48 protein-coding genes (2 of these 48 cut by a window edge) are annotated in these 57,671 nt (G+C 72.0%); 21 read left to right on the top strand and 27 right to left on the bottom strand.

Going from position 1 to position 57,671, the window contains the following annotated elements:
* From EF879_RS07780 to EF879_RS07755, 6 genes are all read right to left on the bottom strand, one after another.
* A protein-coding gene (locus EF879_RS07780; protein WP_123556899.1) for a sorbosone dehydrogenase family protein crosses the window boundary here: on the bottom strand, positions 1–1,160 show its 5' portion. 922 nt of this gene lie to the left of the window's left edge; 1,160 of the gene's 2,082 nt are visible here — the first part of the coding sequence; its start codon is at positions 1,158–1,160; its stop codon lies beyond the left edge, outside the window.
* A gap of 239 nt (positions 1,161–1,399) precedes the next feature.
* Positions 1,400–2,149: an ABC transporter ATP-binding protein gene (locus tag EF879_RS07775; protein WP_123556239.1), complete on the bottom strand. Its 750-nt coding sequence runs from the start codon at positions 2,147–2,149 to the stop codon at positions 1,400–1,402.
* The gene (locus EF879_RS07770) at positions 2,139–2,894 is read right to left on the bottom strand and encodes an ABC transporter ATP-binding protein (RefSeq protein WP_123556237.1); all 756 of its coding nucleotides are present in this window, start codon (positions 2,892–2,894) and stop codon (positions 2,139–2,141) included. The genes EF879_RS07775 and EF879_RS07770 overlap by 11 nt, the downstream gene beginning before the upstream one ends.
* Positions 2,895–2,899: 5 nt before the next feature.
* Positions 2,900–4,162: a branched-chain amino acid ABC transporter permease gene (locus tag EF879_RS07765; protein WP_233604302.1), complete on the bottom strand. Its 1,263-nt coding sequence runs from the start codon at positions 4,160–4,162 to the stop codon at positions 2,900–2,902.
* Positions 4,146–5,033, bottom strand: coding sequence for a branched-chain amino acid ABC transporter permease (locus EF879_RS07760; protein ID WP_123556235.1), 888 nt, complete (start codon positions 5,031–5,033; stop codon positions 4,146–4,148). The genes EF879_RS07765 and EF879_RS07760 overlap by 17 nt, the downstream gene beginning before the upstream one ends.
* A gap of 7 nt (positions 5,034–5,040) precedes the next feature.
* Positions 5,041–5,982 (bottom strand): ABC transporter substrate-binding protein, encoded by a 942-nt coding sequence (locus EF879_RS07755; protein ID WP_233604301.1) that lies wholly within the window; start codon positions 5,980–5,982, stop codon positions 5,041–5,043.
* Between the two features lie 133 nt (positions 5,983–6,115).
* Here EF879_RS07755 and EF879_RS07750 point away from each other — a divergent pair, with 133 nt between their 5' ends.
* Positions 6,116–7,150: a LacI family DNA-binding transcriptional regulator gene (locus EF879_RS07750; RefSeq protein ID WP_123556231.1), complete on the top strand. Its 1,035-nt coding sequence runs from the start codon at positions 6,116–6,118 to the stop codon at positions 7,148–7,150.
* A gap of 235 nt (positions 7,151–7,385) precedes the next feature.
* On the opposite strand, the gene EF879_RS07745 is transcribed toward EF879_RS07750, so the two are convergent.
* Together EF879_RS07745 and EF879_RS07740 are read right to left on the bottom strand one after the other, a co-directional pair.
* Positions 7,386–8,105, bottom strand: a complete 720-nt coding sequence (locus EF879_RS07745) for a response regulator transcription factor (protein ID WP_233604300.1) — start codon at positions 8,103–8,105, stop codon at positions 7,386–7,388.
* Positions 8,095–9,252 carry a sensor histidine kinase gene (locus EF879_RS07740; RefSeq protein ID WP_148086380.1) on the bottom strand — a complete coding sequence of 386 codons (1,158 nt, stop codon included), beginning with the start codon at positions 9,250–9,252 and terminating at the stop codon, positions 8,095–8,097. The genes EF879_RS07745 and EF879_RS07740 overlap by 11 nt, the downstream gene beginning before the upstream one ends.
* A 135-nt stretch (positions 9,253–9,387) precedes the next feature.
* Between EF879_RS07740 and EF879_RS07735 the strand changes: the two genes are divergently transcribed.
* Positions 9,388–10,317, top strand: a complete 930-nt coding sequence (locus tag EF879_RS07735; RefSeq protein ID WP_123556225.1) for an ABC transporter ATP-binding protein — start codon at positions 9,388–9,390, stop codon at positions 10,315–10,317.
* Between the two features lies 1 nt (position 10,318).
* On the top strand, positions 10,319–11,140 hold the full coding sequence (locus tag EF879_RS07730) for an ABC transporter permease (protein WP_123556223.1): 822 nt from the start codon (positions 10,319–10,321) through the stop codon (positions 11,138–11,140).
* 9 nt (positions 11,141–11,149) lie between these two features.
* Here EF879_RS07730 and EF879_RS07725 read toward each other — a convergent pair whose 3' ends face one another.
* Positions 11,150–12,136 carry a LacI family DNA-binding transcriptional regulator gene (locus tag EF879_RS07725; protein WP_123556221.1) on the bottom strand — a complete coding sequence of 329 codons (987 nt, stop codon included), beginning with the start codon at positions 12,134–12,136 and terminating at the stop codon, positions 11,150–11,152.
* A gap of 152 nt (positions 12,137–12,288) precedes the next feature.
* Here EF879_RS07725 and EF879_RS07720 point away from each other — a divergent pair, with 152 nt between their 5' ends.
* Positions 12,289–13,536 (top strand): MFS transporter, encoded by a 1,248-nt coding sequence (locus EF879_RS07720; protein WP_123556220.1) that lies wholly within the window; start codon positions 12,289–12,291, stop codon positions 13,534–13,536.
* 98 nt (positions 13,537–13,634) lie between these two features.
* On the opposite strand, the gene EF879_RS07715 is transcribed toward EF879_RS07720, so the two are convergent.
* The gene (locus tag EF879_RS07715) at positions 13,635–14,153 is read right to left on the bottom strand and encodes a hypothetical protein (protein WP_123556218.1); all 519 of its coding nucleotides are present in this window, start codon (positions 14,151–14,153) and stop codon (positions 13,635–13,637) included.
* Positions 14,154–14,412: 259 nt separating this feature from the next.
* Between EF879_RS07715 and EF879_RS07710 the strand changes: the two genes are divergently transcribed.
* From EF879_RS07710 to EF879_RS07695, 4 genes are read left to right on the top strand one after another with little or no spacing between them, the layout of a single operon-like run.
* A complete protein-coding gene (locus EF879_RS07710; RefSeq protein ID WP_233604299.1) occupies positions 14,413–17,127 on the top strand; it encodes a nitrate- and nitrite sensing domain-containing protein in 2,715 nt (904 codons plus the stop codon).
* Positions 17,124–17,555, top strand: coding sequence for a roadblock/LC7 domain-containing protein (locus EF879_RS07705; protein WP_233604298.1), 432 nt, complete (start codon positions 17,124–17,126; stop codon positions 17,553–17,555). Before EF879_RS07710 ends, EF879_RS07705 begins: the two co-directional genes overlap by 4 nt.
* The gene (locus tag EF879_RS07700; RefSeq protein ID WP_123556214.1) at positions 17,552–17,917 is read left to right on the top strand and encodes a DUF742 domain-containing protein; all 366 of its coding nucleotides are present in this window, start codon (positions 17,552–17,554) and stop codon (positions 17,915–17,917) included. The genes EF879_RS07705 and EF879_RS07700 overlap by 4 nt, the downstream gene beginning before the upstream one ends.
* 19 nt (positions 17,918–17,936) lie before the next feature.
* Positions 17,937–18,491, top strand: coding sequence for an ATP/GTP-binding protein (locus tag EF879_RS07695; protein WP_123556213.1), 555 nt, complete (start codon positions 17,937–17,939; stop codon positions 18,489–18,491).
* Positions 18,492–18,825: 334 nt separating this feature from the next.
* Here the strand turns inward: EF879_RS07695 and EF879_RS28030 are convergent, their stop codons facing one another.
* The 6 genes from EF879_RS28030 to EF879_RS07665 all read right to left on the bottom strand — a co-directional run bounded on the left by EF879_RS28030 (position 18,826) and on the right by EF879_RS07665 (position 28,790).
* Positions 18,826–21,390, bottom strand: a complete 2,565-nt coding sequence (locus tag EF879_RS28030) for a tryptophanase (RefSeq protein ID WP_123556212.1) — start codon at positions 21,388–21,390, stop codon at positions 18,826–18,828.
* Positions 21,391–22,007: 617 nt separating this feature from the next.
* On the bottom strand, positions 22,008–23,300 hold the full coding sequence (locus EF879_RS07685) for a DivIVA domain-containing protein (protein WP_123556211.1): 1,293 nt from the start codon (positions 23,298–23,300) through the stop codon (positions 22,008–22,010).
* A gap of 242 nt (positions 23,301–23,542) precedes the next feature.
* Positions 23,543–24,508: a hypothetical protein gene (locus EF879_RS07680; RefSeq protein WP_123556210.1), complete on the bottom strand. Its 966-nt coding sequence runs from the start codon at positions 24,506–24,508 to the stop codon at positions 23,543–23,545.
* A gap of 82 nt (positions 24,509–24,590) precedes the next feature.
* A complete protein-coding gene (locus tag EF879_RS07675) occupies positions 24,591–25,646 on the bottom strand; it encodes a LacI family DNA-binding transcriptional regulator (protein ID WP_123556209.1) in 1,056 nt (351 codons plus the stop codon).
* Between the two features lie 88 nt (positions 25,647–25,734).
* Entirely contained in the window at positions 25,735–27,024 is a 1,290-nt protein-coding gene (locus EF879_RS07670) for a DUF1996 domain-containing protein (protein ID WP_123556208.1), read from the bottom strand.
* An 8-nt stretch (positions 27,025–27,032) separates the two neighbouring features.
* Positions 27,033–28,790: a discoidin domain-containing protein gene (locus tag EF879_RS07665; RefSeq protein ID WP_123556207.1), complete on the bottom strand. Its 1,758-nt coding sequence runs from the start codon at positions 28,788–28,790 to the stop codon at positions 27,033–27,035.
* 203 nt (positions 28,791–28,993) lie between these two features.
* Between EF879_RS07665 and EF879_RS07660 the strand changes: the two genes are divergently transcribed.
* Both EF879_RS07660 and EF879_RS28025 read left to right on the top strand, forming a co-directional pair.
* Positions 28,994–29,638, top strand: coding sequence for a DUF305 domain-containing protein (locus EF879_RS07660; protein WP_158624130.1), 645 nt, complete (start codon positions 28,994–28,996; stop codon positions 29,636–29,638).
* A 569-nt stretch (positions 29,639–30,207) separates the two neighbouring features.
* Entirely contained in the window at positions 30,208–34,596 is a 4,389-nt protein-coding gene (locus EF879_RS28025) for a carbohydrate-binding protein (protein WP_123556205.1), read from the top strand.
* Positions 34,597–34,747: 151 nt separating this feature from the next.
* On the opposite strand, the gene EF879_RS07650 is transcribed toward EF879_RS28025, so the two are convergent.
* Positions 34,748–36,064, bottom strand: a complete 1,317-nt coding sequence (locus tag EF879_RS07650) for a TIGR04013 family B12-binding domain/radical SAM domain-containing protein (protein ID WP_123556893.1) — start codon at positions 36,062–36,064, stop codon at positions 34,748–34,750.
* Between the two features lie 235 nt (positions 36,065–36,299).
* Here EF879_RS07650 and EF879_RS07645 point away from each other — a divergent pair, with 235 nt between their 5' ends.
* Positions 36,300–36,563, top strand: a complete 264-nt coding sequence (locus tag EF879_RS07645; RefSeq protein ID WP_123556891.1) for a cupin domain-containing protein — start codon at positions 36,300–36,302, stop codon at positions 36,561–36,563.
* A 127-nt stretch (positions 36,564–36,690) separates the two neighbouring features.
* Here EF879_RS07645 and EF879_RS07640 read toward each other — a convergent pair whose 3' ends face one another.
* From EF879_RS07640 to EF879_RS07620, 6 genes are all read right to left on the bottom strand, one after another.
* On the bottom strand, positions 36,691–38,760 hold the full coding sequence (locus EF879_RS07640; RefSeq protein ID WP_123556889.1) for a glycogen debranching N-terminal domain-containing protein: 2,070 nt from the start codon (positions 38,758–38,760) through the stop codon (positions 36,691–36,693).
* Positions 38,750–39,130 carry an SCP2 sterol-binding domain-containing protein gene (locus tag EF879_RS07635; protein WP_158624129.1) on the bottom strand — a complete coding sequence of 127 codons (381 nt, stop codon included), beginning with the start codon at positions 39,128–39,130 and terminating at the stop codon, positions 38,750–38,752. The genes EF879_RS07640 and EF879_RS07635 overlap by 11 nt, the downstream gene beginning before the upstream one ends.
* Before the next feature lie 330 nt (positions 39,131–39,460).
* Positions 39,461–39,766 (bottom strand): dihydrofolate reductase family protein, encoded by a 306-nt coding sequence (locus tag EF879_RS27550; protein ID WP_199736217.1) that lies wholly within the window; start codon positions 39,764–39,766, stop codon positions 39,461–39,463.
* Positions 39,760–39,999, bottom strand: a complete 240-nt coding sequence (locus tag EF879_RS27545) for a dihydrofolate reductase family protein (RefSeq protein WP_199736215.1) — start codon at positions 39,997–39,999, stop codon at positions 39,760–39,762. Before EF879_RS27545 ends, EF879_RS27550 begins: the two co-directional genes overlap by 7 nt.
* The gene (locus EF879_RS07625) at positions 39,996–41,027 is read right to left on the bottom strand and encodes a sigma-70 family RNA polymerase sigma factor (RefSeq protein ID WP_158624128.1); all 1,032 of its coding nucleotides are present in this window, start codon (positions 41,025–41,027) and stop codon (positions 39,996–39,998) included. Before EF879_RS07625 ends, EF879_RS27545 begins: the two co-directional genes overlap by 4 nt.
* A gap of 209 nt (positions 41,028–41,236) precedes the next feature.
* Positions 41,237–42,553 (bottom strand): hemolysin family protein, encoded by a 1,317-nt coding sequence (locus EF879_RS07620; protein ID WP_199736213.1) that lies wholly within the window; start codon positions 42,551–42,553, stop codon positions 41,237–41,239.
* Between the two features lie 340 nt (positions 42,554–42,893).
* Between EF879_RS07620 and EF879_RS27540 the strand changes: the two genes are divergently transcribed.
* Positions 42,894–43,709, top strand: a complete 816-nt coding sequence (locus EF879_RS27540) for an FAD-binding protein (protein WP_199736211.1) — start codon at positions 42,894–42,896, stop codon at positions 43,707–43,709.
* On the top strand, positions 43,591–44,514 hold the full coding sequence (locus EF879_RS27535; RefSeq protein ID WP_199736209.1) for a BBE domain-containing protein: 924 nt from the start codon (positions 43,591–43,593) through the stop codon (positions 44,512–44,514). Before EF879_RS27540 ends, EF879_RS27535 begins: the two co-directional genes overlap by 119 nt.
* A 249-nt stretch (positions 44,515–44,763) precedes the next feature.
* Here EF879_RS27535 and EF879_RS07610 read toward each other — a convergent pair whose 3' ends face one another.
* Both EF879_RS07610 and EF879_RS07605 read right to left on the bottom strand, forming a co-directional pair.
* The gene (locus EF879_RS07610) at positions 44,764–46,353 is read right to left on the bottom strand and encodes a Na+/H+ antiporter (RefSeq protein ID WP_123556197.1); all 1,590 of its coding nucleotides are present in this window, start codon (positions 46,351–46,353) and stop codon (positions 44,764–44,766) included.
* Between the two features lie 115 nt (positions 46,354–46,468).
* On the bottom strand, positions 46,469–47,653 hold the full coding sequence (locus EF879_RS07605; protein ID WP_123556195.1) for a low temperature requirement protein A: 1,185 nt from the start codon (positions 47,651–47,653) through the stop codon (positions 46,469–46,471).
* Between the two features lie 418 nt (positions 47,654–48,071).
* On the opposite strand from EF879_RS07605, the gene EF879_RS07600 reads away from it, so the two are divergent.
* From EF879_RS07600 to EF879_RS07590, 3 genes are all read left to right on the top strand, one after another.
* A complete protein-coding gene (locus EF879_RS07600; RefSeq protein ID WP_123556193.1) occupies positions 48,072–48,671 on the top strand; it encodes a TetR/AcrR family transcriptional regulator in 600 nt (199 codons plus the stop codon).
* 266 nt (positions 48,672–48,937) lie between these two features.
* Positions 48,938–49,462: a hypothetical protein gene (locus tag EF879_RS07595; RefSeq protein WP_123556191.1), complete on the top strand. Its 525-nt coding sequence runs from the start codon at positions 48,938–48,940 to the stop codon at positions 49,460–49,462.
* Between the two features lie 55 nt (positions 49,463–49,517).
* Positions 49,518–50,234, top strand: coding sequence for a YqjF family protein (locus tag EF879_RS07590; protein WP_199736207.1), 717 nt, complete (start codon positions 49,518–49,520; stop codon positions 50,232–50,234).
* A gap of 33 nt (positions 50,235–50,267) precedes the next feature.
* Here the strand turns inward: EF879_RS07590 and EF879_RS07585 are convergent, their stop codons facing one another.
* A complete protein-coding gene (locus tag EF879_RS07585; RefSeq protein ID WP_158624127.1) occupies positions 50,268–51,053 on the bottom strand; it encodes an ABC transporter permease in 786 nt (261 codons plus the stop codon).
* Positions 51,050–51,997 (bottom strand): ABC transporter ATP-binding protein, encoded by a 948-nt coding sequence (locus EF879_RS07580; protein ID WP_123556189.1) that lies wholly within the window; start codon positions 51,995–51,997, stop codon positions 51,050–51,052. The genes EF879_RS07585 and EF879_RS07580 overlap by 4 nt, the downstream gene beginning before the upstream one ends.
* Before the next feature lie 168 nt (positions 51,998–52,165).
* On the opposite strand from EF879_RS07580, the gene EF879_RS07575 reads away from it, so the two are divergent.
* The 5 genes from EF879_RS07575 to EF879_RS28020 all read left to right on the top strand — a co-directional run.
* Entirely contained in the window at positions 52,166–53,422 is a 1,257-nt protein-coding gene (locus EF879_RS07575; protein ID WP_158624126.1) for a sensor histidine kinase, read from the top strand.
* On the top strand, positions 53,419–54,081 hold the full coding sequence (locus tag EF879_RS07570) for a response regulator transcription factor (RefSeq protein ID WP_123556185.1): 663 nt from the start codon (positions 53,419–53,421) through the stop codon (positions 54,079–54,081). The genes EF879_RS07575 and EF879_RS07570 overlap by 4 nt, the downstream gene beginning before the upstream one ends.
* A 337-nt stretch (positions 54,082–54,418) precedes the next feature.
* Positions 54,419–55,447, top strand: coding sequence for a hypothetical protein (locus EF879_RS07565; protein ID WP_123556183.1), 1,029 nt, complete (start codon positions 54,419–54,421; stop codon positions 55,445–55,447).
* Between the two features lie 189 nt (positions 55,448–55,636).
* Positions 55,637–56,776 (top strand): choice-of-anchor tandem repeat GloVer-containing protein, encoded by a 1,140-nt coding sequence (locus EF879_RS07560; protein ID WP_148086378.1) that lies wholly within the window; start codon positions 55,637–55,639, stop codon positions 56,774–56,776.
* A gap of 879 nt (positions 56,777–57,655) precedes the next feature.
* Positions 57,656–57,671: the start of a hypothetical protein gene (locus EF879_RS28020; RefSeq protein ID WP_233604297.1), read on the top strand. Its footprint extends 728 nt past the window's final position; only the first 16 of its 744 coding nucleotides appear in the window; its start codon is at positions 57,656–57,658; its stop codon lies beyond the right edge, outside the window.

Below are 57,671 nucleotides of genomic sequence, written 5' to 3'. Positions count from 1 at the left end.
CCGGCCACCGCGACCCCGACGTCGCTGGTGCAGTTCCACCCCGGCGCGGGCTCGTGGTCGTACGCGGCGACCGGGTACGTGTAGCCGTAGCGGGCGTCGTCGGCGGGCAGCGGGAGGATCCGGTCGCAGGGGTTCGTCGCCGTCTTGTCGAAGACGAAGGCGCCCTCCCGCTCGCTCCAGCCGAGGTTGTCGCCGGCCCGCACCTCGTAGATCGCCTCGATGGCGTGCTCGCCGATGTGGCCGAGGTACATCCTGCCGGTGGCCCGATCCCAGCTGAACCGGTGCGGGTCCCGCATCCCGAGCGCGTAGATCTCGCCGAGGGCCCCGGCCCGGCCGACGAACGGGTTCGACGGTGGGATGCCGTACCGGCCGTTCGGGGCGTCGGTGCCGAGCGGGTCGATCCGCAGCAGCTTGCCGTGCGGCATCGCCAGGTTCTGCGGGTCGGTGGTGCGCACCCCGATGCCGCCGTCGCCGACGGCGATGTAGAGCAGCCCGTAGTCGGGGTCGCCCCGGCGTGCGGTCGGATTGAAGTTGATCTCCTGGATCCCGTGCACCTGGCCGGCGAAGCCGATCCGCAGAACCTCCCGACGGCTGCCGGCGAAGGTCTCCGCCACCGGGTCGGTGGCGGTCCACTCGGTGATGATGCCGTGGAAGAGGACGCTGCTCTGCGCGTAGTCCGGCACCTCGGTCGTCGAGGACGCCGCCTCGGTGTGCACGGTGTAGAACCTGCCGTTGCGTCGGAAGTCGGGGTGGAAGGCGACGTACCCGAAGCCCTGGCCCAGGCCGCGGCCGGAGAAGAACCGGGGGGCGAAGGCGCTGGCCACGTCGAGGTAGACGTGCGGCACCCCGTGCCGTACGAGGTAGAGCAGACCGTTCAGGTCCGGCACGGCCCGCCGGCCGGAGCCGTCGGGCACCTCCATGATCGTATTGATCCGGGCGTGCCGGACGAGGCGCCGGTCGGTCGGCGCCGGAACCGGCTCCGACTTCGGGAACGCGGCGTACTCGGTGAGGACGAGTCCGAGCCGGGACTGAATCTGCTGTTCCGGCACCGGGTCGTCGATCGCGCCGGCGGCCTGGGCCGGCGGCGCCGCCACGCTGCTGGCCAGCACCGTCGCCAGCAGGACAGCGGTGGCGGCGAGCGCGCGTCGGGGTTTCGACATCGCGGACACCTCCCTCGGGTACGGCGGCGGGGCCGGCGCCCGGAGGAGCGCGGTCACGCCGCGTCGATCTATGGAGTGGTGCAGGTGGTGCCGGGACCGCCTTCCTGACGAGGGGTGGGTTGTGGACGGACGATGGGTTCCCGTCGCCCGGTGGGGCCGGGCGTCGCGCCGGCTCGGCGCGGTCGCTTTCTGCATGGCCGGCAACCGCGTACGGGGGCCGCCGGTGGGTCGGTCGGGGTTCAGCGGCGTGCCGGTGGTTGCGGCACGGTGGGCCGGCCGCCAAGGTAGAGTTCGCCGAGTCGCGGGTCGGCGAGCAGGTCCGATGCCGGGCCGGACAGGTGCACCCGCCCGAGGTCGAGGACGCAGCCGACGTCGGCGGTCTCCAGCGCCCGTCGCGCGTTCTGCTCGACCAGCAGCACGGCGGTCCCGGCGTCGCGCATCCGGACGACCTGGTCGAAGACGGTGGCGGTCGCCTTCGGGTCGAGCCCCATCGAGGGCTCGTCGAGGAGCACCACCCTGGGGTTGACCATCAGCGAGCGGGCGAACTCGACCTGCTTCTGCTGCCCGCCGGAGAGCAGTCCAGCCAACGAGTTCCACCGGTCGGCGACGACCGGGAAGACCTCCTTGACGAACTCGACCCGTTTGGCGAGCACGGACCGGTCCCGCAGCGTGTAGCCGCCGAGGAGCACGTTCTCGGCCACCGTCATCTCCCGGAAGACGCTGTGCCCCTGGAGCACGTGCGCCACCCCGGAGGCCAGCATCTGCTGGGGACCCTGCCCGGTGACGTCGACACCGCGGACCAGGATCCGACCCGAGCGGGGCTTCAGCAACCCGCTCGCCACCTTGAGCACCGTCGACTTGCCGGCGCCGTTCGGGCCGACGAGGCAGACGATGGTGCCGGCCTCGACCGAGACCGAGAGTCCGCGCAGCACCGGGGCCGCCCGGCCGTACCCGGCCTGGATGTCGACGAGTTCGAGCTCAGACGCCAAGGTATGCCCCCAGCACCCGCTCGTCGCTGCGGATCACCGACGGTGGACCCTCGGCGATCGGCCGGCCCCGGTCGAAGACCACGATGTGATCGCTGACGCTCATCACCAGGTCCATGTTGTGCTCGACGATCACGAAGGTTCTCCCCTCCGCGTTGAGGTCCCGCACCAGTGCGCCGATGCGGTCGAGGAGCGCGGGGTTGACCCCGCCGGCCGGCTCGTCGAGCAGCACCGTCTCCGGGTCGCTCATCAGCACACCGGCCAGTTCGAGTAGCTTCTGCTGCCCCCAGGACATGTTCCGGGCCTCCACCTCGGCCAGGTGCTCGATGCCGAGCCGGGTCAGCCAGTCGCGGGCCCGGTCGACGTCGGCGCGACGGTGGGCGCCCCGCAGCCTCGCCACCACGCCACCCGGCCGGGCCGCCACCAGGACGTTGTCCAGCGCGGACATCCGGGGGAAGACCCGACAGAGCTGGAAGGTCCGGCCCAGGCCGGCTCGGGCGATCACGTGCGGCGCGAGCCCGGTGATATCCCGGCCCCGATACGTCACCTGCCCGCTGTCCGGCCGGATCATCCCGGTGACGCAGTTGAAGAAGGTCGTCTTGCCGGAACCGTTCGGGCCGATCAGCGCGTTGACCTTGCCGTGCCGGAACGTCACGGTCGCCGCGTCGAGCGCGCGGACCCCGCCGAACGCCTTGGTCAGCGCCACCGTCTCCAGGCTCCGCGCCGGGCCGGGCCGCTCCTCCCTCACGCTCCTCACCTCGCCTCCGGTTCGGTCGTCGGTGCCCCGGGCTCCGCCGCGACGTGCTCCGGGGCGTCCGGGTCCGCGGTCGCCCGTTCAACGCCGCCCGAAGCGGCCGGCCCGGACCCGGCCGGGTCCGTCGGGGCAGGTCCGGTCACGGTCGACGTCGAACCCGACTCGGCGGCGCGCCGCGCCCACAACTCGGCGGCGGTGACCTCGCGGATCGACGCCTGCGCCGGCCGGAGATAGCGGTCGCGCAGTCCACCGAGGGCCGGCAGGACCCCGTCGGGCATGAAGAGCACGACCAGCGCGAGCAGGACGCCGGTGGCGACGAGATGCAGCTGGGTGTCGCCGAACTCCACCTTGAAGTACTCCAAGGCCACCCCGACCACCAGCGCCCCGACCACCGGGCCGAAGAGGTGCCGGACGCCGCCGAGCAACGCCATCAGCACGAGGTAGGCGCCGGTCAGGATGGAGAACTGGAAGACCGGATCGAGGTCGCCGAACCAGAGGGCGTAGAGCCCGCCGGCGAGTCCGGTGAACCCGGCCGAGACGACGAAGACGACGAGCTTGTAGCCGAAGGTCGGGGTGCCCAGCGACTCGGCCTTGTCCTCGTCCTCCCGGATCGCCTTGAGCCCCAGGCCGAACCGGGACCGGTCGATCAGCCACCAGACCAGCAACGCCACGCCGAGCAGAACGGCGAAGAGGTAGTAGAAGACCCGGTGATGCTCCGGTCGGAGCAGGTCGGGGAAGGGCCGGGGCACCACGAGTCCGCGCGAGCCGCCGGTGACGGAGGCCCAGCTCTGGAAGACCAGCAGCAGGATCAGCACCAGTGCGATCGAGACGATGACGAAGGAGGCCCCCCGGACCCGCAGCGCCGCGTACCCGACCGGCACCGCGAACGCCGCCACCAGCAGTCCGGCGACGGCCAGGGCGACGAAGCTCGGCAGGCCGGCCCTGACCACGAGCAGCCCGGTGGCGTAGCCGCCGAGACCGGCCAGCGCCCCGTGCCCGAGGGAGATGTAGCCGGTGAAGCCGCCGACGAAGTTCCACGACGTCGAGAGCACCGCGTAGTTCAGCACCACGACCCCGGCCGAGAGCACGTACGGGTTGGGTGCCCACGCCGGGAAGGACAGCACCGCAACGGCCAGCGCCAGCAGCGCGGCGCCGGAGAGCAGCCGGCCGAGCCGTTGCCGACCGTCCGGGGCGGCGGCGGGTGACGCCACCGGCGCGGCCGGGTCGGCCGGCCTGGTCAGGGAGTCAGAAACGCTGGGCAAGCCGACCTCCGAAGAATCCCTGGGGGCGGAAGGCCAACGTCGCGAAGAGCGCGAGGTAGAAGACCGTCTGCGCCCAGGTCGTACCCATCGGGATCTGGAGCAGGCTCTGGAGCAGGCCGAGGAGCATCGCGGCGGCCGCGGCGCCCGGTACGCTGCCGAGGCCGCCCACCACGATGATCGCCATCAGCGGGCCGATCCAGTGCCAGTGCAGCGAGGGGTAGATGGTGGTGTCGAGGGAGAGCGCGGTGCCGCCGACGGCCGCGGTGGCCAGTCCGATGCCGAAGCCGAAGCCGGCGACCCGGTCGGTGTCGATCCCGACCAGCCGCGCCGCGTCCCGGTGCTGGATGGTGGCCCGCAGTGCCCAGCCGAAGGTGGTCTTCTTCAGCAGCAGGTAGAGCGTCAGCAGGGCGACGGCGGCCAGGCCGAACGCGATCAGCTTGACCACCGCGATCCGGGCGCCGAAGAACCCGATACTGGCGGCGCCGTAGCCGAGCTGGATCCGCCGCTGGGTGCCGGTGAAGGCGTACCCGAGCAGGCCCTCGATCAGCACCGCGATCGCGAAGGTGAGCAGGACCGACATCATGGTGAGGGTCGCCGGGCGCAGCCGGGCGAGCAGCAGCCGCTGCAGGCCGACCCCGATGCAGAAGAAGAGTGGCACGCTGACGACCAGCGACAGCAGCGGGTCGACGCCGAGCCGGGTGTGCGACCACCACGCCAGGTACGCCGCGAGGATCAGGAACGCCGAATGGGCGATCATCACCACCCGCAAGATGCCGAAGTAGAGCGTCAGACCCGCGGCCAGGAGGGCGTAGAGCCCGCCCAGCAGCAGGCCCAGCACGACGCTCTGCAGAAGCAGTGCCCCGGACGGCATCGGGACCTCACCAGGCCGGCTTCGGGTAGATGAGGTCGGCCTCCCTGGCGTCCGCCGGCAGCACGATCTGGATCTGTCCGCCGACCCACTGCTGGATCATGTGCGCGCCCTGTGGCCTGCCGGCCGCGTCCCAGCGCAGCGGGCCGACGACGGTGTCGACCGTGTTGTTGCGCAGCCAGTCGACCAGCTTCTTCTGGCACTCCCCCTGCTCGGCGCAGCCCACCGCGGTCACGGCCGCGGCGACGACCTGCCCGGTGGTGTACGCGTTCGCCTCGTCCTCCTCCGGCGGCGAGCCGAACTGCGCGGTGTACTTCTCGACGAACTCCACGTTGCTCGGGTACGGCGCCTTCTGGGTGTAGCCGGTCGGCGCCAGGATCCCCTCGGTCTTGTTGCCGATCGCCGCCGCGAACTCGGGGTTGGTCGGCGCGGTCGAGAAGGCGGCGAGCTTGGGCTGGTAGTCGAGCTGCTGCAGGGCGACGATCAGGTTCACCCCGTCCTGGTACTGCGAGCCGCCCACCGCGATGTCGGCTCGGGAGGCCGCGATCTTCGCCGCGCCGGCCGGCTCGACGAAGAGCATGCCGTACTCCTCGGCGACCCGGGCCGCCGGTACGACGAGGCGGGTCGAGAAGGGACCCACCACGATGTCCACATTGTCCTTGCCGATCAACTGCTCGTAGTCCGCGACGACCCGGTCCGCGTTGGACTGGTCGTCGAGAATCTTCAGCTCGATCCGGCGGCCGAGCAGGCCACCCTTGTCGTTGGTGATCTTCGCCCACGCCTCGTAGCCGCGTTGCACGCCCTTGCCGGGCTCGGAGAAGTCACCGGTCAGCGGGAGCGAGATCCCGACGACGATCGGGTCGTCGCCCGATCCGCCGTTGGTGCCGCCACAGCCCGCCAGCGCGAGTGCGACCGCCGCGCCGAAAGCCGTTGCCCATCGTGTGCGTGTCACTCGGGATGTCATCCCAGGACGCTCCTTTGCACCGGACGTAAGCGCTTGCGAAAGCGCTTACGTACCCTAAGCTGTGGCCTGCGTCACGGGCAATAGTCATACGTGTCGAATTGATGTTGCTGGGGAGTTGCGGATGCCCAAGCCAGGGCCGAGATTGCGCCTGGTCGACGTCGCCGAACGCGCCGGGGTGTCCCTGGCGACCGCGTCCCGAGCCCTCGCCGGGCGGGACGGCGTCAGCGCGGAGGTCGCCGACCGTGTCCGGCAGGTCTCCCGGGAACTCGGGTACGTCGCCAACCCGTACGCCCGCACCCTGGCCGGCGGGGCCAGCCCGACGGTCGGCCTCATCGTCCACCAGATCGACGATCCGTACTTCTCCGAGATCGCCGGCGGTGTCATCCAGGTCGCCGGCGAGCAGGGTCTGCTGGTGCAGATCTGCCACTCGGGCCGGAACCCGGAGCACGAGCTGCGACAGGTGCGGCACCTCATCGCCCAGCGGGTCGGGATCATCCTCATCGCGGGCTCCGGCTACACCGACCCGGCCGTGGAGGCCGAGGCGCGCCGGGAGCTGTCGGCGTTCCAGGATCTCGGCGGCCGGGTCGCCGCCATCGGCCGGCACCACCTGGGGGTCGACGCCGTCCTCCCGGACAACGAGGCCGGCGGACGCGCGCTCGGCGAGCACCTGCTGAGCCTGGGGCACCGCCGGATCGCGATCGCCTCGGCCGCCGGCGGCCTCACCACCGTCGAGGACCGACTCGCCGGGGTCGACGCCGCGCTGCGCCGGCACGGTCGGGCCCTCACCGACCTGCCGGTCGTCCGGACCGAGTTCACCCGCGACGGCGGCCGGGTCGCCGCCGAGCGGATCCTCCGGGACCACCCGGAGACCACCGCGATCCTCGCGCTGAACGACTCGATGGCGATCGGTGTCCTGGCCACGCTGCGGGCACACCGGATCGCCGTGCCCGAGCGGATCTCGGTCGTCGGCTTCAACGACGTCTCGGTCGCGGCGGACCTCGCCCCCAGTCTCACCACGGTCCGGCTGCCGATGACGGAGATGGGCCGGATGGCGCTCGATCTGGCGCTCAAGCCCCGGTCGAAACGACCGCGTCGCCGCTCCACAGGCCACACCCTGGTCGTCCGCGACTCGACCGGCCCCGCGCCCGCCGGCTGAACCGCCGGTCCCGCGCCGACGCTGCCCCGCGCCGCCGGGCCCGGACGACGGCCGTGCGCTACCACCCAGCGCGCGACCTCGGTCCGGGCGCCGGCCACCCGGGGCGGTGGCCCACGAACACGCCGACCGCGAAGGCACCCTTGCGTCCACGGTCACCGACGAGCGGGCGTCCCGGCCCTGACCCGCCCGGACGATCAGGCCGAACGCGAACGGTCGGCGAACGACGCGGGGGCGTTCACAGCCAGCCCTGGTCCTCCGCGGTCCGGACGGCCTCGAACCTGTTCCGGGCGCCCAGCTTGCCGATGGCGCTGGACAGGTAGTTGCGGACGGTTCCCTCGGCCAGGTGCAACACCTCCGCGACGGCCCGCACGGTGCTGTACGTCCGGCTGAGCCGCAGGACGTCGAGTTCGCGCGCGGTCAACGGGTTGCGGTCGGACCGCACCACGGCCGCCGCGAGCGACGGGGTGATCGCGTGCCCGCCGGCCGCGACATCCTGGATGGCGGCGTACACCTGCGGGGGTCGGGTGTCCTTGACCAGGAAGCCCCGTGCGCCGGCCGCCAGCGCCCGGCGTACCTCGCCGGGACTTCCGAACGTGGTGAGCACCAGGCAGCCGATGGCCGGGGCGGTTCGGGCCAGCGCCCGGACCACCTCGATCCCGTCGGTCAGCGGCGGCTCGCCCAGGATCCGGATGTCGACCAACATCACGTCCGGCATGGTTCGCAGCGCCAACGCCACCGCCTCCCGGGCCGACCGCGCCGCACCCACCACCTCGATGTTCGGCATGCGCTGCAGCATGGCGACGAACGCCTCCCGGACGAACGCCTCGTCCTCCACGAGCGCCACGCGGATCGGCGCCGCCGGTTCGGCGGACTCCATCCCGCCCACCGGATCAGTGGACCCGCTCCCGCCCGCCAGGTATGCAGACCCGGAGCCGTGCGCCGGTTCAGTGGACATGGATCGGGCCTTCCGCCGGCTCACGCCGATCCGGCTGGGTCTCCGTCACCGGCACCTCGACCAGCACCCGGACCCCGCCACCGGGCCGGCGTCGCACCTCGAACCGGCCGGAGCGGGCCAGCACCCGGTCCTGCATCCCCCGGATGCCCTGGCCGGCCACGATCGGCGTGTCACCCGTCCCGTCGTCGTCGACGGTCATCCGCAGCAGACCGGGCACGGTCTCGAAACACACCAGGCAGGTCCGCGCGCCGGCCGCGTGCCGTACCACATTGGTCACCGCCTCCCGCAGGACGGGCGCCAACTCCCGTCCGGCGGGGACCTGACCGACCACGACCAGCTCGATGCCCACCGTCCGCAACAGATCCCGGGCCTGCGCCACCTCGTCGTTCAGGTCGTTGACGTGCAGGTCGTGCACCACGGTCCGGACCGACTCCAGCGCCCGGCGGGCCGCCTCGCCCGCCAGGCGCGCCTCGGCGGCGATCGCGGGCGGGGTCTGCGGGTCGTCGGCGATCATCTGGGTACGCAACACCACGGCCAGCAGATCCCGCCCGAGCGCGTCGTGAATCTCCCGCGCCAGTCGAAGCCGCTCGATCTCCTGGCCCTGCTCATGGGCGAGCCGCCGGAGCCGGCGCAGCAACAGCACGGCCCGGGCCAGACTGTGCGTCGCCACGAGCGTGACCCCGAGCACGGCCTGCCCGGCCGCGAACTCCGCCAGCTCCGTCCAGCGCATGCCGTGCGCGATGCCGACCAGCATGGTGGCGGCCGGCACGGCGATGCTCCAGACCACGGCCAGCACCGGACCGGAGCTGAGCACCAACGCGGCGACCAGCAGGAAGGGTATCGTCCCGAGCCACTGCCGGGGAGCGGCGAAGGTCAACGCCGCACCGCTGCACAGCGTCACGGCCAGCGCGGAGGGCGCCACGACCCGCTGCCGCCAGGGGGTGGACCGCCAGACCACCGCGACCCAGCTCACCACGAACACGACCGTGAGGCCCGTCACCACCACCGCGGCCGCCGCCCGGGCGTGCGCCAACGACGCGCTCAACGGAGCGTACGTCGTCAGCACGAACGCGACACCGAGCCAGCGGAGCCAGCCGAGTTCCCGATCGCGTGCCGTCCGCATCGGCGGTTGGGTGGGTACGGCCATGTCGAGCACGCTAACGCCGGGGGGTCGCCGCAGTCGACCTCCGCGGCCCGGCGGCGGCGACTGCTGACGGATGTCACGGTCCGATGATGGCCGGCGACACTACCGCCCCGGCGCCGGGTCTGCGGCAATGATCGTATGCAGCAGAACCGCGCGATCGAACTCCGCGGGGTCTCCGTGACGTACGGCCGGGGCAGCCGGGCGGTCACCGCACTCACGGAGGTGAACCTCGACATCGCACCGGGCGAGTCGGTGGCGCTGGTCGGGGCGAACGGTGCCGGCAAGAGCACCCTGACGCATGTCCTGCTCGGCATTCTGCCGCCCACGACGGGAACGGTCCGGGTCACCGGGACCAGCCCACGCCAGGCCCTGGCGAACGGCGCGGTCGGCGCGATGCTCCAGGACACCGGCCTGATGCGCCAGATCACCGTCGGCGAGCTCGTCCAGCTCGTCTGCCACCTGTACGGCCGCGGCGCCGCCTCCCCGCCGCAGCTGCTCGCCGAGGTGGGCCTGGCCGATCTCGTCCGGCGCCGCGCCACCCGGCTCTCCGGTGGGCAACGGCAACGCCTGAAGTTGGCGCTCGCGCTGGCCGGCCAGCCTCGACTGCTCATGTTGGACGAGCCCACGGCCGCTCTGGACCCACAGGCGCGTCAGGCGTTCTGGGTCTCGTTGCGGCAGCGGATGGCCGACGGCGCCACCGTGCTGTTCACCACCCACCTGCTGGAGGAGGCGCAGCAGTTCGCCGACCGGATCGTGGTGATCAGGTCCGGGGCGGTCATCGCCGACGGCAGCGCGGATTCGCTGGTGTCCCGGGGGCGAACGTCCGTGGTCGGCTTCCGCGCCGACGCGATCGAGCCGACCGCCCTGACCGCCAGGCTGGACCAGATCCGTGCCGAGCCCGCGGTACGCGAGGTACGGGTGGAGGACGGCCGCATCGTGCTGGAGACGAGCGACGTCGACGCCACGCTCGCCGCCGTGTACGCCAGCGGCCTGCGGCCCCGCGACGTCCAGATCGTCCGTCCGTCGCTGACCGACGCCGTGCTCGACCTGATCCGGGAGGAGACCTGACGTGCTCCGCTACGCGTTGACCGACACGCTGTGCCTCGTCCGTAGCCTGTACTTCCTGATTTTCTCGGTCGCCTTCTCCGCCGGCTTCTACCTGATGTTCACCACGGTCGCCGACCAGGGCAACGGCGATCCCGGCTATCCGACCGCCTACATGGTGGCGATGGCGGTGTCCGGCGCGTTCTTCGGCGCGCTCAACGGAGCGGGCATCCGCCTCGGCCTCGAACGCGGTGACGGCTGGACCAGGCAGGTCCTGCTGACCCCGCTGACGCCGGTGCGGTACCTCGGGGCGAAGGCCATCACCGCCTGGCTGGCCACCCTGCCGGCGATCCTGGTGGTGTTCGCCCTGGGCGCGACCGTCAACGGCGTGTCCCTGCCGAACGCGCGCTGGCTCGCGGTCATCGGCATCTGCTGGCTCGGCAGTGTGGTTTTCGTCGCCATCGGCGTACTGGTGGGAGTCGTGGCGACCGGCGAGGTCGTCCAGTTCGTGGCGTTGGCGATCTTCTTCCCGTTCGCGATGATCGGTGGACTGTGGTTTCCCACGGACACCTTCCCGGCCGGGCTCCGCTCGCTCGGCGCGGCGCTGCCGACCGCGGCGATCCGGGAGCTGGCCACGGCCGTGGCCACCGGGCAGCCGGCACCGCTCGGGGACGGTCGCCCGGTCGTCGTGCTGGGCGCCTGGGCGGTCCTGGCGACGGCGGTGGCCGTGGGGCTCGCCGGGCGCGTCGTCGGGTCCGGCCGGTCGGCGCCGCTGGTCCGCCGACGGCCGCTGGTCGATGCGGCCCGGCGGCAACCGGATGGCGGTTCGGCCGGTTCCGCGATCTGAGTACGCCGCTCAGGCGCTGGCCCGGCGGACCAGGGCCGACGGGAAGACCGTGGTCGGCGGGACCCACGTCTCGCCGAGCACGGCCCCCACCGCGGACGAGATGATCTGCTCGACCGGATTGGTCGCGGTGGTCAGGCCGGGGTCGCTCAGCCCGGCCGCCTCGACGTCGTCGAACCCGGCGACCGCCACATCCTCCGGCACCTGGCGTCCGGCGGCCCGCAGGGCGGCCAGCACGCCCAGCGCGGCGGCGTCGTTGATCCCGAACACGGCGTCGACCTCGGGCCACCGGGCGAGGATGGTCCCGGCGGCCCGGCGGCCGCCGGCCGCGGTGAAGTCCCCGGAGACGAGCCGCACCGGCAGCCCGGCAGCGCGCATCAGGTCCCGGTACGCCTTGACGGGCCGCTGCGCGCAGGGCAGCCACGCCGGGCCTGTCACCATCGCGATCCGACGTCGCCCGGTCGCGTAGAGGTGCCGCAGCACGGCCGCGGCCCCGCCGCCGTTGTCGACGTCGAACGACGGGACGGTGCGGGAACCGATCCCCACGGAGGCGACCCGCCCCCGGACGGTCGGCGGCACCGACCGCAACGCCGCCTCGGTGGTGTTCAGCACCACCACGCCCCGAACCGTACGGTCGGCGAGCAGCCGGTCCAGTCGGGGCGCGTCCCGGGGCACCCACTGCAGCGACACCCCGACGTCGTACGAGGTGGCGGTCAGGGCCGCCGCCGCCACGGCCCGGTGGACGTACGGGTCGTCGAGCACCTGGGCCGTCGTACCGACGACAGCCAGGGTCACCCGAAACCCCGACCCGTTCACCAGCGAGCGCGCCGCCTGGTCCGGTCGGTAGCCGAGCAGCCGGGCCGCCGAGTGGACCCGCTCCCGGGCTGTCGGGGAGGCCGGCCCGGACCCCGAGATGACCCGGGACGCCGTCGATCGGGACACCCCCGCCGCCTTCGCCACGTCCTCCAGTCGCGTCTGCCGTTCCGGGCGTCGCCGCATCGCGTCCCTCCGCTGGTCCCGCCGCCGTGTACGGGCCGGAACGGCGGGCGCCGGACGGCCCGATCGGGTACCTCCCCAGCCTACGCTTGTGGTGGTAGCGCTCCCAGGTATGGGATCTCCATGCGCCCGGCGCCTGCCGAGAGGAGTCCGCCATGCCCCTGAGCCCGAGCGTCACGACCACCGCCTCCGCCGCCCGACCGGATCCGCCGCCGCGGACCGTCCTCGCCGCCCGCACCGCCGTCGCCCTGGTATTCGGCCTCAACGGGCTCGCGGTCGCCTCCTGGTTCGCCCGGATCCCCGCCGCCCGCGAGGCGCTCGGGCTCAGCGCGGGCCGGCTCGGTCTGCTGCTGCTCGCGCTCTCCGGCGGCGCGGTGCTGGCGATGCTGACCGCCGGCGGCGTGGTGCACCGGGTCGGCTCGCGGCGGACCACCACCGGCGCGACCGCGCTCGTGGCGGCCGGTCTGGTGCTGCTCGGCGTCGGCGTCGACGCCTGGCCGTCGGTCCCGGTGGTGGCGCTCGGACTCGTCGCCCTCGGGTTCGGCTCCGGCCTCTGTGACGTGGCGATGAACGTCGAGGCGGCGCTGGTGGAACGGCGGCTGCGACGTACCGTGATGCCCCGGTTCCACGCCGCATGGAGCCTCGGCACCGTCACCGGCGCCGCGCTCGGGGCCGGCAGCGCCACGCTCGGCATCCCCGTCCTCGCCCACCTCGGGATCGTCGCGGTCGGGGTGCTGCTCGGCACGCTGCTCGCCGCCAACCACTACCTCAGCGGACGCGGCGAGACGACCACCGAGCGGCAACCGGCCGCGGAGTCCGGGGCGAGCCACGGCAGCGGCACGCTGCGTGCCTGGCGGGAGCCACGTACTCTCCTCGTCGGCCTGCTGGTCCTGGTGATGGCGTTCACCGAGGGGACCGCGAACGACTGGATCGCGGTGGCCTTCATCGACGGTCACGGCTTCGGCGAGGCGGCCGGCGCCGCCGTCTTCGGGGTCTTCGTCGCCGCGATGACCGTCGGTCGGATGGTTGGCACGGTGGCGCTCGACCGCTGGGGCCGGCTACCGGTCCTCGTCGGCACGATCGGGTTGGCCGTCGCCGGAGTGACGGTGACCGTCCTCGTCCCGTCCGGGTGGGTGGCGCTGGCCGGGGTCGTCCTCTGGGGGCTCGGGGCCTCGCTCGGGTTCCCGGTCGGGATGAGCGCCGCCGCCGACGACGAGGATCGGGCTCCGGCCCGGGTCAGCGTCGTCTCGGCGATCGGCTACACCGCGTTCCTCGCCGGGCCGCCGCTGGTCGGGCTGCTCGGCGACCGGGTGGGGACGCTACGGGCGCTGCTGGTCGTCCCCCTCCTGCTGGTCCCGGCCCTGGCCCTGGTGCCGGCGACCCGGCCGCCGGCCGGACGCTGAACCCTCGGAACGGCGGGGGCGTGGGGAGCACCCACCCCCCGCCGCGGGTTCCGGGGAGGCCTCGGGTGGCGGCGCCCACCTCGGCCGTCCGGCGTCGGTCAGGCCGGGCTCGGGAAGCCGTACCGGGCTGCGTGCTCCGGATCGGTCGGGTCGATCTGCCGGATCCCCTCGTCGGCGAGCCGCTTGTTGATCTCGTCGAGATGGTCGCGGACCAGCCGTGCCTCCTCCTCGGTGACCCGGCCCCGGTGCGGCTTCCCGGCGTGCTCGAGCGTGGCGTAGTCGATGCGCTCGGTCCGGCGGGTCGACTTGGCCGGGCGAACCCGTTCGGCCGTCCTCAGCAGCTGGGACATCGGTACGTCGGTGGCCAGCGCGTCGAACTCGCTGGCGGTGACGACGACCCGGCGCGGCTCGCCGCCGTCGGGATCATCGTGGATCTCCAGGATCGCGACGTCGAGCGCCGCGTCGTCGATGGCCTCGACCTCGCGCGGCTCGGCCTCCAGCTGCACCGGACCCGCGACCAGGTCCGGATGCTCCAGCACCACGATCCGCACCGCCTCGTCGGCGCTCCCCAGCACCTTGCCGCTGAAGTCGGAGACGTGAACTGTCCGCTTACCCATGCCTGAGCTTCTCCTGTCCGGGCGGTACCACCAGAGCCAGAAGTTACCGCACAGGTGTGCGAACGGGTCCTTCGACCCCGCCAGTGATCTCACCCACCCAATCCCACCCAGGACGACCGGCACAAATCGAGGTATACATATTTCGGCACGTCGGGCGGGGTAGTGCGAGAGCGGACAGACCGGTAGGGTTGGCGCGCATCGGCGTTGGCAGCAACAATCGCCCGCTGATTCCCTCGGGCTGCCCATGATTGGATGGAAGTTGGCGCAAAATCAGGCCGACCACGCGACCAGGCTCCCCGACCCGGACACCTCAGGCGACTCTACCGTCGCCATTCGACGCCGCGGTCGCCAGCAGACGATCAAGCGTCGGGTCGTCCGGCTGGTGCTCATCCCCAGTGTCGTCGCCGTGGTCATCTGGCTCGTCGCCTCCGGCTACCTCGTCTTCCAGGGCTACTACAACCGGGAGGTCGCCAACGGCGTCCGCCAGGTGTCGATCCCGGCGGTGCCCGCGCTGGCCTCGATCCAGCAGGAGCGACGGTTGAGCGTGGCCTACCTCGCCCGGCCGTCGAACGACCTACAGGAGCTCATCGACCAGCGGCGCCAGACCGACGAGCGGCTCTCGGCACTGCGCTCGGCCGCCAGCGAGAGGTTGGCCAACGCGCCCGACGCCATCTCGACCCGCTGGTCGAAGCTCAGCGACTTCCTGGACCAGCTGCCCAGTGTGCGCAGCACGATCGACTCCCGCTCGACCAACGGCGACCGCGTCTACGACTTCTACAACCAGTTGCTCGACGCCGCGACCGACCTCTTCGACACCCAGGCCCGGTCGGTCCCCGACGCCACGGCGACCCAGGGTGGCATCGCGGCCGCCGAGGCGTTCCGGGCCAGTGACCTGATGTCGCGGTCGGGCTCGATCATCGACGGCGCCCTGGCGTCGGGCACCCTCAGCGAGCACGACCACCTGGAGTTCGTCAGCCTGGTGGGCGCCTACCACGCGGCGCTGCGGAACGTGGCGGCGCACCTGCACCCGGACGCACGGCAACGGTACGAAGCCCTCACCGCGAGCGAGCCCTGGCAGACGCTCCTCGCGGCGGAGAACGCCGTGATCAGCTCCGGAGCATGGCGAGACGGACCGCCGCGGGGCACCAGCATCAACCGCACCCGCTGGGAGAGCGTCACCCAGCGGGTCGCCGAGAGTCTGGTGGACCTGACCATCGTGCAGGCCGACCGGGTCTCGGCACAGACCCTCCGCACCGGTAACAACCAGCTCCTCACCGCCTCGCTCGGCAGTCTCGTCGCGCTGTCGATCGCGATCGCCGCCATCGTCCTGGCGATCCGTCAGTCGCAGGTCCTGGTCGACCAGGCCCTCTCGGTCCGCCTCGCGCAGCTGGGCAAGGACGCCGCCGCACTCGTGGACGAGCGGCTACCGGCCATCATGGACCGCCTACGTCGGCACGAGAAGGTCGACCTCGACGCCGAACTGCCGGTCCAGGACTACGGCGGCGACGAGATCGGCCAGGTCGCCGAGGTCATCAACCGGTCGCTGAAGGTCGCGGCGGGTGCAGCGGTCGACGAGGCGAAGACCCGGGCCGCCGGTACCGCCATGCTGATGGGCGTCGCCCGTCGTCCCCAGCGCCCGCTCCAGCGTGGGCTGAAGATCATCGAGGATCTGCAGAACCGCGTCGGTGACGAGAAGCTGCTGACGGAGCTCTTCGACATCAACCACCAGCTCACCCAGACCCGTCGCTTCCTGGAAAACCTGGTCATCCTCGCCGGTGGACAGATCGGCCGGCGGTTCCAGAACCCGGTCCCGATCCGCCGGGTGATGCTGGCGGCGTTCGCCGAGGCCCAGCAGTACCAACGGATCACGCTGCGGAGCGCGCCCGACGTGGCGCTGCTGGGGCACGCCGTCGCGGGCACCATCCACCTCCTCGCCGAGTTGCTGGACAACGCGCTCGCGTTCTCCCCGCCCGGGACCACGGTCTGGGTCACCTGTAACGAGGTCAAGCGGGGTGTCGCGATCGAGATCGAGGACGCCGGGGTGGGCATGAAGCCCGACGCCCTCGAACGGGCGAACGACCTGTTGGCGCACGCACCCACCCCGGACGTGACGGCGCTGAAGGACGGTGCGCAGATCGGTCTGTACGTCGTGGCCGAGCTGGCCAAGCGGGAAGGGCTCCAGGTCAGTCTCCGCACCTCGGCGTACGGCGGGCTGCTGGCGATCGTGCTGCTGCCGGAGCGCATCATCACCCCGACCGCCACCGAGTCGAACACCGCCGGGACCGACAAGACTCCCCGCCGTTCCCCGGGGGCCTCGTCCGCCGCTCCCCCGGCCGTCAACGGCCACCACAGTGACCGTCCGACGGTCACCCTCCCGGTCACCACCGCCGGGCCGGCCGCGAACGGATCGACCCAGGCGGTACGGACCCTCCACCCCGGCGAAGGACGACGACCTGACCGTGTGGGCGGCATCATGGACGACCAGCGACGCGGCACCCCGCAGTCCTCCGGCGGCGCCCACCCACCCCGACAGCGAGAGTCCTCCGGCGTCCAGGCCACCACCAACGGCACTTCCGGCGCACGGCCGGGAGTCCGCCCGCCTGCCAAGCCGGGCCAACAGCCCGCCGCTCCGGGATCGCCATCCCCCGCCCGGAGCACGCAGGCGACCGCTCGGGGTACGCAGGCCGGCGACCGGGGTACGCAGACCAGCGTCCCCGGGGCGTCAGCCAACGGCCCGGGTCCCCGGGCCGACAACCGCCCGCCGCTGCCACACCGGCAGCCGCAGCAGCATCTTGTTCCCCAACTCCGCGACGACAAGCCGGCGAGCACCAGCTCGCCCGGCGTGGCCGGGCCCACCAGGTCACCCGAGGAGGCCCGGAACCGGTTCGCCCGGTACCAACAGGCGTGGGCGGCCGGCCGCGAGGCGGGTAACAAGGAATCCACAACTAGTGATGATCAAGGCAGGAAGCCGTGACCAACTCGAAATCGCAGAACGACCTGACCTGGATGCTGGATGGTCTTGTAGAGATTCCGGATGTTGTCTACGCGGTCGTCCTGTCCACCGACGGACTCGTCATCCAGAAGTCCACGGCGCTGCCGCGTGACGAGGCGGAACTGCTGGCCGCCGGCGCATCCTCCCTACACAGCGTGGCCGCGGGTATGGGTCGGCGGTTCGAGAGCGGCCCGGTCCAACAGGTCATCATCGAGTACGAGGGGCAGACGCTGTTCGTCGCCGCCGCCGGCAAGAACGCCCGGCTGGCCGTCCTCTGCCAGCAGAGCGTCGACATGGGCACGGTCGCCTACGAGATGAGCCGGCTGGTGACCCGGATCGGCGAGTACCTCGGCTCCGAGGTGCGGTCGGCTGCCACGACGGCGAACGGTCAACACGGACACCTGCCATGAGCTATGACACCTGGGAGGGCGACGACGAGTCGGAGGCCGGCCGGCTCGTCCCGCTGTACATCCTCGTCAATGGCCGTACGAGTCCCCGGAACACCAATCTCGACCTGGCCACCCAGGTCATCGCCCGGCCGGCCGACACCAGCAGGCTCGAACCGGAGTACCGGGAGATCGTCAACAGGTGCAGAAACTGGATCTCGATCGCCGAGATCGGCGCCTACCTCCACCGTCCCCTCACCATCACGAAGGTGATGGTGGACGTGCTCCTCGACCAGGGCTATCTGGGCATCGGATCTCCGGCACAGCAGAAGATCGCCGACCGCCGGCTGTTGGAAACGGTACTCGCTGGTCTCGAACGGCTCTAGACGAGAGGGTCTGAAGAACGTGGATCGTACATCGGTCAAGGTCGTCGTGGCGGGCGGCTTCGGCACCGGCAAGACCACCCTGGTCGGGTCGGTCAGCGAGATCCCGCCCCTCACCACCGAGGAGGTTCTGACCCAGGCCAGCGTCGGCGTCGACGACATGACCGGCATCGAGGACAAGGCGAACACGACGGTCGCGCTGGACTTCGGCCGCATCACCATCACGCCCGATGTCGTGCTCTACCTGTTCGGCACCCCGGGACAGGACCGGTTCTGGTTCATCTGGGACGAGTTGGCGCAGGGGGCGATCGGGGCGATCGTGCTGGTTGACACCAGGCGGCTGGGCACCAGTTTCCCCGCCATCGACTACTTCGAACGCCGGGGCATTCCGTTCGTCGCCGCCGTCAACCGGTTCTTCGGGGAGTGCCTCTACACGGAGGAGGAGATTCGTTCGGCGCTGGAGCTGGACCCGGCCGTGCCGCTGGTGTTCTGCGACGCGCGGGACCGCGCGTCGAGCAAGCAGGCCCTGATCGAACTGGTTCGGCACGCCATGTCCCGGCTCCCGGTCGCCAGCTGAGCAGCGCCGCTCGGCCTCGTCCGCTCCGCCACCACCCCGGTGGTGCCGTGGGCTCGGTCTCGTGTCCCGGTGGGTGACGAGCCGCGAGGGCATCTGCTGACAGTCGCCCCCCGGGTTGCCGGAGTCGGGTCGGATCAGGTGGTCCGACTGCGGATGGCCGCTGTGGGATGACGAAACGTCCGGACAGTAACCGGCCGACGAACTGATCGACGCAGAATGGGAAAACCCCCGGCGGCCCGACGGCCCCGGGGGTTCTCTCTTGGACGTGGCGCGCGGCCTGACGCCGTCCGGCTCCGGTGGTGCCGCGGTCCTGGCCGGCACCACCGGAGCCGGGTTATCCGACGACGCTGTACTCCGCCTCCTTTGGCGCCAGCCGCACCTTGAAGTGCCGCAGCAGCGGCGGCGCCGACACGATCCGGTAACCCTGAACCCGCTCGGGATCCTTCGCGATGTCGGCCAGGATGGCGGCGACGTACTCGAAGTGCGCCTCGGTGTAGACCCGCCGCGGGATCGCCAGCCGGACGAGTTCGAAGGGCGCCGGGGTCACCAGCCGGTGCTGGTCGTCCATGCGGCCCAGATACAGCGATCCCAGTTCGGCGCAGCGGATGCCGCCGTCGAGGTAGAGCTGGCAGCCGAGTGAGTGACCGGGGAAGTCACCGGGAGACAGGTGGGGCAGGAGCCGGCCGGCGTTGAGGTACAGGGCGTGGATGCCGGGCGGCTGGATGATGTCCACCCCGGCGTCGTTGATCATCTGGGCGAACCGCGCGGTCGCCGCGGCCCGGGACGCCAGGTACGCCGGCTCGACCACCTCCCGGAGCCCCTGGGCGAGCCGTTCCAGGTCGTGGCCGGCCAGTCCCCCGTACGTCGAGAAGCCCTCGGTGGCGATGAGGTTCGCCTCGCAGGTGGCGTGCAACGCGTCGTCGCGGAGTCCGATGAAGCCGCCGATGGCCGACAGCCCGTCCTTCTTCAGGCTGACCACGCAGCCGTCGGCCAGCGAGAAGGCCCGGGAGGCGATCTGCCGGGGAGTCCAGCCCTGGTAGGCCGCCTCCCGCTGCCCGACCAGCCAGGCGTTCTCCGCGAACCGTGCCGCGTCCAGGAAGAACGGCACCTGGTGGCGCCGGCAGAGGTCCCGCACCGCCTCCAGGTTCGCCATCGAGACCGGCTGCCCGCCGAGGCCGTTGTTGGTGATGGTGATCAGGACCAGCCCGACCCGGTGCCCGTCGGGCCCGGTCAGGAGCCGTTCCAGCGCGGCCAGGTCGATGTTGCCCTTGAACGGGGCAGGGCTGTCCAGGTCGGCCGCCTCCGGGCAGGGCAGGTCACGCGGCTCGGCACCGGCCAGCACCACGTTGGCGTGGGTGGTGTCGAAGTGGGTGTTGCTGACGCAGATCTGACCGGGCTTGAGCAGGCTGCTGAAGAGGACCCGCTCGCCGGCCCGGCCCTGGTGCACCGGAAGGATGTGCGGATAGCCGGTGAGGTCGCGCACCTCGTCGAGGAACCGGAACCACGACCGGGCTCCGGCGTACGACTCGTCGCCCCGGGCCGCGGCGGCCTCCTGCTCGACCGAGGTGGCCCCGGTGCCCGAGTCGGAGAGCAGGTCGATGGTGATCTGGTCGGCACGGAGGTTGAACGGGTTGTAGCCGGCGTCGGCGAGCGCCTGCCGCCGCTGCTCGGCGGTGAGGAAGGGGATCGGCTCGACGACCTTGATCCGGTATGGCGGCAGCGTCAGGTGCGGGTGGATGGACCCGGGATGCTCCTCGTGGCTGAGGTGTCGGGGCCGGACGCCGCCGGCCCGCCGCTGCGCCGAATCGGTACCCGCCGGGACGCTCCTGGGACGTGGGGGTAGGACGCGGTACGCCTCGGCCGAGAGGTAGACCGTCACCCCGGGACGGGGTGGCCCCAGCCGCAGGGACACGTGGGCGAGCAGGCCAACGCCGTCCCGCAGCGGCCGGCTGGTCAGGGCGGCAATCGCCCTGTCCAGCTGGGAGCTGTCGAAGCCATACCGGGTGAGCAGGGTGGCGACGCGGTCCCGTGCCTCCTCGTCGTCCGCGACATAACTGCGGATCGGCACGTAGAGGCTGTATCCGACCGGTCGGTCGGCACCGCCGGTGAAGGTGTAGCTGCTGACGAGCGGCCGCCGGTCGAAGACGTTGGCGGGGCCGCCGGCCACGGCGCAGAACTCCGCCAGCTCCGCCGGGTCGATGCCGTCGACCAGGCCCGCCGCACGGATCACGTCGCGCACCTGCGCGTCGTGGTGGCTCAGGTAGAGCTTGACCCGGGCGTGCGGTGCGTCGTGGAGGTCGAGAGCGAAAAACGCCAGCCGGTCCCGCCGGCCGAGTTCGCCGGGCCGGACTCCGTGGTCCAGCAGCGCCTGGTACGACGCGCCGAGACCGAGCCGGCCCAGGGCCGCCTTGACCAGCTCCGGCGCCATGGCGACGCCCTTGACCTCAGGGTTCAGGTAGACCTTGAACTCCGGCCGCCGGCCGTGCCGGAACACCAGCGAGTGCCAGAGCGCGAACTCGCCCTGGGGGTGGTCGGTGGCGAACAGCTCCCGGAGCGAATCCAGGCGGCCCGTCGGCAGCCCGAAACGCCGGGCCTGCCGCTCGACGAACTCGTACGCGGCGGCGAGATTCGCGGCTGCGCCAGGTGGGGAGCCCAGGGCCTCGGCGAGAATCCGCAGTGTCGGGGGCTCGTCCCGGTTGAAGGCGACCGAAAACTCGACGGGAGTGTGGTCGTCGGCCACGTTGGAGGGCCAGACCGGCGGTTCGGACAGGGGACGGGACGCGGCCGGTCCGAGGATGTCCGCCAGCAGCTCGAGAGGTAGCTCCGGATCCGTGCCGGCAACCCGGCACAGGCCGGCAAGCTGGCCACTCAGATGTTCGACAAGGGACAAGCCGCGCATTACCGCTCCCTCTCGCTTCGACCGGTTCGGCATCGCCGCGCCCAGGCGGGGCAGTGCCACCCGCCCGGTGGGGAGGCCGCGTATCGTCCGCCACCCACCGACCGTTTGCCTACTCGTCCGATGGCCGGATGGCTTTCCGGACAGGCGGGACCCATCAGGCGGGTAGTGGGTGCAGACCAGTCGGCGAAGGCGACCTCACCTCATTTCTCACACATCGTGAGTGTTCCGCCAGGCCGTGTCGAGTGAGACAATGATCACAAATATTGACAAAATGTGGCAGACAGTAATCATCCGGGACGTACGTCACGCAGGGTAATCACTATCCACTCTCGACGGAGACGGCTCAGACCGTCTGAGTGACGGACCGCAATCCCGACTCTCCGGTACGCAGTTACTCTGCGCACACCAAACCGGGATCCTCGAAATCGTCGATGTTGACAGAACGCGCAGGGGTGATCTATTAGCCCGGGCGCGCGGCAGTGGCCCAGTCAGTCCACTGTGGGCCCTACCGCGCCGGAACACCCGCGCTTCCGACCGGTGGTCGATCCGGTCGGGTGACGTCTGGTCGAGCGGGTGCCCGGTCGGGCGAGATCCGAGACCGGCAGCGGCGCGTCCGCCTACCGTTCCGGGTGGACGCCCATCGGTGCCGTCGACCGGTCCGCGCCGACCTCGGCAGCCACCGCCTCGGTCAGCACGGTCGGCTCGGTCAGCGGAAGCGACTCGGCCGGCACCGGCCTGGGAGAGGCCGCCTCGCCGGCCTCCTCGGCCCGACGGCTGGTGTCCGTCCGGACCGCCACCATCTGGTACTCGCCCGTCTCGCCGCTGATCGCCGCGGCCGCCATCACCGCGGCCGCGGCCCGGTCCGCCAACCGCTTCGCCTCGCGCTGCACCCGGGCCCGCACCTCCATGGCGTGGCGCTCGGCCGCCTCGGCCGCTCGTCGGGCCTCGTCCAACCGGTTCAGCTCGGCGGTCAGCTCCTGGCGGAGCTCGCCGAGGCGCTGCTGGAGCTGGGCGATCTCCTGTTCCGCTGTCGCGTGCTCCTGGCGCGACTGCGCCAGCCGCTGCTGGGCGCTCTCCTGCGCGGCCTGGAGCTGGGCCAGCGCCTGCTCCCGGGACTCGATCTCCTCCTGGAGGGCCGCCAGCTTCTGCTGGTGGACGGCGGCCTGCTCGTCCGCGTGCCGCCGCAGCTCGGCGACGTACTGCTGCGCCTCCGCCTTCCGCGCCGCGTTGTCCTGCTCGGCCATGCTCTGCTGCCGGGCCAGCTCCGCCTCGACCGCGGCCCGCCGGTCGGCGAGTTCTCGCTCGACGGTGGCCTTCCACTGCGACAGTTCCTGCTGGGTCTGGTTGCGCGCCGCCTCGACCTCCTGGTGCGCCCGGGCGCGGGCCGCCTCAAGCATCGCCTCGGCCTCGGCGCGGGCCTGCTCGATCTGCTGGGCGCTCTGCTCGTTGATCCGCAACGCCTCCTGCTCGGCGCGCTCCCGCGCGGCCTCGCCGTCGGCCCGCAGCTTGTCCGCCCGTTCGCGGCTCTCGGCGAGCACCCGCTCCGCCTCCGCCTGGTGCTCGCTGGCCCGCTGCGTGGCGGCGCTGACGATCGCCTCGGCCTGCTTCTCGGCCAGGGCCAGGATCTGGTCGACCATCGGTCCAAGGTCGCGGAAGGACGCCCGGTCCACCTGCGGAGGTCGCTGGCTCAGCTCGGTCAGCTCCGCCTGCACCTGCTGCAGCTGCGCGGTCAGACTCTGGATCTGGCTGTACGCCTGGCTGCGCTCGGCCGTCAGCTTCGCGATCTCTCCGGTCGCGTGGGCGACGTACTGGTCCACCTGTCGCTTGTCGTAACCGCGCAGCACCGACTCGAAGGTCGGCCGCGTAACCATGTCCTGCGGGAGGTCGAAGAAGTCCTGGGCTTGGGACATGCGTCATCCTCCAGGTGTTCGCGGACCCGGTGGCGACGGGTCAGCTCGGGCAGGGGTGGGGCGCGACCGGCGGATCATACCTGTCAACCGCGGCCCGGGGCGCGCCCCTGGCTCGGCCGTTCCGACGACGGACCCCGACCGACCGACTCCGGTCGGCTCGCCGGAAGCAGCGGAGCACCGGTCTGATCGTCTGGCCGACACGACCGTCGGCGGCGCGCCGGCGACCGCGCGGCGGCGCCGGGTCAGCGGGCACGCGCGGCCCGGACCTGGCAGGCCCGCAGGATCTCCGCCGGTCGTCCCCGGTAGTACCACGGATACTCCGAGGCGACCGGGCCGAGTTCGCGGAAGTCGGCCAGCGCCGGCCTCCACCGCTCACCCCAGCTGGCGACGAAGGCAAAGACACCGCGGACCTTCGGCGCCGCCGGGTGCCGCGGTGGCCCGGCGGCCAGCCAGTCGGCCCGGGCCGCCTCGACCTCGCGCACCACATCGGGCGAGTTCCAGAACTCCAGGTTCTGCTCCGCCCCGTTCGGGTTGTCACCCCAGAAGAACTCGCGTAGGGCGTACTCGATGTGCGCCTGGACGGGCAGCGCGTGCAGCGGTGAACCGGGCGGCGCGGACGCCGCGGCCGAGCGGGCCAGCTCGTACATCGCCCCGTGCGAGCCGAACCACTTCTTCGTCCGGTACTGCACCGCCGCCTCGTGCCCGAGATAGCTGAACGGATCCCGCGCCGTCAGCTCGGCAAACCGCTTCTCGAACGGCGCACCGCTCCGGTGCCCGAACAGCGTCCAGATCGACTGGATCCACGGCGTCGGGTCGTCGGGGTTCAATGCCGCCGCGCGTTCGCAGGCCTCCGCGGCCCTCGCCATGAAGTAGTGGAAGTCCGCAAACTGCTCCCGGCTGGTCTCGCTCGCCTTGCCGGCGCCACGCGCCCGACCCGCCCGGTCGGCCTCGCGGTTGGCCAGGAGCACCCAGAGGCCGGGGTCGTCCGGGGCTGCCGCGAGCCAGTCGTCCAGCCAGACGCGGTCGACCTTGCCCAGCACGTTCGCGTACAGGGCGCGCCGCTCCCAGTCGCCGACGGTTTCGGCGAACATCTCACGGACGGCCGCCCAGTCGCCGGCCCGGGCCAGGTCCCTGGCCTTGACCAGCCCGGCGTCACCGAGGGCGTCGTCGAGGGTGACCTCGGGCAGCTTGGCTCGCTTCCAGAACATGCGGCTGATCTAAACACCCCGTGCGGTCGCGTCGCGACCCGGGCCGGGGACCGGAGCGTAGCGGCGCTCCGCCCGAGCGTGGTCAGGCCGACTGCCGGACGACCAGGGTCGGGTTGAAGATGACCGACCGCGCCGTCCGGTCCGGTTCCCGCAACCGGGCGAGCAGGAGCTGCGCCATCTCGCCGGCCATCTCCTCCACCGGCTGCCGGATCGTGGTGAGCTGCGGGTGCGACTCCACGGCGGCGCTACTGTCGTCGAACCCGACCACGCCCACGTCTTCCGGCACCCGCCGACCGCGCTCCTGGAGAGCCCGGATCGCCCCCTCGGCCATCAGGTCGTTGGCGGCGAACAAGCCGTCGATCTCCGGATGCCGGTCCAGCAGGCGGTGCGTCGCCGCCTCCCCGCCCGAGCGGGTGAAGTCGCCCTGTTCCGCCGGCACGTCGACGCCGAGCTGGGCCGCGACCGCGGACCGGAACCCGGCGAGGCGATCCTGTCCGGCGGGCATGTCCTGCGGGCCGCAGATCGTGGCGAGCCTCCGCCGGCCGCTTCCGACGAGGTGCTCGGCCGCCAACCGGGCCCCGCCCTGCTGGTCGACGTCGACGTAGCTCAGCGGCACCGGACGGCCGGGCCGGGCCGACAGGACCGCCGGTATGCCGAGGTCGACGAGCTGCTGGGGCAGCGGGTCGGCGCCGTGACTGGAGATGAGCAACACGCCGTCGACGTGGCCCTGCCGCAGGTAGCGGAGGACCATGTGGTGGGCCGGCGGGTCCGCCGGAATGATCACAAGATGGATGTTCCGGGGACGCAGCACCTCCTGCGCCCCGGCGGTGACCCGACCGATGTACGGATCGGTGAAGAGGCGCTGGAGGAACGGCGTCTTGTAGACGGTGGCGTGCCCGGGCGGCTCCGAGACGATGAGCGCCATCGAGTCGGTACGCCGGGTGACCAGGGATCGGGCGGCGAGGTTCGGAACGTACCCGATCTCGGCGATCGCGCGCTCGACGGCGGCCCGGATGCGGGGATCGACGGTGGGCACCGCGTTGATCACCCGGGAGACGGTGGCCCGGGACACCCCGGCCGCCTCGGCGACCTGCTCGAGCGTGGGGCGTCCCGTCGCGTCCGCCGGGCGGGCCGTCATGGCACCAGTTATAGCACCGGGCGGCCCGGTGCCAGGGACGGCCGCGTCCCCCGCCGGCCCGGTTCCGGGCCGGCGGGGAGGGAGTGGGTCACGGGCGGCCGTCGGTGCCGCACTTGATGATGGGGCGGATGCAGTCCCGCACCCGGCGGGCCAGCTCCTCCTCCGGCCAGGCGTTGAAGAAGTCACCGTGCATGGTGAACCCGCCGCCCGACGCCAGGCGGAACCGCGACGCCGGGCCGTTGACCGGGTAGCGGAGCACCTGCCGGAGCTTCGGCACCGGCACCGGGTGGGTGGCCGGGCAGTCGCCGTTCACCGGGTACGCCATGTGGCTCTTGTGGTCCGGCGAGTCGAGGTCGCGGCCGTTCCAGCACTGCGGAAAGTCCAGGTACGACTCCAGCATGCTGTCCGACGGGCAGGTGACGAAGTCCTTCGACGCACCGACCTCGTTGTGGTGCAGGCAGGACCAGCGCGAGATGGTGCTGTCGTCCGGACCGGTGGCCAGGGCGTTGCCGGCGACGATCCGCAGCCCGAGCGGGAACGGCTGGATCCGGGCGATCACGTCGTCCCGGACCCCCTCGCCCAGGTAGTAGAAGACGCCGGTAACCGGCTCGACCGGCTGGCCGTCGGCGTACAGGGTGGGAACCCAGTACGACGACTTGTCGACGGCCGGGTTGCAGTTGGTGTCCCCGGCGATCAGGTCGCTGACGTTGGTGTAGGCGTTGGTCACCCGGCTGCCGAAGAAGCTGTGCATGTGCGAGGCGCCCGGCAGGTTCGGGAAGACGATCGGGTCGTCGGGAAGGCGGTGGCTGAACGGGCAGTCGGCGAGGAACTCCGCGACCCGGACGATCGGGCCACCGGGCGGCGTCGGCGGTTCCGCGCCACCGGTGCCATGGACCTCGAACTCCCACAGCGACACGCCCCACTGGGTGGCCCGCTGCGTGGCGTACAGCCGGACGTACCGGCCGGAGCCGGAGACGGCGAGGTCCTGGATGCCGCCGCCGCCGTTCGTCGTGGTGTGGATGGTCGTCCAGTTGGTGCCGTCCGGCGACGTCTGGATGGTGAAGGCTCGGGCGTATGCGTCCTCCCAGCGGAGCACGACCCGGTTGATGGTGGCGGTGGCCCCCAGGTCGACCTGCAGCCACTGCGGGTCGCCGAAGGCGCTGGACCACCGGGTCCCGAGGTTGCCGTCGACCGCGGCCGAGGCGGGCGTACCGGCGTTCTCGGTGGAGGAGGCGACGGTGGTGCGGCCCTGCGAGAGCAGGACGTCGGCGGCCGCGGCCGGGGCGGCGTTGATGGCGACGTAACCGCCGAGCAGGCCGAGGAGTGCGAGGGCGAGCGAGACGGCACGGGGCCGGCGGCGGAAGACTCTCCGGTACATGGGAACTCCTACTGGTAGACCCGGACGTAGTCGACGTACATCCGCGACGGGAACGGCGTGGTGCCGTCCACCGGTCCGGGGAAGTCACCGCCGACCGCGAGGTTGAGGATGAGGTAGAAGGGGTGGTCGAAGACCCACGGTCCGCGGGTCGCCTCGACCATGGCCTTGTCGGCGACGAAGACCGTCTGGCCGTCGAGCGAGAACCGCATGCCCCGGCTGTCCCACTCGACCGCCCAGACGTGGAAGCCGGCGGAGAGATCCACCCCGCCCGGCGCGGGATAGCGCTGGCCGTAGCCGCCACCGCCGTGGTAGGCCGGGGCGTGCAACGTGGAGTAGCCCTCGAGGGTGTTGCGGCCGAGGACCTCCATGATGTCGATCTCGCCGTTGTACGGCCACGGCCGGCCGGTGAGGAAGTCGGCACCCATCATCCAGAACGCCGGCCACAGGCCATTGCCCTTCGGCACCCGGATCCGCGCCTCGATCCGGCCGTACTGGACGTGGAACTTGGTGCCGGTGTTCATCCGGTGCGAGGTGTACTCCCGGCCGCCGGCGCTCTCACGCCGGGCCTCCAGCACCAGCGAGCCGGCGCCGTCCATCTGCGCGTTCTCGTTGTTCGTGTAGTACTGGAGCTCGTTGTTCTGCCCGGTACCCGGATCGATCGTCCACTTTGTCGGGTCGGGCTTGGCGCCCGCCGGGCCGTTGAACTCGTCGCTGAAGACCAGTCGGGTGGCGGGGAAGGTCGGGTCCGGTGGCTGGGGCGGCGGCGGGGTCGGGTTGCCGCCGCTGCCGTAGACGCGGAACTCCCAGAGCGAGTAGCCGTACGGGCTGCCCCGGGCGGTGCCGTACATCCGCACGTACCGGCCGGTGCCGTTGACGCTCAGCGTCTCCACGAAACCCCGGCCCGTGGTGGTGGAGTAGATCGTGCTCCAGGTGGAGGCGTCCGACGACACCTGGATCTGGTACGCCGTGGCGTACGCCGGGTCCCACTGAAGGACGACCCGCCGGATCGTGGCGGTGGCGCCCAGGTCGACGTAGATCCAGCCCGGGTCGACCCAACCGGTGGTGCTGCTGGTGGCCCAGCGGGTCGCCGGGTCGTTGTCGAAGGCGCGGGCCGGCGTGCACTCCCAGCAGTTGCCGTCGTGCTGGCTCGACGAGGCGACCGCGGGCTTGCCGTACGACAACAGGACGTCCTCACCGGGTGGCGTGGTGCCCGGCGGGGTGGTCGGGCCGGCGTCCGGGTCGCCGTACACCTGGAACTCCCAGAGCGAGACACCCCACGGGGTGGCGCGCGCGGTGGCGTGGAGCCGGACGTACCGGCCGGTGCCGGAGACGGCGAGATCCTGGATCCCGCCGGTGCCTTCGGTGGTGGTGTGCACCGTGGTCCAGGCGGTGCCGTCGGTGGAGATCTGGATGGTGAATGCGCGGGCGTAGGCGGTCTCCCAGGTGAGGACGACCCGGCTGACCGGCACGGACCGGCCGAGGTCCACCTCGAGCCACTGGGGGTCGGCGAAGGCGCTCGACCAGCGTGTGCCCGGGTCACCGTCGACCGCGGCCGACGCGGGGAAGGCGGCGGACTCGACGGAGGAGGCGGTCGCCGGACGCCCCTGGGACAGCAGGGTGACGGCCGCCCCGGCCGGGCCGGCGGCGACGACCAGGTAGCCGCCGAGCAGGCCGGCCAGGGCGGCCGCGAGCGTGGCGAGTTGGAGTCGGCCACGGCGGCGGGGTGGATGCGGCGGAGCGCCGGGCGGTGGGACGGCCCGATGCATCGGTACTCCTTGTGGTGGGGGTGGCGGGGGACGGGTGCGATCGCGGTGTGGTGTCGAGAGAGCGCTCTCTGACCGCTACTCTGAACCCGTACATGTGGATGTGTCAATGCCGGTTTTGCCGGAGATCCGAGCGGGACGTCGCCGACGGAGACCACGGCGAGCCGGCAGAGAGCGCTCCACGCCCCCGGCCCTCGGGAGGACCCATGCCGGTTCGGCCTCCACGACCCCTGCTCGGCGCGCTGCTGGTGCTCGCCCTCGCCGGCTGCGGTGGCGCCGGAAGCGACCCGCCGCGTACCGGCGACCCGTCGCCGGTGACCACGGTCGGCCCTCCGTCGGTGGTCGCCGACGGGGGACCGACCGCGGCCCCGACCACACCCGGCGGCTTCAGCGGTACGGACACCGCCTGGCTCCAGCTCGCCATCGCGATGGACGAGCGGTTCCTCCGGGTCCTCGACCTCGTCCCGGGTCGGCTCACCGACCCGGAGCTGGTCGTGCTCGCCGGACGGATCGCGGCGGACCACCGCGCCGTGCTGCCCCGACTGCATGGCCTGCACGAGCGGTCCGGCGGCCCCACGACGAACCCGCACGAGGGTCACGACATGCCGGGGATGGCGACGGCGGCGCAGCTCGCCGAGGTACGGCGCGCCACCGGCCGGGCCGCGGCCGAGCTCTTCGCCACGCTGGCCCGGGCCCACCTGGACCAGTCGGTCCGGCTCGCCCGGGCCGAGCGGGAGCACGGCACCGAGCCGGTCACCCGGGCGATCGCCGCCGAGATCGAACGGACCCGAGCCGGCCAGCGCAGTCATCTGGACCGACTGCTGCCGGCGACGGTCACGCCGGGGCCGTGAACCGGCGGGCGGCGCGGGTCGCGGGCGCCCCCCGGGGTCCACCGGCACCTCGCCCTGCCGGTCCGGAAACGGGTCGGCCATCCGGCGCCCGATGCGAGAGAGCGCTCTCTCGCCCACCCCGACCCGCCGGACATCGCCGGCGCCCCGACGTCACCCGGCGATCGGCCGCGTGCGGGTAACGGAGAGGAGGTAACTCCCATGTGGACACGCGGGCGACATCTCGGGTGTCCGGCTGCCGCGCGGGCGCCGCCCGCCCCCGGCGAGTCGACGACGCCGTCCTGTCGCGGTCCGACGGCGACACATCCGGGACGCGTCCCCCGACCCAGCAGGCCGAGTACGCAACTTGCAGGCAACAGCTCGGTTCTTTCAAAAAGAATCGAGATTGTTGCATTAACGAGTTCACCTTTGTATGGTCATCGCCACGAAACCCGACGGTCGAGCCTGCCACCCCACCACCCCGTTCCACACCCCCCACCGCTCGTCTCCCTTCCGTCCCCGTGCCTCCCGTCCTCCCCGTCCCGCCGCGCCGCGGCCGGTGGCCTCGCGGCCGGCAAGAGGAGTGCTCCCGCATGCCCAGAAACCGCCGCCCGGGCAGGGCCCACCCGCTGCCCGCACACCAGCCCCCGCCCGTACACCAGCCACTGCCCGGAAACCCGCACCCACCCGCTCGGCACGACCTGCCAAACGGCCACGACCCGTCCAAGACCCCGGTGGCCGGCGTCGCGCGACGCGCCCTCGCCCTCACCGCCGCCCTGGTGACCTGGTCGGGTGCCGCGGTGCTCCCCGCCTCCCCCGCCGCCGCCCATCCGGTTGACCCAGCCGCGTTCCAGCAGGTCGAACTCGCCAAGGGAGTCGCCGAGACGGGCGAGCCGATGGCCCTGGCCGTACTGCCGGACCGGTCGGTGCTGCACACCGCGCGCAACGGCACCCTCCGCCGCACCGACGCGAACGGCACGACGACCGTCGTCGGTACCCTTCCCGTCTACACCCACGACGAGGAGGGGCTCCAGGGCGTCGCGGCCGACCCGGGCTTCGCCACCAACCGGCACATCTACCTGTACTACGCGCCGCCACTCTCCACCCCGGGCGGTGACGCCCCGGCGACCGGCACCGACGCCACCTGGGCGACCTGGCGCGGCGTCAACCGGCTGTCCCGCTTCACCCTCACCCCCGACTGGCGCCTGGACCCGGCCAGCGAGCGGGTGGTCCTGGAGGTGCCCGCCGACCGGGGCATGTGCTGTCACGTCGGCGGAGACATCGACTTCGACGCCGACGGCAACCTCTATCTCTCCACCGGGGACGACACCAACCCGTTCGACTCGGCCAGCTACGCCCCGATCGACGAGCGGACCGACCGCAACCCCGCGTTCGACGCGCAGCGGACCTCGGCGAACACCAACGACCTACGCGGCAAGATCCTCCGGATCAGGGTGAACGCCGACGGCTCGTACTCGATCCCGGCCGGGAACCTCTTCCCGCAGGGCACCCCGAACACCCGGCCCGAGATCTACGCGATGGGCTTCCGTAACCCGTTCCGGATGAGCGTCGACCGGGCGACCGGGATCGTCTACGTCGGCGACTACGGCCCGGACGCCGGCACCTCCGATCCGAACCGGGGACCGAGCGGGCAGGTCGAGTTCAACCGGATCACCTCGCCCGGCAACTACGGCTGGCCGTACTGCACCGGCACCAACACCCTCGCCGAGACGTACAACGAGTGGAACTTCGCCACCAACAGCACCGGGCCGAAGTTCGACTGCGCCGGCGGGCCGACCAACAACTCGTTCCGCAACACCGGCCAGACCACCCTGCCCCCGGCCCGCCCCAGCTGGATCCGGTACGGCGGCGACGCCGGCTCGCCGCCCGAGTTCGGCGGCGGTTCGGAGTCGCCGATGGGCGGGCCGGTCTACCGGTACGACCCGGCCAACCCCTCGCCGGTCAGGTTCCCGGCCGACTTCGACGGTCTGTTCTTCGCCGGCGAGTTCGGCCGCCGCTGGATCAAACCGGTGCACGTCAACGCCGACGGCTCGGCCGGAACGATCGACAGCTTCCCGTGGCACGGCACGCAGGTGATGGACATGGCGTTCGGCCCGGACGGCGCCCTCTACGTCCTCGACTACGGCGCGGGCTTCGGCAACGGCGACGCCAACTCCGCCCTGTATCGGATCGAGTACATCGGCAACCGCAACCGGGCGCCGGTGGCGCGGGCCAGCGCGGACCGGACGTCGGGTCCCGCCCCGCTGACCGTGGCCTTCTCCTCGGCCGGCTCCATGGATCCCGACGGCGACGCGCTGACCTACTCCTGGGCGTTCGGCGACGGCACCAGCTCGACCGCGGCCAACCCGACGAAGACGTACACCACGAACGGCACGTACACCGCGACGCTGACCGTCCGCCACCCGCAGGGCGCGACCGGCACGTCGAGACTGCAGATCACGGTCGGCAACACCGCCCCGACGGTCACCATCGTCGCTCCCGCCGACGGGCAGCCCTTCTCGTTCGGCGACACCGTGCCGTTCGAGATCAGGGTGACCGACCCGGAGGACGGCACGATCGACTGTGACCGGGTGACGATGACGTACCTGCTCGGGCACGACAGCCACGCGCACGAGATCACCGAACGGAACGGCTGCTCCGGCACGATCACGGTGCCGGTCGACGGCGAACACGACGCCGCCGCCAACATCTTCGGGGTCTGGGATGCCGAGTACACCGACAACGGCGGGGTCACCACCCACAGGCAGCACATCACCCAGCCCCGGCACCGGCAGGCCGAGCACTTCGGAGCCCAGTCCGGCGTCCTGACGTTCGCCAAGACGTCGGCCGAGGGGGGCCGGACCGTCGGCGAGATCCACAACGGGGACTGGGTCAGCTTCACCCCGTACGCGCTGGCCGGCGTCACGTCGTTCACCGCCCGTGTCTCCTCGGCCGGTGCGGGTGGCACACTGTCGCTGCGCGCCGGCTCCCCCACCGGACCGCTGCTCGGGTCGGCCACGGTGCCGGTCACCGGCTCCTGGGACACGTTCACCACGGTCGGCGGCCCGGTGACGAACGCACCGGCCGGCACCACCACGCTGTATCTGGTCTTCACCGGGGGCAGCGGGGCCCTGTACGACGTGGACTCGTTCACGCTCGGCGGTACGCCGCCGCAGCCGGGGGGTCAGATCGAGGCCGAGTCGTTCACCTCCCAGTCCGGCACCCAGATCGTCGCCGACCCCAACGCCCACGGCGGCCAACGCGTCGGCTACATCGACGACGGAGACTGGCTCGCCTACGCCTCCACCAACCCCACCGGCCGCACCGGCTTCACCGCCCGCGTCTCCTCCGGCGGAAACGGCGGCACCATCCACATCCGCACCACCTCACCCACCGGCCCCCAACTCGGATCCGTCACCGTCCCCAACACCGGCGGCTACGGCACCTACACCACCGTCACCACCCCCCTCACCCCCGGATCCGGACCCCTCTACCTCGTCTTCACCGGCACCGGCACCGGCGGACTCCTCGACATCGACAGCTTCACCCTCACCGGCGGCGACGCCGACCCGCAGCCGCTGCCGGCGCTCTCGCCCAACGTCCACCTCTTCTACTACGCCTGGTACGGCAACCCGTCCCGCCACGGGCAGTGGCGGCACTGGCAGCAGGGCAACCACACCCCACCAGAGGACATCGGCGCCAACTTCTACCCGACCCTCGGCGCGTACGACTCGGGCGACCTCACCGGTGTGGTGGCCCAGCACATGCGCTGGATCCGGCAGTCCGGAGCCGGCGTCATCGTCTACAGCTGGTGGGGCCAGAACTCCTACGAGGACCAGCTCGCCACGGGCGTGCTCGACGCCGCCCAGCAACAGGGCATCAAGGTGGCCTGGCACATGGAGCCGTACGCCGGCCGGACCGCGGCGTCCACCGTCGCGGACATCACCTACCTCAACAACCGGTACGGTGCCCACCCGGCCTTCTACCGGGACGCCACGCACGGCAACCGGCCGGTGTTCTACGTCTTCCAGAGCCTCGACATCTCGGACTGGTCGGCGTTGAACCAGGTCAACGGGACGAACATCATCCTCGCCCAGACCACCGACACCACCAGGATCGCCGGCTTCTCCGGCATGTACACCTACGACGCCATCGCCGGAGCCACCGCGCCCGGCTGGGCCCAGGCCGCCACGTACGCCAAGGCCAACAACCTGATCTGGGCACCCTCGGTCGGGCCCGGGTACATCGACGACCGGGCGGTGATCGGCAACACCACGCCGACGCTGGACCGGGCGAACGGCGCCACGTACGACCTCCAGTGGCGCAACGCCCTGGACCCGGCCACCGGCGGCCTGCCCACCTGGGTGTCGGTGACCTCGTTCAACGAGTGGCACGAGGGCTCGACCATCGAACCGGCGCGCAGCACGCCCCCGGCGGGCCACGGCTACCTGAGCTACGAGGGCGCGTACGGGCGGACCGGCGCCGCCGCCGAGACCGCGTACCTGGACCGGACCGCGTACTGGACGGCGGAGTTCGAGAACCGGCGCGCCGGGGGCGGCGGCAACCTGGCGCTGCACAAACCGGCGACCGCGGACAGCGCCTGCGCCCCGACCGAGGGTCCCGAGAAGGCGGTCAACGGCTCCGTGACCGGTGGTAACGCCGACAAGTGGTGCTCACTCGGCAGCACCCGGTGGTGGCGGGTCGACCTCGGCGCCGCGACAACCGTCGGGCGTTTCGTGGTCCGGCACGCGGGCGCGGGCGGCGAGAACCCCACCTGGAACACCCGCGACTTCGACATCCAGACCAGCACCGACGGCACGACCTGGACCACCCGGGTCTCGGTGCGGGGCAACACGGCCAGCGTCACCACCCACACCATCGCCCCGGTCACCGCCCGCTACCTCCGGCTGAACGTTCTCACCCCCACCAGTGACAGCGACCGCGCGGCGCGGATCTACGAGTTCGAGGCGTACCCGGCCTGAGCGGCGCCGCGGTGGGGACGGGGCCGGGGCGGGCGGCGCGACGCCCCCGCCACGGCCCCGCGTCCCGCCGGGGCAGCCGCCGTGCGGGGCAGCGGCGTCCGCGACCGGCGGCTTCGCGACGACGCCGCGCAGCCGCCCCACGGCGCGGGGACTACTCCTCGACCACGGGGAGAATCGTGCGGCTCCGGCCGGGCCTCGGGTACGCCTCGGCGGCGGCCGCCAGCCGTGCCGCGTGCTCGCGCTGCCTCTGCCAGTGCCCGTAGAGGGCGCCGCGCCGGGAGAGCCGGTCGACCTCGCGGATCGTCTCCGGGGAGACGTCGCCCGGCGGCGCGTCCCGCCACGGCGTCCCGGGCAGCGGCATGAAGGTGTGCGCGTGGATCCGGGCGCCGAGATCGGCGAGTTCGCGGGCGAGCCGCAGCGAGGCCTCGACGTCCGCCCGGTTCTCGCCGGGCATCCCGAAGATCATGTCAACGTTGATCCGGAAACCCTCCTCGACGCCGAGCCGTACCGCGCGTCTCACCTCCTCGACGCCGTGGCCACGCTTGGCGGCGTCGAGAATCCGGTCGGAACCGGACTGCGCGCCAACGATGATGTTGGTGTTGGCGCAGTACTTCCTCACCAGCCGCAGCGCCTCCCGGGAGACGTGCTCGGGGCGGATCTCGCTGGGGAACGAGCCGAAGAAGACGCGGCCGTCCGGGCCGATCCCCTCCTTGCAGGTGGCGAGAAGTTCCTCCACCGCGTCGAGATTCGGCTCGTCCGACTGGCTGCCGTACGACAGCGCGGTCGGGGTGATGAACCGGACGTCCCGCAGCCCGCGCCGCCGCATGGCGTCGACGTGCCAGCGGACGTTCGCCACGCTCCGGTGCCGGAACCGCGCCGAGAACATGAACGGGGTCTGGCAGAACCGGCAGGAGAAGACGCAACCACGGGTGATCTCCAGCGCGTTGAACCGGTTCCACCGCAGCGAGAAGCCGCGGAACTGGTCGAGCGGCCGGCGCTCGGGACGCCCGGTCCGGACGAGCGCACCGGTCGCGTCGCGGTAGGCGAGCCCGGGGATCCCGGTCGGGTCGCCGACCGCGTCCACCAGACGCAGCAGCGTCGTCTCGCCCTCCCCCACCGCCACGAGGTCCCACCCGGCGTCCAGGGTCTGCACCGGCTCGGCGGTGGCGTGCACCCCGCCGGCGAGGTGCGTCACGTTCGGGGCGTCGACCAGCGACCGGACCAGCGCGAGCTCTTCCGCCAACGCGGCGGCGTCCGGCGAGTAGAACGACCACAGCACCAGGACCCGGGTCGCCGAGGCGTCGAGCGCCGACCGGATCTGCGCGGCCGTCGCCTCCGGCGTCTCGCCGAAGCGCACCTCGTACCGCGTGGCCGTCTCGTGCTCCTCCAACGCGCCAAGCAGGACGTGCAGGCCGTACGTGACCGCCTTGCGGTAGCGCAGCACCAGCACCAGATCCGGAGCCTCCATGCCGGGGATTCTGCCAGCGGCGACCGGGCCCGACCTCCGGGGCTCGACCCGCAGCGCCCCGACCTCCCGGTACACCCCACCAGGCACGGGCGCACCGCCCGGCACGGTAGGTTGAGATCATCGTGCCGACCCGGTTCGGTGGACCGGACCGGATCAGCATCGACGGTCAGGCGCACCCGGCGTCGTGGAGGCACCCGCAGTGGAACGTGAACTTGGCCCCGTGGGCTACCGGATCATGCTCGACAACGAGCTTGTCCGGGTGTGGCAGGTCGCCCTCGAACCCGGCGAGACGCAGGCGCTCCACCACCACGAACATCCCTATCTGGTGATCGCCATCGAGGGCGCCCTCAACGTGGTCGAGAGCATCGACGGCCAGAAGCGCGAGGCCCCGGAGCCGACCGGCAGTGTCGTCTTCCGCCCGCCGGGCGACACCCACACCCTGACCAACGTCGGGGAGACCCGCTACGTCGCCCGCATCGTGGAGCTGAAGAAGCACTGACCGCCGCAAGCCGGGGCGTCGGACGCCCTGCCGCCCGACGCCCGCGCGTCGCCGCGACTCGTGACACTCCGGCGCGTTCTCGACCCGGACGCGTGAACACCGCTGGTACGCGGTGCTCCGGACTTGGTCAGCAGTGCGATACGGCGTCGCTGGGGCGGCCGACCGCGTCCGCCGTACCCCACCGTCCACAGATGCCGAGCAGGGAGATCTGCCCCAGCCGCGGTGGCACCGTGGCACGGACGACCAGGTGGTCGGCGTGCGGGTACAGCCCGAGGACGGTTCGGATCAGCAGGAGGATCGACCCGGCCGACCAGCCCTGCGGGCTGGTGGCGGAGGGATAGCGGACCGGGAACGAGGTACGGGCGCGGTCGTAGCCGGCGAACGCCTCCGGCAGCCGGCCGTCGAAGTACCGGGCGGCCTCGAACACCGCCTGCGCCACGGTCGCCGCCTCGGGCGCGAACCCGTAGCGTCGCATCCCCGCCGCGATGATCGAGTTGTCGTACGGCCAGACGGCGCCGATGTGGTAGCCGATGGGGTTGTAGTTCGCCTCGCCCTCGGCGAGGGTCCGCACTCCCCAGCCGCTGAAGAGCCGGGGGCCGAGCAGGTGTTCGACCAGGCTCTCGGCACGGTCGGGTTCGACGATCCCGCTCCAGAGCAGGTGCCCCAGGTTGGACGACAGCGCGTCCACGAGGCTTCCGTCCGGCTCGCGCGCCAACGCGTAGTAGCCGCGGTCCGGCAGCCAGAAGTCCTGGTTGAACCGGTCCCGCAGCGCGGCTGCCTCGCGCTCCAGCTGATCGGCGTAGCCGGGGTCGCCCCAGAAGGTACGCGCCAGGTGGGCGCCGCGCCGCTTCGCGTCGTACGCGTAGCCCTGCACCTCACAGGTGGCACGGGGGAATCCCGGCAGCCGACCGTCGCGGTAGCAGATCGCCTTCGGGGACTCCTTCCAGCACTGGTTGGGCTGCTCCCCCCGGACGCGCGGGCGCTGGTACCAGAGGTAGCCGTCGCCGACCAGGTCTCCCCACTCGTTCATCCAGCCGAGCGCGGCACGCGCCTCCTTCTCCAGTCGGCGCACCATCTCGGCGTCGCCGGTCCACCGTTCGTACTCGTCGAGCAGGATCACGAAGAGCGGGGTGGCGTCCACCGAACCGTAGTAGCGGGCGTACGGCCGTTCCTCGAAGGCGGCCGACTCGTTCAGCCGGAGCAGGTGCAGGATCTTGCCAGGCTGTTCCTCCCGGAAGTCGTCGAGCTTGGTGGACTGGAAGGCGGCGAGGACCCGGAGGGTGCTCGCGGCCAGCTCCGGCAGGTACGGCAGCGCCTGGATGCTGGTGATGATGCTCTGCCGTCCGATCATCGTGTTCAGCCAGGGCAGGCCGGCGGAGGGGACCTTGCCACTGTCCTCGAGGCCCGGGTTCCGCAGCGCGGCCAGGTCGACCAGACTCCGTCGGTAGGCCCGGGCGAGCGGGGCGAAGTCGCACTCCAGCCGGGGCGCCCGAGCCACCCAGTTCTCGAGCTCCTCCCGCATGCCCTCCTTCACCCGGCGGATCAGGTGCATTCCCCCGCCGGTGACGTCCTCGCCGCCGGGTGGCCGGATGTCGGTCACCACCCGCAGCCGGGTGGACCAGGTGCCGTGCGGGGCGACCTGGACGGTGAAGGTCAGGCCGTCCTGGTCGATCTCGGCGGGGCCGCTGACCTCGATCAGGGTGGCGCGGTGGAAGTTCTCCCGGACGTACCGGATGTGCAGGTGGCGCTCCCCGACCTCGTGGTAGTAGCGGCCCTTCTTGTCGTGCGCCGGGTCGACGGGTCCGCCGGGCTCGTCGATGTCGGAGATGTCCGCGAAGTCGCTCGCCACGTCCAGGCGGATCGTCAGCTCGGCCGGCCGGATGCTGTGGTTGAGGATGTGTATCTCCTCGTCCAGTCCGATCGCGAGCGAGCGGTTCCGGATCACCGAGAGCGTGGCGCTGACGTAGTGCGTCGGCTCGCCCGGGACCAGGAAGAACTGCGCCTCGAAGTACTGCGGCTCGTTGACGGAGAGCGGGTTGAGCCGCTCCCCGTTGACGGTGAGGACCCACCGGGAGAGGAAGCGGGTGTCGAGGAAGTACAGCCCGGCGGGATCGCCCACCGCCGGGTCGACGTCCCCGTTGCGGCTGCTGACCATGGAGGTCAGCCCTTCCATGACGATGACCTCGTCAGCGTCCACGGCCCTCGCCGCCTCCGCCGTGGACCCGCTTGGGGCCGCGCGCATCGGGTGGGCCCGGCAGGAGCCGTTGGAAGTGGATCATCACGCTCGGCGATCCTCGGAACACGAGCTCGCTGCGCAGGGTGGCGGCGGTCGGATCGGCCCCGGCGACCAGCCGATCGAACACCTCACCGTCGGCCGAGATCACGCAGTCGGCCTCGCGCTCACCCTCCTGGCTGATCGAGATGTCCCGTTCGGTGATGATCAGGTACCAGTGGTCGATACGGCCGGGCCGGCGGAGATCCAGACGTACGGTGGCGGAGAAGCCGCGCGGAAGCAGCTTCGTGCGCTCGCGCGCCGGCCCCGAAAAGTACTCCACCGTCCGGTCCACCACCGCCTGCGTACCTTTCTCCCCGCTCGGGTCTCCCCACCCCGTGGGATGAGCCTGCCGGGCCGCGGTGTGGTTCGACATCACCCGGGACGGATGAGCCGTGGTCCGTCTCATCGGTCGGCCGCGGCGGCGCGGTGCTCGCAGACCGTCAACCTCCGGGCGGTCAGCCGACGGGCGGCCCTCGACCAACCCGGACATCGGCTCGGACGGCCACCCCGCCGGCCGTCGGGAGTTCCCGCGCCATGGGTCGACGTCGCCGCCGGCCCGGGCCGGCGGCGACGGGAATGAGATCGCGCTCCGGGGGTCAGGCACGACGCGCCCGGGACCCGGTCAGCGTCGCACCTCCAGCCAGAGGCACGGTACCGGCGTCTGCGCGACGGTACGCGGGTCCAGCCGCACGTGGGCACCGCCGGGCCGGTAGAACAGGCGCACACCGTCGCCGAGCAGCACCGGGGCGATGAACACCAGGATCTCGTCGAGCAGGCCGGCGGCGAGGCACTGCGCCGCGACGTCGGCGCCGATGATGTTGACGTACCGCTCGCCGGCGGCGTCCCGCGCCGCGGCCAGCCCGCTGTGCAGGTCACCGACGAAGGTGACACCGGGTACGGGCGTCGCCGGCGGCCGGTGGGTCAGCACGAGGTCGGGCCGCGCGACGCGCCGTTGAGCGCGCCCTCCCTGTCGGTGCCCCGGTTCGGGTCGTCGCCGTGGAGGCTACGGGCGCCCACCAGCAGCGCGCCGATCTTCCCGACGAGGTCGTCGGCGATCGGGGTGGGGCCGCCGAGGTGCTCGGTCAGCCAGGACATGTCACCGCCGGGACCGGCGATGAATCCGTCGAGCGACATGGTCGCGGAGTAGAGAACCTTGCTCATGCGGGTTGAGACGGTGCCGACACCGGAGACTCATCGGTTAGGGCCGGCGGCAGAGCGAACGCGGGGAACAGGGCGGGGTCGTGGAAGGCCGTCATCTCCACGATCCGCCGCCGCTCGACGTACACGATCCCGATGGCGAACGGCGCGTACGTCTCCTCTCCGGGAGGGCGGACGTAGGACGCCGCCGCGGGACGGCCGTTGGCGCGCGTCGGCAGCGTCCGGAACGCCCCGACGTACTCTCGGGAGCCGGGATCCCAGCTCGCCGCGAGCGCCGCCAGCACCGCGTCGCGCCCGGTGAACCAGACCGGGTACGGCGGCATCGTCGTGCGAACGTCCTCGGCCAGCAGGTTGGCGACCTCGGCGAGATCGCCACGCTCCACCGCCGCCATGTACCGGCGCAGCACCGCGCGCTCCTCGTCGCTGGGCGGTGCCGTGGGTGCCCAGTCCGCCCGGCGCGGCGGCAGGTGCTCGCGGAGCGTCACGCGTGCCCGTTGCAGCGCGCTGTTGACCGACGCGACGCTGCTCTCCAGTACCGCGGCGACGTTCCGGGCCGGCCACCCGAGCACGTCGTGCAGGATCACCGCGGCCCGCTGCCGGGGCGGCAGGTGCTGGATCGCGGCCAGGAAGGCCAGCTCCATCGTCTCCCTCGCCACGACCGCCGCCTCCGGCTCGTCGGAACGGGGCGCGACCGGTTCCCACAGCCGGTCGGGGAACGGCTGGAGCCAGGGAACGTCGACCCGGACCTGCCGCGGCCGCGCGGCGTCGAAGGGCGGCACGACGTGGTGGGGCAGCGTCCGACGTTTCCGGCCGTCGAGGGCGTCCAGGCAGGCGTTGGTGGCGATCCGGTACAGCCACGCCCGGATTGAGGATCGTCCCTGGAACCCGTCGAGGTTCTTCCACGCCCGCAGCAGCGTTTCCTGCACCAGGTCCTCGGCCTCGTCCAACGACCCGAGCATCCGGTAGCAGTACGCGCGCAGCTCACCCCGGTACCGCTCGACCAGCTCGCCGAACCCCGTCTTGTCGCTCACCCCCGGGACGCTACCCACCCCGACGTCGCGACCGCCCGCCGTCGGCCAGGTGGGAGCCCGCCGACGGGGCGGCCGCCGGGGTCGCCACCGGAGCCGCGCCGACCGGCATGGCACCCGACCTACCTTCCGGGCCGACCCGGCGTACCGCCCGCTGGTGCGTCTCACCGATCCGAGCCCGTCACGAGCGGCGTCGGGGGGCGTCGGCATGGTCACCGGGTACGCTCACCGGCCCGGGCCTGCTGCGGGGCGCCCGGGCCCGGGGCGGTTCGGGGACGGAGTCGGACCCTGGTGATGGCGTGTCCGGTCACCTCGGCGACCTGCGCGGTGAAGGCGGGGAGCGTCACGGTCTCGCCGGGCTCGGTGGGAATGTGGCCGAGGCGGGCGAGGACGAGTCCGGCGATCGTCGTGTAGTCGCCGTCGTCGGGTTCGTCGAGCGCGAGGCCGATGTCGGGCAGGTCATGGATCGGGAAGGTCCCGGCCAGCAGCAGACTGCCGTCGAGTTCCCGCACGACGGTCTGGACGTCCCGGTCGGTCTCGTCGTAGATCTCACCGACGATCTCCTCGACCAGGTCCTCCATGGTGACGATGCCGTCGTTGGCGCCGCGCTCGTCGACGACCAGCGCGAACTGCTGCCGCTGCTGGCGCATCTGCCGCATCGCCTCCATCACCCCGAGGGTCTCGGGCAGGAACAGGGCCGGGACGGCGTGGTCGGCCACCGTGCCGGTGCCGTCGAGCAGGTCCCGCATGTGGACCACGCCGACGACGTCGTCCAGACCGCCGCGTTGCACCACCGGGGCCCGGCTGTGCCCGGACGCGGCGAGCCGACGCAGCCCTTCCGGGGTCGACAGGGTGGCCGGCAGGGTGACGACCTGGGTACGCGGGACGAGGACCTCCCGGAGGATCCGGTCGGCGACCTCGAACGCGCCGGTGATGATGGTCCGGTGCTCGGCGGTCAGGCCGCGCTGGGCGATGACCATCTCCCGGAGTTCCTCGGTGCTGATCTCCTCATGGCCCGCGTTCGGGTCGGTGCCGGTCAGCCGTACGACGGTGTCGGTGGCCCGGCTGAGGAGCCACACCAGCGGTCGGGAGAGGGTGGCCAGGACGTCCAGCGGCCGAGCCACCACCAGTGCCCAGCCCTCGGCGCGCTGGATCGCGATCCGCTTCGGGGCGAGTTCACCGAAGATCAGACTCACGAAGGTCAACACGATGGTCACCAGGACCACCGAGACCGGTTCGGCGGCCGAGCCGAGAAACCCGAGTAGCGGTACCAGTGGCGCGGCCAGCGACACCGCGGCGGCGGCGGAGGCGAGGAAGTTGGCCAGGGTGATGTAGACCTGGATCGTGGCCAGGAACCGGTTCGGGTCGCGGGCCAGCCGGGCCAGGACGGCGCCGCCGCGCGAGGTGCGCTCCAGCCGCTGGATCTGGCTGTCCCGCAGCGACACCAGGGCCATCTCGCTGCCGGCGAAGAGCGCGTTGACCAGCACCAGGACCACGACCAGCGTCACCTGTAGCCCGTAGCCGCCCACGAGACGTTCCGCCTCCCACTCGCGCCGCTGTGGGGACCCAACATAACCGGCCGGTCGTCTACCGCCTGGTAACCAGCCAACGGCCGGCGGCGGGTCGTCCCCGGCGGACACGTCGGCGCGGCGCCGGCGACGCCACCGCCACGTCCGGGGGGCCATACGCACGAAAAGACGTGGTTACACCGGATGAGTGCTGATTCTGTGCGATCCGTGTACAGAAGGCCCCGCATGCTTGCCCGTAACGTGCTTCGGCTCTAGCTGACGGAGGCAGGTGTCCTACATGCACGAGGAAGATCCGACTCCTTCTCCCGCGGCGGTCCCGGGCAGGATCAGCAGGAGGCGGATGCTGGCCGGTACGGTGGCGATGGCCGGCTCCGCCGCCGTGGGGCTGACCGCGTCCGGCCCAGCCACCGCGGCCCCGGCTGCCGCCGCCGAGGACGGGACGGTCTGCAACCCGGCCTTCGGGCCGGTCAGCGTCACGCCCAGCGACCCCCGGTACGACGAACTCGTGGTCGGCAACAACCAGCGGTGGGTCGCCAGGCCGGAGTCCGTACGCCTCGTCGGGTCGACGGACCAGGTCGTCGCGGTCGTCCAGGAGGCCGTCAACGCCGGCAAGCGCATCTCCATCCGAAGCGGCGGGCACTGCTTCGCCGACTTCGTCTACAACGCGGACACCAAGATCATCATCGACCTGTCGATGATGGACAGGGTCTACTTCGACACCAGCCGCAAGGCCTTCGCGGTCGAGGGCGGGGCCCTGCTGGGCAACGTGAAGACGGCTCTCTACAAGGGATGGAACGTCACCCTCCCGGCCGGGATCTGCCTTGACGTCGGCATCGGCGGTCACGCCACCGGTGGCGGCTACGGCATGCTGTCACGCCGGTTCGGTCTCGTCTCCGACCACATCGAGGCGGTCGAGGTGGTCGTCGTCGACAAGTACAAGGTCGCCCGCCGCGTGGTCGCCTCCCGCAACCCGGCGGACCCCAACAACGACCTCTGGTGGGCCTGCTGCGGTGGTGGCGGGGGGGAACTTCGGCGTCGTGACGAAGTTCTGGTTCCGCTCTCCCGACGCCACCGGCGACTCCCCCGCGGCGGCATTGCCGACTCCGCCCAAGAACGTGCTGCTCAACGTGATCACGGTGCCCTGGAGCGGACTTGACCAGGCGAGGTTCACCACCCTGGTCCGCAACTACGGCGTCTGGCACGAGCAGAACGCCGCCGCCGACTCCCCGTACGCGGCGATCTCCAGCCAGATGCTGATCCCCCACCGCGCCGGGGGTACCATCACGGTCTTCACCGAGATCGACGCCGGACTGTCCAACGCCAGCCAGTTGCTGGCCGACTACGTCGCCGCGGTGACCCGTGACACCGGCCTGACGGGCCCGTTCCCGTCGCAGCCGATGGCGTGGCTCGACTCCATCAAGGTGATCGGCACGGCCAACCCGACGATCACCGGCAACCCGACGTTGCGCAGCGGCATCAAGAGCGCGTTCATGCGCAAGAGCTTCACCGACGAGCAGCTCGCGGCGCTCTACGGACAGCTGGTCCGTACCGACTACGCCAACCCCAACGTCGTACTCCAGCTTGCGGGCTACGGCGGCGGGAAGATCAATACCGTCTCGCCCAGCGCCACGGCGTTCCCCCACCGCAATGCGGCCTTCTTCGCGGCGCTCCAGGGCTTCTGGCTGAACCCGGCCGAGGACAGCGTCCACGTCGGGTTCCTGCGCGACGTCTACGGGGCGCTGTTCGCCAGCACCGGTGGGTACCCCGTTCCCAACGACCAGACCGACGGCTGCTACATCAGCGCTCCCGACCCGGACATCACGGATCCGGCCGTCAACCGCTCCGGGGTGCCCTGGTACGAGCTCTACTACAAGGACAACTACCCCCGCCTGCAGCGGGTCAAGGCCCGCTGGGATCCGCACAACGTCTTCCGGCACTCCCAGTCGATCACGGCATCCTGAGCACCCGGGGTCCTCGGGGGTCGCGTCCCCGAGGACCCCGTCCCCCGCCGGTCGGCGCGCCCATCACCGCCGACGGGCCGGTCAGCGCCGGCACCGCTCGGCTCGCCGTCCGGTCGTCGACCGCCTCACGCCGCAGACCGTCAACGGCCGCCCCGGTCAGGAATGCCGGACGACCGACGGGGTCCGGTGGCCTGGGCAGCGCGGAGGGTACCCGGACCCGCCGGCGCGGCGCCGGCCGCCCGGTCGGGCTCAGTCGGGCGCGGAAGGCCCCAGCAGCTGGACCTCCTCGATGTCCAGCGCGGCCTGGAGTTCCCGCAGCACCGTGTCGTCGATCTCGTTCATGTCACGCAGTCGGGTGACCTCGCGCCGCTTGTGCGCGAGAACGCGCAGCCGTAGCCGGCGTTCGAGCTCCCGATCACGGATTGACGTGCTCTCCTCGCCCTCGGCGCGGACGTCGTCGAGAAAGGCCTGGTAGTCGGCGCGGATCCGCTCGACGATCTGCTCCGCCGCACCGAGGTCCCGCGCCAGTTGCGGCAGGATCTCGAGCCCGGCCTCGACGGCGCGCTGCCGGGCCCGGCGTACCTCGGCCACGAGTTGCCGGTCGCCGACGAGCCCCGCCCAGCGGGTGACCAGCGGCAGGGTGGTGGCCTGGGTCAGCATGATCAGCAGGATCACCGTGGCCGTACAGAAGATGATCAGATCACGTTCCTGTACCGGTCCTCCGGCCGAGGTGTGCAACGGAACCGCGAGGGCCGCGGCCAGAGAGACCGCGCCAGGGAACCCGGCCCAGCCGGCCGCGGTGCGAGTCCGCCACCCCACGCGTAGCCCGAGCTGGGACCGCCGGCGGTCGACGAGCTGCAACACGACCGCGGAGACGTGGATCCAGGCCATCCGGGTCGCCAGGACCACCACCGTCACCACCAGCGCGAGGGTCACGGCGCGCGCCATCGACAGGCTGGTCACGCCCCGCACGGCCCGCGGGATCTGCATCCCGAGGAGCACGAACAGCCCTCCGTTGATGAGGAAGGTGCTGAGATCCCAGAACGACAGGGCCATCAGCCGCGAGCGGGCCCTGATCGCCCAGGGTGCGGCGTACGCGATCATCAGGCCCGCGATCACCACGGCGAGTACGCCGCTGGCGTGCACCACCTCGGCGAGCAGGAACGCGACGAACGGGGTGAGCACGCTGAGCGCGCTGTCCCGGAGCGGGTCGTCGAGTCGTCGGCGGATCAGGATGGCCGCCCCGCCGACCACCAGGCCGGCGACGATCCCGCCGACGAGCGAGACGGCGAACCGCCCGGCGAGCTGCGCCGCCCCGGGCTCGGTGCCCTCGACGAGCACCTCGAGTGCCACCGCGTACAGGACCAGGGCCGTACCGTCGTTGACCAGACTCTCGGCCCGGAGGATGGTGAGGAACCGGCGGGGCAGCCGCTTGGCGAGCCCGGCGACGGCGGCGGCGTCGGTCGGTGCGAGGACCGCTCCGAGGACCCAGGCCACCGCCGGCTCCAGCCCGAGCGCCTGCGCGGCCAGCGCCACCGTGACCATGGTCGCCCCGACCAGCGCCACGGCGAGCAGCGAGATGGCCAGAAGATTGGCCCGGATCTCCCGCAGGGAGAGGGTGAGGCTCTCCCGGTAGAGGATCGCCGGCAGGAACAGCAGCAGCACCACGTCCGGCCGCAGCACCACGTGGGCGAAGGGCGGGGCGAACGCCAGCAGTGCGCCCGCGCCGATGAGCAGGACCGGCGGCGCCACCCGGTACCTTCCGCCCAGGGTGGTCCCGACGACCACGGTGGCGCCCAGCACCACCATCAGTACGAGCGCTTCCACCTCGTTCCTCATCCCCTCCTACCGCCCGGCGCGGTACGCGACCGCGTACTCGTGGTCGGGGCGGCACGACGCCCGGTGGTCTGGCTCCGCCGTCGCCGATCCCGCCGGGACGGCCCCGCCGCGCGGCTCAGCGAAAGGGTGGAGCCGGCAGCCGGGGAAAGAGCCGCCACGAGAGGACGTTCGAGACGGCGACCCCGGCCAGCACCGCGGCGACCAGCACGGCGATCAGGATCGGTGACAGCGCGGACGCTGTCAGGGCCACGACGGCGAGCAGGATCGCCCCGATCGGCCGGGACGCCGAGACGTGGCTGAACACGAAGTAGTCGAGCAGGGCCCGGCCGGTCAGGAACAGGACCGGCCCGCCGACGATCACCAGCAACCACGACAGCCGGGTGTGGCCGACCGGCTCTCTGATGATCAGGGTGTCCCCCACCCCGCTGATCGCGACCCCGATAACCATGATCAGGTGTGAGTACGACGCCAACTCGCCGACCCGGGCCTGTGCCTTGGAGGCCACGATGGCGGCGGGAAGCAGTTCGCCGGCCCGGTAGAAGTAGATCTGCCACAGCAGCACGGTGATGATGAACGCCACCACCAGCGCAAACGTCCGGTCGCGCTCGAAGGCGTGTGGGCTGAAGTGGATGCCCGAGGTCAGGATCGTCTCGCCGAACGCGATGATGAGCACCTGCCGGAAGCGCTCGGTCAGGTGCTCCTCGGCGACCTTCCGGCCGCGTAGTCCGGCGCGGCCGAGTCGCGGTGTCGGGAAGTCGAGCAGACCGCCCAGGTAGTCCGTGAGAACGGCGAGGCTCCACAACACCATGCGGGCGGAGCCCTGGGTGAACATCCCGATGATCCACGGAACCGCGGAGACGGTCGCCCAGGCGAGGATGCGGACGCTGACGAGCTGGGCGTACCGGTCTCCGCCGAGCAGCACGAGCCACAGGTGCCGAAGTACCTGGATGGCCACGTAGACGGGGGCGAACACCAAGGCGCTGCCGTCGAAGGCGGCGGGCAGGGCCGCCGCCATCAGCAGGGTGCCGAGCATGGTGGCGATGACCGTCAGCTGGATGACCGGACGCTCGGGGTCGTACCGGTTGGTGGTCCACGCCATGCGGTACCAGACCCACCACATGGCCAACACCAGCAGCAGCACCTGGTAGAGGCCCAGCCAGGTCAGGTCCTCGACGAGGCGCTCGCCGAGTCGGGTGAACGCGAACACGAACACCACGTCGAAGAGCAGCTCCACGAAGCTTGCCCGCTGGGGCCCCTCCAGGTTCCGCAGCAGGGCGACCGACCGGTCCGGTGTGCCCATGCATGCCTACCCAACCCGTGAGCTTCCTGGACGTACACCAGACTCTGACAATAGCTACTTAAAGGATGATTCGCGCACTTCTGCCGAGTCACGTGGTGTTCCGCCGGGACCGCCCGGGGCCCCACGGGACGGTCGGCGGATCCCGTCGCGCACCCGTTCGAGGACCGCCGGTGCGGCTGATGGCGCCGGCCTCCGCCGGGAACCGCGCCGGTGGCGGTGGCGCGCGGCCCGGGAGTCGGGGGTGGCGACACGCGGGGCGGGACGCGCCGGGGTCGGACCCGCCGTACGGCGGCCGGTTCGGCCGCCGGGCTCGGCGTCACCGCCCCGGCCGGGGCGGTATGGTCGGCGTGCGCCCACTGCACGTAGGCACACGTGCCCACGTCGTCGCGAACCGTGTTGACCGACGGGAGGACCCAGCGTGCCGACCGGGGTGGCCCTCCGTGACGCCCGCGCCCAGCTCTTCGACGCTGCGGAACGCGTCCTGCTCCGCGACGGCCCCGGCGGACTGACGAGTCGTGCCGTCACCACGGAGGCCGGGGTCGCCAAGGGGGTTCTGCACCGGCACTTCGCCGACTTCGACGCCTTCCTCGCCGAGTTCGTACTGGACCGCATGGCCCGGATCGACGCCCAGGCAGCCGCCCTGCGCGAGGCCGCCGGCACCGGCACCGTCGTCGACAACCTGACCGGACTCCTCACGGAACTGTTCGGCTCGGTGGCCCTGGCGATCATCCGCCTCGTCATCGCCCGGGACGAGCTACGTAGCCGGCTGCGTCAGGTCAGGTCGAGCCACCTACCCATCCTGTCGGACGCGACGGCCATGATCGCGGCGTACCTCACCACCGAGCGCGACCTCGGCCGGATCGCGGTCGACGCCGACGTCGACGCGCTCGCCCCCATCCTCGTCGGGAGCGGGCACCTGCTCTTCACGGACCGGGAGGAGGGCCCACCCGACGCCGGGACCGTCCGCAGGATCGTGACCACCGTCCTCGGCGACCTCACGCGGGAACCGCAGCCCTGAGCAGCCCTGAACGGTCGCCGTACGCGGGCGGGTCCCCGCACGCGGCGCCTGCCGTACGGGCGCACCGGCTCGGGCCGCCACCGATCATGGGCGTCCACATGGCGAAAAGTCACCTCGGAGAGGTTGCCGTCAGGTCGCTGATCTCGATTTGCTGTCCCCTGTCGTCGGCGATCGCCACGGCGTCCCCCGCGCGCGCCCGACAACGGGAGCGCGCCCGAAGCCCAGGGGAGCCCGATCTGATCAGTTCGCGACGTCTCGCCTGGTCGGTGGCGGCGGCACTCGCCATCGTCCCGGTCACGGCCGGTCCCGCCCAGGCACACCACCGCACCGGCACCGAGCCGACCGGGTTCACCGCCACGCACGGCGCCAGCATCGCGGTCACCCCCGCCTGCGGGGTCGCCGCGGTCTCGTGCCGGTACTTCGACGGTCGCCGCTCACTGCGGGTCACCACGAACGCGTCGACGGCCTCGGGCACGGTCATCACCCGGCGACCGGAGATCAGCGCCGGACAGACGTACAAGCTCTTCGCCCGGCTCCGCGCCGACACCCCCGGCACGGTACGGCTGCGACCGAACTGGTACAACGCCGCCAACGCGCTCGTCTCGACCGGCGAGAGCACCACCATCACCGCCACCACCAACTGGCTGGAGTGGCGGTTGACCGCCACCGCGCCGGCGGGCGCGGTCCGGGTGGAGGCGGGGGTCGTCGCCCCGGCGCAACCCTCGTTCACCTTCCACGCCGACACCTTCCAGCTGAACCACTGCAACCCGAACTGCCGCATCGACACCTGACCGTCCGGGGGCTCCGCGGACCGAGGCACCGCGGAGGGAGTACACGGGAGGCATCGTGAACGCTCCGCCGTCACCACGGGTGGCCCGGCCCGTGATGCACCAGCAGTGGAACTGGGTCACCTTCCTCCACTGGCGGTACCCGCCCGCCACCGTGCAGGCGGTGCTTCCTCCCGGGCTGGCGGTCGAGACCTTCGACGGATCGGCCTGGGTCAGTCTGGTTCCGTTCCTGATGCAGGGGGTCAGGCCTCCCGGCGTACCGGGCGTGCCGTGGCTGTCAGAGTTTCCCGAGACGAACGTCCGGACGTACGTCCGGGACCGCCAGGACCGCAGCGGCATCTGGTTCCTGTCCCTGGACGCGGCACGCCTGCCCGCCGTGGTTGCCGCCCGTCTCAGCTACGCGCTCCCGTACTTCTGGTCCGACATGACGGTGGACCGCACCGAGGAGCGGATCTCCTACCGCTGCACCCGCCGTTGGCCGGCACCGAGGGGGGCGCGCTGCGACGCCGAGGTCCGACTCGGCGCGCCGCTCGCCGAGACCGAACGGGACGAGCGCGCGTCCTTCCTCACCGCGCGGCACCGACTGTTCACGGTGATCCGCGGCCGGCTCGCCACCGCCGAGGCGGAACACGCCGAGTGGCCACTGCGCCGGGCCGAGCTGCTCCACCTCGACCAGAACCTGCTCCCCGCGGCGGGGCTCCCCCCGCCCGACGGGGCGCCCCTGCTCCACGCGTCGTCGGGAGTTCGGGTCAGGATCGGCATGTGGCGCCGGTGAGTGCCGCGGTGTCCGGTGTTCCGGTCACGCCGGTCAGGCGTCCCGGCGACGCAGCACGAGGTAGGCCACGGCCAGAAGCGCCGCGGTGACCACGCAGCACCAGCCGAACCCGACCCAGGGCGTGAGTTGGCCGGGGACGGGCTCGACCCGCATCACCTGCTGGCCCGCCTCGGTCGGCCACCACCGGTAGATCGCCTGTCCGGTGCGGCCGAACGCGGGCAGGAGGGTCGGGAGGATCAGCACCAGACAGATCACCGTGGTGATCGCGCCGGCGCTGTGCCGCAGGAGCACTCCCAGGGCGACCGTGAACAGACTGAGCACCGTCAGGTACAGGGCCGCGCCGAGCAGGGCCCGGACCGATCCGGCGGACAGCGCGGCGACCCGCGCCGCCCGGGACGTCATCACGACGTGCGCCACCAGGTACGAGAGGCCGCTGAGCAGCACACCGCACACCAGGACGGTGCCGGCCACAGCCGCCGCCTTCGACAGCAGGAACCTGAGCCGGGAGGGTACGGCGGCCAGGCTGCTACGGATCGCGCCGCTGCCGTACTCGCTGGTCACCGCGAGCGCGGCCAGAACACCGACGGCGATCTGGCCGAAGAGGAAACCGGCCAGGGCGACCCGGACGGCGTCGTCCGCGCCGACCGCGGTGCCGGGTGGCACGTTGGGAGACCGGGCCACGAGAGCCGCCGTACCAAGGCAGAGGCCCGCGGCGGCGAGCAGACTCCACAGGGTCGCGCGCACGGTGCGCAGCTTGGTCCACTCCGACCTGATCCCGTCCCACAGCCGGGGCTGCGGGCATGACACGCGGCCGGTCACGACGGGCTCCCGGCGAGCGACGCGGCGCGGTACTCGACGGCGCCGTCGGTCAACGCCATGAACGCCGCCTCCAGAGAGGCACGCTGCGGTGACAGCTCGTGCAGGCACAGACCGGCCTCGGCGGCGATCTCCCCAATCCGCGCGCAGTCCAGCTCCTGCACCGCCAGCGCGCCATCGGCGAGCGTCTGCACGACGCCACCGGCCCGGTCCAGCAACGGGGCGAGTTCCGCGGCCTGCGGGCTGCGTACCCGGACGTGGTTCTGACCCGCCGACCGGATGACGTCGGCGACCGAACCGTCGGCGACGAGCCTGCCCTGGCCGATGACCAAGAGGTGGTCGGCGGTCTCGGCCATCTCGCTCATCAGATGGCTCGACACGAACACCGTTCGCCCCTCGGCGGCCATCGCGCGCAGAAAGCCGCGGATCCAGCGGATCCCCTCCGGGTCGAGCCCGTTCACCGGCTCGTCGAAGATCAGTATGCGGGGGTCGCCGAGCATGGCGGCGGCGATGCCCAGCCGCTGGCTCATGCCGAGCGAGAAGCCCTTGACGCGCCGGCCAGCCACGTCCGCGAGGCCGACCAGGTCGAGCACCTCGGTCACCCGGCGCCGCGGGATCCGGTTGCTCTCCGCGAGCGCCAGGAGATGGTGGTACGCGGTCCGGCCACCGTGCGCGGCTCGCGCGTCGAGCAACGCGCCGACCGTCCGCAGTGGGGCGGTCGACTCGGCGAAGGGCCGGCCGTTGACCAGCGCCTGCCCGGACGTCGGATGGTCGAGGCCGAGAATCATCCGCATGGTCGTGGACTTGCCGGCGCCGTTCGGACCGAGGAAGCCGGTCACCCTGCCTGCGGTAACCCGGAACGACAGACCGTTCACCGCGGTCGTCCGACGGTAGCGCTTGGTCAGGTCGCGCACCTCGATGGTGCCGTCGTCGTGGTCGACTGTCATGCGGTGGAGCCTCGCCGGTACGGCATGTCGGGTCATCGCCCCAGCGGAGACAAAACAGCGGTAAACCGGAGATCGACGGGAGGGTCCCGGAACGGGGCCGCATCAATCCCGAGGATGATGATCCGGGGGCTGATGTCGCGGCGTGACGCCGCGAGCTACCGTGACCCGGTGCCCAGCGAAGGTCGCCCGCCGCTTCTGAGCCGGCTGCGGACCCGGCACTGGGTCGCCATCGACGCCGTGCTGGTGACCGTCCCGTTTGCAAGCAGCATGCTGGACAGCTCGTGGGCGGCGGACGCCCGGGTGCCATACTGGCTCGCCCTGGTGCTGACGGCCGGTGCCATGCTCCCGCTGGCGGTACGCCGGATCTGGCCGCTGCCGGTCGCCGGCGTCGTGGTGGTCTGTTCGACCGCGTCGATGCTGGCCAGCGGAGCCCGGTACCCGGCGTTCGAGGTGTCGCTGGCGTGCTACATGGTCGCGGTCCAGCGGCCGACCCGCCGGGCTCTGGCCGTGCTGGTCGTGGCTCTGGTGGCGGTCGCCTCGGCCGTGGTCCTCTCCCCGCCCACGGCCGGCACCGGATCGGCTCCGGGGCTGCTGGTGACGAACGTGGTGCTCATCGCGGTGGCGTGGGCGCTCGGGTTCCAGGTCCGCGCGCAACGCCGCTACGCGGCCCGGTTGCGCGAACTGAGCGCCCGGGAGGCGGTCGGCCGAGAGCGCCTGCGCATCGCCCGGGAGCTGCACGACGTGGTCGCGCACGGGATGAGCCTGATCGCCGTCCAGGCGAGCGTGGCGAACTACGTGGTGAACGAACGGCCCGACGAGGCACGGCGGGTGCTCGGCTCGATCGAGGAGGCGAGCCGGTCCGGGCTTCAGGAACTGCGGCACATGCTCGACGTCCTGCGGACCGGCGAGGACGAACCCGACCGGGTCCGCCGTCCCGAGACCGGACTGGACGGGCTGGACGCCCTGGCCGCGCGGTTCCGCCGGGCAGGTCTGCCGGTCCAGATCCGCGTCACGGGCGCCAGGCGGCCACTGCCGCTCGCCGCCGACCTGTCGCTGTACCGGATCGCCCAGGAAGCGCTCACCAACGTGGTGAAGCACGCCGGCCCGGCGACGGCAGAGGTGGGGATCGACTTCCGTCCTGACGGGGTGTGCCTCACGGTGACCGATGACGGTCGGGGCGCCGCGGTCCCGGCCGGCGCCGCCCATGCCACGGTCGGCGCGGCCGGTGGGGCTGGTGCCCGGGTGGCCGGCGACGATGCCCGGGTGGCGGGCGACGGCGTTCCCGTCCGCGACGGCCACGGGATAGCGGGGATGCGGGAGAGGGTCGCGTTGTTCGGCGGAAGCCTCACCGCCGGACCGGTCCCGCCGCCGGCGACCGGGTTCCAGGTCGTGGCCTGGCTGCCGCTCGCCGAGGTGGCGACGTGAGCGTCCGCGTCGTCGTCGCCGACGACCACGCACTGGTGCGGGGCAGCTTCCGGGTGCTCCTCGACACCGCGCGGGATCTCCAGGTGGTGGGCGAGGCCGGGGACGGCGCGCAGGCTGTCGACGTGGTGACCCGGGAGCGGCCCGACGTGGTCCTGATGGACGTACGGATGCCGGTGCTCGACGGCATCGAGGCGACCCGGCAGATCACCTCCCAGCCCTCGCTCGACGACGTCAAGGTGGTCATGCTGACCACCTTCGACATCGACGAGTACGTGTACGCCGCGCTGCGCGCCGGTGCCAGCGGCTTCCTGCTGAAGGACAGCCCGCCGGAGGATCTCCTCACCGCCGTCCGGGTGGTCGCGGCCGGGGACGCGCTGCTGGCCCCGCGGGTGACCCGGCGGTTGATCCGCGAGTTCGCGGCCCTGCCGCAGCCGGTGGCCCGTCCACCGCAGAACCTCGCGGGCGTCACGCCACGCGAACTGGAGGTGCTCGTGTTGGTCGCCCGCGGGCTGTCGAACGCGGAGATCGCCGACCACCTGCACGTCAGCCTCGCCACCGCGAAGACCCACGTCACCCGGCTGCTGACCAAGCTCGGGGCCCGGGACCGGGCACAACTCGTCATCATCGCGTACGAGTCCGGCCTGGTCAGGCCGAGGTGATGGACGGCTCCGCCGTCGACCCCGGGTAGCCATGCCGGATGCGACGCGCCCCCTGCGACCCGCGGTCCGGCGCCGGCCACGGGCACGGCGTCCGCCAGCTTACCCCCACCGTCCGACGGCCGTCGGCGGGCGATCGGAGGAGGACGGCCGCGCCGGAGGTCCGCCTCCGCCGATCGGCGGGTGTTGTGCGCCCGGCCGGTCCGATGGGACCCTGGTCTCCGTGCCGCGCCCGTACGCCCGACGGACGCGGACGGCTGCCAGCCGGGGACCGCTGATCCGGTCGGGTCGTCGTCGCGACCTCGCCGGGACGGGTGATCGTCCGTGGAGGACCTGTCGCGTGCGATGGACGTCTCCGTGGCGGATCCTGCGGCGCATCGTCTCCGCGGCCACGCCCCGGCGCCGACCCGCCGCCCTCGTCACGACGGGGGTACTGCTCGTGGCGGCGGCGCTTCCGGCCTGTGGACTCGTCCGGGCCGATCCACCCCGACCGGAGGCGGAGCGACAACCGGAGCTCTGGACGTTCTGTCCCGCGACGGGTGGAGGTCCCTGCGCCGAGTTGGGCGGGCCGAGTCAGGATCCGGTCGGTCGTACCGTCCGGCCGGACGGAGCCCCGGATCCGCCCGACCGGACGCCCTTCACCACGCTCCAACTCAATCTCTGCAACAGCGGGCTCGCGGCCTGCTACGCCACCCTCAACAACGGCCGGGCGGTACCGGAGGCGTACGCCGCGATCATGGCGCTGCGACCGCAGATCGTGACCCTGAACGAGGTCTGCCGCGACGACGTGGTGACCGGCCTGTATCCGGCGCTGGCCCGCGGTTTCCCGGGCGACCAGGTGTTCTGGGCGTTCCAGCCGACGGCCGACCGGCTCGACGCGTCCCGGGCGTACCGGTGCCACAACGGTGAGCCGTACGGCGTCGGGATCCTCGGCCGGGTCCGGGCCGAGAGCTGGGCCGGCCTCTCGGTCTTCAACGGCCTCTACCCGCAGCAGGGCGACGGCCCGGACGAGTTGCGGGTGTGGCTCTGCGTGGCGGCGATCGCCAACTACTACGCCTGCACCACGCACCTGACGTTCGCCTCCGCCTCCGTGGCCTTCCGCCAGTGCCGCCACCTGCTGCACGTCGAGATTCCCGCGATGCGGACCGCGGTCGGCTCCGCGGCTCCGGTGCTGGTCGCCGGCGACCTGAACCTGCGGGACGGCGGCACGCCGGACGTCCGCGACTGCGTCCCCGCCGGCTACCGCCACCTCGGCGACGGCGACGTCCAACACCTCATCGTCAGCGGCGACCTCGACCTCGGACCGGCGCGCCGTTATCCGATGCGGCACACCGACCACAGCGGCTGGCACGTCAGCGTCGCTCCCTGACCACCCGGGCCGACACCGGCTCCCCGCGCCGGATGTCCGGCGGCGTCGCCCGCCGGCACCAGACACGTGCCACTGTGACGCAGCCAACCGACCAAGATTATCGATATACGCCGATCAAGCGTGTTACGGTGACGCCGCACTCACCCTGAGAGATGAGTATCTCACCCATTGTCACAGAGGAGTCCTCGGATGCGAGCCAGGTATCCCGCGGCGAGAGCTCGGCTGCTCGTCATCTCCGCGGCGGTAGCGGTGGCGGTGACGGCGATGCCGATGTCGGCGACGGGCGCGTCGGCGCACGCCGCGACGGTGCTGTACAGCTTCGGCGGTGGCAGCGACGGGGCAAACCCGCAGGGTCCCGTCGTCTTCGACTCCGCCGGAAACCTGTACGGCACGACCACCTTCGGCGGGTCCGGCGACGGTACGGTCTACCAGCTGAGGCCCAGCGGGTCAGGGTGGACCAAGACCACCCTCCACACGTTCACACCCGCCACCGGCCGGCTCCCCCAGGGCCCGCTGGCCATCGATGCCCAGGGCAATCTCTACGGCACCGCCTACCAGGGCGGCGCGGCCGGTCACGGCGTCGTGTTCCGGATGTCGCCGCGTCCGGACGGCACCTGGACGTACCGCCTCCTGTACAGCTTCACCGGCGGCACCGACGGCGGACTGCCGACCGGCGGCGTGACGGTGGACGCGAGCGGCAACCTCTACGGGACGGCGAGCCGGGGCGGGCGGTACGGCCAGGGCGTCGTCTTCATGCTCTCGTCCGACGACAGCGGCGGCTGGACCCAGACCGTGTTGCACCACTTCCGGGCCGACGGCGTGGACGGCCGGCATCCGGGTGGCCGGGGAGCGCTGGTCTTCGACCAGTCCGGAAACCTGTACGGCGTCACCATCGAGGGCGGGTCCGCCAACGCCGGCGTCGTCTTCCAACTGTCGCCGAGCGGCACCACCTGGACCGAGACCGTGCTGCACCACTTCGCGGGGGGCAGTGACGGGGCGAACCCGACCGGCAGCCTGTACCTCGACGCCGCCGGCACCATCTACGGCACCACGATCGAGGGCGGGGCCAGCGGCAACGGGACGGTGTTCCGGCTGACGCGGTCCGGGGCGACGTGGACCACGAGCGTGATCTTCGACTTCCCGGGCGGTGCCAACGGTCACTCGCCGTACGCCGGGGTCATCGCCGATCCCGCGGGCAACCTGTACGGCACGACCTCCGGTGGCGCCTTCGGCGTGGGCGGTGTCGTCTACCAGCTGTCGCCGTCCGGCGGAGGCTGGACCCAGAGCGTTCTCCACACCTTCGACGGCACCGGCTCGTACGCGGCCTGATCCGCGATTCGGCGGGCAACCTCTACGGCACGAACACGTTCGGCGGCCCCCACTCCGCCGGCCAGGTGTTCAGGGTCACGCCGTGAGCTGAAACGCCTCACCCCCGGCACGGGAGATGGTCAGGGCCCCGCGGAGTGTTCAGATCCGTGCCGCCCCGCGTGCCGTCCCACCGACAATGAGAGCCCTCGCGCCCTACCCGCGGCGTTCGGACCGATCGACCACGGGTAGGGCGCCGGGGCGATGCCGTCGCCGCGAGGGCTGGGGCGGGTGGCTGGGCTCCGTCTGCCTGGTCCGCGCCCGGCACACCCGCCCCGCACCGGCATCGTCGACCCGATACATCGGCGGCACCGTTGGACCCATCCTCGACGCCTCGCGCACAGGACGCGCACATGTGGCGCCCGGGCCGGCGTACCGGTGAAGGCATCCGCGGCCGGACGGTCCGGTGCACCAGGGTGGACGACGGTGCGGTGGAGACCGTTGGCTCCCAATGCCGCAGACGCCTCGACAGCCGACCCTGTTGTTCGAAACCGCAGCGCGGGTGCCGGGAGGCCGGTTGCGCGCCCGTGGTCGACGGATGCATGATCACATCCGCTCATCCGAGCAGATCACACCGCCGAGGTGTGACGGCCGTGAAGTGAGGCCCGCGTGATCTGTCCGACGTGTGGCGAGGTCGCCGAGCCCGGCGCGACGTACTGCCTGAGACCGGAGTGCGGCGCCCGACTCGCTGCACCGGAGCCCGCCACCGAGCCAGCCGGAGCCGCCACGGCGGATCCGGCGAGGTCCACCACAACCTCCGCCGCGGCCGGTGAGGGCACCGCTGCGCCTTCCTCTGGCGGCGACGTCGCTCCGCCGGCGACGGGGACAACGAGCCGTCCCGCCGTGTCGACGGCCGCCG

The sequence above is a fragment of the Micromonospora sp. HM5-17 genome (assembly GCF_003762835.1).
GTDB lineage: Bacteria > Actinomycetota > Actinomycetes > Mycobacteriales > Micromonosporaceae > Plantactinospora.
This window is presented reverse-complemented; position numbering and strand designations above follow the sequence as displayed.

Coding starts and splice junctions, on each gene's coding strand:
- EF879_RS07760 (WP_123556235.1), bottom strand. CDS start 5,033: ATGCCGTCCGGGGCACTGCTTCTGCAGAGCGTCGTGCTGGGCCTGCTG.
- EF879_RS07685 (WP_123556211.1), bottom strand. CDS start 23,300: ATGTCCCAAGCCCAGGACTTCTTCGACCTCCCGCAGGACATGGTTACG.
- EF879_RS07650 (WP_123556893.1), bottom strand. CDS start 36,064: ATGGAGGCTCCGGATCTGGTGCTGGTGCTGCGCTACCGCAAGGCGGTC.
- EF879_RS27540 (WP_199736211.1), top strand. CDS start 42,894: ATGCTGGCCGGTACGGTGGCGATGGCCGGCTCCGCCGCCGTGGGGCTG.
- EF879_RS07700 (WP_123556214.1), top strand. CDS start 17,552: ATGAGCTATGACACCTGGGAGGGCGACGACGAGTCGGAGGCCGGCCGG.
- EF879_RS28025 (WP_123556205.1), top strand. CDS start 30,208: ATGCCCAGAAACCGCCGCCCGGGCAGGGCCCACCCGCTGCCCGCACAC.
- EF879_RS07720 (WP_123556220.1), top strand. CDS start 12,289: ATGCCCCTGAGCCCGAGCGTCACGACCACCGCCTCCGCCGCCCGACCG.
- EF879_RS27545 (WP_199736215.1), bottom strand. CDS start 39,999: ATGAGCAAGGTTCTCTACTCCGCGACCATGTCGCTCGACGGATTCATC.
- EF879_RS07605 (WP_123556195.1), bottom strand. CDS start 47,653: ATGGGCACACCGGACCGGTCGGTCGCCCTGCTGCGGAACCTGGAGGGG.
- EF879_RS28030 (WP_123556212.1), bottom strand. CDS start 21,390: ATGCGCGGCTTGTCCCTTGTCGAACATCTGAGTGGCCAGCTTGCCGGC.
- EF879_RS07715 (WP_123556218.1), bottom strand. CDS start 14,153: ATGGGTAAGCGGACAGTTCACGTCTCCGACTTCAGCGGCAAGGTGCTG.
- EF879_RS07745 (WP_233604300.1), bottom strand. CDS start 8,105: ATGTCCACTGAACCGGCGCACGGCTCCGGGTCTGCATACCTGGCGGGC.
- EF879_RS07660 (WP_158624130.1), top strand. CDS start 28,994: ATGCCGGTTCGGCCTCCACGACCCCTGCTCGGCGCGCTGCTGGTGCTC.
- EF879_RS07750 (WP_123556231.1), top strand. CDS start 6,116: ATGCCCAAGCCAGGGCCGAGATTGCGCCTGGTCGACGTCGCCGAACGC.
- EF879_RS07645 (WP_123556891.1), top strand. CDS start 36,300: ATGCTCGACAACGAGCTTGTCCGGGTGTGGCAGGTCGCCCTCGAACCC.
- EF879_RS07740 (WP_148086380.1), bottom strand. CDS start 9,252: ATGGCCGTACCCACCCAACCGCCGATGCGGACGGCACGCGATCGGGAA.
- EF879_RS07610 (WP_123556197.1), bottom strand. CDS start 46,353: ATGAGGAACGAGGTGGAAGCGCTCGTACTGATGGTGGTGCTGGGCGCC.
- EF879_RS07560 (WP_148086378.1), top strand. CDS start 55,637: ATGCGAGCCAGGTATCCCGCGGCGAGAGCTCGGCTGCTCGTCATCTCC.
- EF879_RS07735 (WP_123556225.1), top strand. CDS start 9,388: ATGCAGCAGAACCGCGCGATCGAACTCCGCGGGGTCTCCGTGACGTAC.
- EF879_RS07670 (WP_123556208.1), bottom strand. CDS start 27,024: ATGTACCGGAGAGTCTTCCGCCGCCGGCCCCGTGCCGTCTCGCTCGCC.
- EF879_RS07675 (WP_123556209.1), bottom strand. CDS start 25,646: ATGACGGCCCGCCCGGCGGACGCGACGGGACGCCCCACGCTCGAGCAG.
- EF879_RS07725 (WP_123556221.1), bottom strand. CDS start 12,136: ATGCGGCGACGCCCGGAACGGCAGACGCGACTGGAGGACGTGGCGAAG.
- EF879_RS07680 (WP_123556210.1), bottom strand. CDS start 24,508: ATGTTCTGGAAGCGAGCCAAGCTGCCCGAGGTCACCCTCGACGACGCC.
- EF879_RS07665 (WP_123556207.1), bottom strand. CDS start 28,790: ATGCATCGGGCCGTCCCACCGCCCGGCGCTCCGCCGCATCCACCCCGC.
- EF879_RS07580 (WP_123556189.1), bottom strand. CDS start 51,997: ATGACAGTCGACCACGACGACGGCACCATCGAGGTGCGCGACCTGACC.